Below are 56,775 nucleotides of genomic sequence, written 5' to 3'. Positions count from 1 at the left end.
GTGCATGGCGGCCGCGGCGACTGAGACCGCCTGACGGGCGCGCGGCGCTAAATCGTGCGCCCCATGCCGGCCGCGCGATGCTCTGACCAGTCCGGCCGCACATCCACCGGCCGGGCGCCGCATGCCGCGCAACGAAGCCGGCGACGCAGCGACGGGATTTCGATCGATCCGGGGAGCGTCGAGACGTCCACACTGGCGCGCCGGCCGCAGGCGCATTCGGCCGCGATCGATCGCATGCCGAGGCTGCGCAAGTTCGCAAGATCCATCGCGGGGCCGGTGTAGCGGGGAGACATGCGGGAAGGATACTCGGCGCCGTGGCGCGTTTCCATCGCGGACAAGTTGTCGAAAAGTTCCGCGGGCGAAATTTTCGTGCGCGCGTTGCCGGCGCTTTTGCGATCTGCGTTTGGACCGCCGCCGGGGGGTGGGCCGGGCCGGTCAACGGCCGACCGCCGCGCGGCGCGCCGGGCAGGCGCCGGACGCCGGCGCAGCGCGAAGCGAAGCGCGCGCCCGCTATTTGATAAGCCGGCGCACAAGCCACTCTGCAGCCTTACTGGCAATTCGCGCCGGCAGGTCAAGCAAGACGAGGCCGATTGCAACGAAAGCGGCAAGCTCCAAGAGCGCCATCGAAACGCCTCTCGATTTTGGGGCCAGCTACGGGCCGGCCGGTTTGCATACGCGAGCGCCACCATGTGCGCATTTGCGCGATTCGTCGCCGTCATTGTTGCGCGCTTGTCGATCGACGCGGCCTATAAGCGCAAAATGCGAGAATTCCCCGGTCGGTTTTGTCGGACGATAAGCCGACAAAATATTGAATTGACAAAGACTTATCACACTCCGACGCTTGCTCCATTGTTCAAGCAGGCAGGAGATGAAAATGGCCACTTTCGGAACGCAAATGCAGATGGTCGGCAAAATTCGCCAGGACTTGAACCGCGCTTTGCGTCGCGGCGATTTCAAGAGCGCGCGGCTCGACCAGCTCGAGCTCTCCATGCTGGCCGAGGATACGACATACCCGGCAATTAGACTTGCGGCTTTGAAAGCGGCCGCTCTCGACATGCGCGAAGCGCCGGCCGTAATCCTACCTTTCCGCCCGTGGCGCTAAGAGCGCCGAGCATCGCGCCGGGCGTCTGGAGCCCCGGCCCCGCGCGGTCTCAGGATAGCGCGGCGCGGGCTCTCAGAACGCCTGCGACGCCCTCGTGGCTGATCTTGAAGCCCTTGCCGCGCATGGTGTCGGCGATTGCCCTCAGCGGCGCTCCTGAGGCCCTCAGGGCCTCCATTTCTCGGATGGCGGCTTGTTCGCTCGGATCCTCGACCAATTCGCCGCCGGCGCCGGCCCGAAAGCCGAACGGGATTTTTCCGCCGAGATAGCGCCCTCGTGCTTTCTGGTCTGCTTTCACTTGCGCAACGCGTTCACGAATGCGGTCGCGCTCCGCTTCTGCGAACGCGGCGCTAATCGTCAGGAACAGCTTGCTCAGGCCGTTGCCGGCAATATCCCCGCCGAGATCGAGCAAGTGCAATTTGACGCCCCGCGCCTTCAAGTCCTCAACCACTTTCAGGGCGTCGAGCGCCGAACGGAAAAGGCGGTCAAGCTTCGGCGCTATCACGATATCGCCCGCTGTCAGCTTCGCGAATAGCGGCCCCGCGGCGGGGCGCTCCGCTACAGGAATGGAACCACTAACGCCTTCTTCGACGACGACGCCGTCGAGCGCGAAGCCGTGCATGTGGGCATAGCCTTCGATCTGGCGGCGTTGCACGTCCAGGCTCTCGCCTTCTGAAGCCTGCTTGAGCGTGGAAACTCGGCAATATCCATAAACGGCCATGTCGCCCTCTGTCAGATTGTCAGCTTGCAACATGTTATGCGCCCGTTCGCTGGCGCTGTCAACTTGCTAAAGCAAGCTGACGCAAAAGCGGGCGGCCATTACCGAGCGGCGAGGATCGGCCGGACTTGGCGAAGCTTAGTCGAATAAGCCGCCAGCGTCTTTTCCGCGGCCTTCGCCCTGCGCCTTGGGCTGTTTTGCTCGGGCCGTGGACTCGGACTTCTGCGCTCGCGCTTCTTTCGCCCGTGCGGCCCTCTCGTCGAGCGCCGCCGCGTGGGCTTTCAGCCGCGCGATTGTTTCCTCCAGCTCGGCCGGCGACATAGTCTCCGAGTCGTCAGCGGGCGCGTCCGCCTTATCGGCCAAGCCGGACGCTCGCAGGACCCAGCCGGCTGCCGTCGCGCGGGCCGGGGCGGGGGCCCTATCGTCTCGGCAAATAGCATGAAGCGCTGCGATGGCGTCCGGCGCGGCTTCGCGAAGCTGGCGACGCAGTTTTTCAAGGTCGCTGTTGCTGCTCAATCGAACAACCCCCCATGCTTGGCGCTTTCGGGCGCGTCGAGTTCGTTTAGATGCGCCCGCAGCCGGTCAATAAGCGCTTCCAGTTCTCGGGCCTCCGGGCTCGGCTCGGGCTCTCTCCGCGGACTTGAAAGCATCGCCCGCGCTTCTTCCGTGCGCCGCCGCTCGTCGCGCCTGCTGGCGCGCGCCGTCTTGGGGCCGGGGGTATGTGTCTCGTGCCAGCGCTTATGGCGTTCCAACTCTTCGCAGGTCATTTCCTGGCGCCGCTGCTCTTGCTTCGCCGCGCGGCGCTGCAGGTCAGCGGCCTTGGCCGCGAAGCGATCGGCAGGGAGGGGAAAGGTCGGCTTGTGCCAGGCGTCTCCTTTCGGCGTGCGCCCACCGTGCCGGTAACAACGGCCGTTTTCCATCGCAATCCCCCGGCACGGGTCGCCGGTCACGCGCGTCTTGGCGCCGCACTTCGGCCGGGCCGCGAATTTGCGGAGCGCGATATAGGCGCCCTTGCGCGCGAGCGCCCGCCACTCGGGACTCTTCCTCCATCGGTCGCGCAGCGCCGCCTGCCGTGGCGTCTCCGGCCGTGTTCTCGGTTTGCGTTTCTTCACCGGCATAGGCTCCAGGTATAGGGCGCATGAACTATTCCGCCGGCGCTTTTCTTCCGGTCGATTTGTGTCTGCATTCGGCTACCGGACCCTACGGGAGAGATGCGCATGTATGCGCTTTCTCCCCCCGTAGGGGTGACATGTCTTACAAGCTTACAAGCATTGATTTCATTGGAGTTTTTCGCCTCGCTTTTTGCTTGTAAGAACTTTCATGCCTTACAAGCAAAGCGAGGCTCTTGAAAGGCGTTATTTTTCAAGCATGTAAGGCATGTAAGCTTACAAGCTCCGACAAGCCTTACATGCGTTTTGCGTTCCTTCGGAATTTCCATGGCTGCGGCCCTACTATTTGACCTCTTCAGCTCGAATTTCGATCAACCAAGGGGCCTTCGCGGCCGATCCGTCTTGTCGCATCGACACGCGGACATCTTGTCCGTCGCAGCTGATGACGACGCATTCGCCGCCCAGGCGCGCTGTCAACATGCTTGTGATCGTGTTTCGTGACTCCGATCTCGTTAGGCCGTGCTTTCGGAGCGACTGACCTAACTCAGGCCAGTGCGACGAAACGGGGTAGACCCCCGGCGTCTTCAGGACGCGCAGGACAGCGCGAGCCGTTTCCTCGCGCTCCAGGTCAACCTTCTCGCTCTGAGATTGCCGTGCGACGGACACCGGAACGACTTCGAGCACGGGCGCAAAATCGCCCCGCATCGCCGCCGCCCTGCCGGACGCTGTGAGGTTGGCTGCATGCAATTCGTCGTCGCAGAAGGCACGGGAATTGCCGACGGGGACACTCCGGATTTGATAGATGACCGGCGCGCCCGGCTTTTTCCCGTGGCTTACTTTGGCGTAATCCATCCGGATATGGCCTTCGAGAGGCACTCCGAATTTTGCCGCGCTGTTGTCGTCCAGGCGACCCAAGGTCACCATTGCTCGGACTTTCGCCGGGATTGCGAATGAACCGCGGCTAGCGCCCATGTCGCCGTAAGAGTTTCGCGTGCTCTTGGCGGTGTGATGGATCACCACAAGCCCGATCCTGTTGCGCGCGGCGATTCTGGTCAGCTCTTGCAGCAGCGCGTTCATGTCGTCCGTGTCGTTTTCCGACGCGCCCGCGGAAAGGCTTACGAGCGGGTCGAGAACTACGAGCGCGACGCCGAGCCGCTTGATTGCGGCTTCGAGCTCGTCCGCCATTTTGTCTCGCTTGAGCGGCGCCTTTCCGCTCGTGCCTTCGCGACGCATAATCACGATCATGTCTTGGTCGACGCCGGACCATAGATAGATCGGATGCAATAGAGGGTCTGGCGTCCTGTAATGGTTCATCGCCGCGACTATGCGCCGCCGCATTTCGGTTAGGCTGTCCTCGGCGTTGTAGATCAGGACGGGGCCGCTTCTATGTAGGCTTTCCGGAAACCCTTCCTGACCTCCGGTTAGGACCGGTTCGGCTCCGCTCGCGATCGCGAGGGCGTCTCTGATGACAAGCGACGATTTGTTTACGCCGGGCTCGCCGGCGATTAGCGAGGCGTCGCCTATGGGAATGCGGGGCTCGATGATCCATTCTCGCAACGGTAGAGACTGGGGGTCGATCTGCCCGGCTACAGCGACTGGCGCGAAACGGCAGGCGGCGGGCGCTGCGGACGACGGTTCAGGCTCGGGACTGCCTAGATCATCAAACCAGCTCGCTATCTTTTCGTCGGCGCTCCTTTCGAGCCGGTAATCAATCCCACCGTGCGCTTGGCTGTGGATGCGAATCAGCGGCTTGTCGGCGAAGATAATTGCGATGTTGCGACCACCGCGATATTCGGGCTCCATCGGGTCGGCGCATGTTTGCTTGTGATACTCGGCGGGATCTTCGAGGATTTCTCCAACGGAAACCGTCCGACCGTCGTCCAGCAAAATTTCAAATTCACTTGTCAGAACGTGCCGCTCGACCGCGCTCGACACAGCCTTGCGAGCCGCTTTTGGAGATTTGCCCTTGCGCACCATTTCCTGGAAACGGCGTTCCTTCCACAGCTCGCGTTTCTTCTTGCACTCCGGCTCCAGGTCGCGCGCAATCTGCGCCTTGATCGCCTTAAGCTTTTCCTGCTCTTCGTCAGAAAGAGGCGCCAAAGCGTGCGTATCCAGGAAGCCGCCAGGGGAGACCTTGGCCGCCCGCGCGCCTTTCACTTGCTGCAGTTCCGGCGATGCGAGAAGCGCGTTGGCCTCGTAGAACAGGCGCGAGGGGTCCGACGAAGCCGCCAGATCAAAAAGCCCTCGGTAGATGACGATTCCGGCCTCGGAAACCTCGCCCCAAAGCCAACCGGCGAGCGCGAGCCGATCGAAAAGACGTCGCGCGAAGGCGGGCGCGTCTTCTCCGTCGAGGACGAAGAAATACCAGTGTGCGCCGGTCGGTTTGGCCGGCGTCTCGTCTCCAATGACGACAACACCGGTTGATGCAGATGGCCGGCGCACGCAGGCGGCTTCGCCGATCTGTGGAAAAACCGTCGCGAGAACAGTCGAAATGCTTCCGGCTGTTTCCAGGCTTCCGACTATCCGGCCGGGGTAAGTCTTGAAATCCAAATCCAATGCGAAGAGCGCGGGTCCGCGAGTCGGTTGGAAGAATCTCTTCGTCCGCGCGATTGCTTTTGTGCCGTCCGCCTCTTGTGCTGTGACCAGAGGCCAAACGTCCTTCAGGGGGTGCGCCGTTGCGAGAACAAACGCCCACGTCGGCGCACAGGATTCCAGATGATTCGCAAGCTCTGCCGCCATTTGATCGGCCGTGCCTTTGAGTGGGATCCGATGGGCTGTTCCCTTGACGAGCGGCGGGGCGGCGGTTTGCTCCGGTTTGTGGCTGGCATTGAGCCGGTAGGTTTTTGTTAGGACGCCGGTTTCGCTGTGAACTATCGTGAAGGAAACTGCGGCGGACACATTGGAGGACAGCTTGGCGTCCTCAGGCTGCGGTGCTACATTCATCACGTCGAAAAACTCTTATGTTGGCCGGTCGCTCGTTCCCCCGAGCGTGCCGGCCTTTCCATTTGCGGGTTGCCTTTGGCCTCTGCCGCGAGTGAGGCCGTCACCTTCCGGCGATTGTTCCGCGGCGAATGCTTTCCCGGCGGCGCTATGCCGCCGCGAGCCTTTTCTTGATCCAGGATTTTCGTGCGCGAGCGCGGACCTTGATCGCGTCGAGATAGGCGAGCAAATCCGCTTCTGCGATCAGAACGGGCCGGCCGGCGATGAACGCCAGCGCCCCTTCGCGCCGGAGTTTGCGGACCTTCAAAGACGAGCAACGCAGCATTCTCGCGACGTCGCTTTCGGTGAGAAGTCTAGGCGCCGTCATGCCGGAGTCTCCCGCTCGGCCCGGTCGTTGTCGACGACAAGGCGGAGATGGGCGGGCCGCGCGCCACGCGGCGTTGGCTTTGCCGTCTCCAGGAAGCAAAGGACCGATGATCTTCGGACAAAGACGCGCTGGCCGATCATACGCCCGCCGAGCCCGCCGGCCGCGGCGCGCGCCCGCGCCCATCCTGCGGGTTTCGAAGCGAGCCGGTCCGCCTCTTCGGCGGGGATCAAGTCCATCCCGACCGTAACAGTCGAAGGGTCGAAGGCGTGCATAACCGCATCCTTTCTCAAAAAGCGCCTTCGAGGGTCGTTAGATGAGGCGTTCGAAACAACGCCCGACTTACGAACAGCGCGCTTGCGGCCTCTGCTGCGAAAGCCGTTCGAGTAGCTCTGCCTTCTCGATGAGAGCGTCGAAATCCGCACGGCTTGTCAGGGCCTGGGCGAGAGCACGCCCCCGGAGATTTCGGTATTGGTCCGTCTGACGCGAGCTTTCGTAAAGCCGAAACAGCACCCGCATGTCGTAATCTTCGACGAATCTCAGGCTTTCGACGTCGGATCTATCGCCCGATACGACTTTCATATGCTGGTCGATTATCGCCTCGTGCGTCTTGCAAGCGTGCCACACATTCGCGTGCGATAGCCCGCGCGATCGGTCGCGTCGGGGTATGCCGTCGTTCAAGAAGTCTGCGGTTGCGCGATAGCTTCCGCCTAGAGCGCGGTGAGTGGCGGAGATGACGGCGCAGGCAACAGGCCTAGGATAACGGTCGCAGCCTGGCTCTTTCTGGTGGTAATTTAGCGAGCGCCTCGCTTCGTTGGCCTGAGCCTCTCGCCAGATCTTTTCGCTTATCGCGTCCATGACCCATTCTAAAGGCGGCGTAGGGTTTTCGATCGAACTCGCCCGCAAGCCAATGTCGCTCAAGACCTTTAGGACGCCCGCGCTGACCTTTGGTCCAAAGTCCGCATACAGGTTGCGTCGGGACGCCGCCTGCGAGACAGGCAATATTTCGCAGCCATATGCTTGTCTCGACCCGGGGTGGGGCTGCACAACGGCGGAGAGATGGTGACGAGCGCCTCGCATTGGGTCACGCCGATTTTGTCGCATCGCGTGACACGCCCATCCAGTCGAGCACGTCGCGGACGAGATAGCGCGGCCGTCCTTCAAGATAAGTGATCCGCGGTCCGCGGCCTTGCTTCGCCCAGACCTTCAATGTCTGAAGCGCAAATCCCGTCGCCGCGCACACTTGCTGCCGGTCAAGCGCGGCGTGAGGCGGCAAGGCGGTAAGGTTGGGTAAGGGGCGCGGCTTATGCGTTCGTGGACGGCGTGCGGGCGCGGAAATTTTCGCCGCATCGCTAAAAGCATGCTCGGTCATTTGGCCCTCTAGGTAAACTTCGATGGACCAAACTCTACCAAAATGAACTTAACCCTGCAATTACAAATAGTTACGACACGTTTAAGAGGGTGTAACCTGTCAGACATTTTGCTTGCACCCCAATGATTATTGGAGCGATTTCGCCCTGAAAGTTATTCCCGGCCGCTTGTTCCCGCGTGCGTCTCGACATGCGCCGCCCATAGCTCGAACGCCTCGCGCAACGCCGTCAACGCGTCGTCGCGGTTGTAGATTGCTTCGAGGTTGGTTCGGGCGCGGCCGAGCGCGATTTCCGCCGTGTCGTCGTCAACGCCAAGACGTGAAAGCCCGGTGCGGAACGTGCGCCGCAGATCGTGCAACGAGAAATCCACACCGGCGGCCTTCGTCGTCTTGACCAGGATTTTCGACCAGCCGCTGATTTGCTCACCGGTCTTTGGCGACGGGAAGACGAGGTCCGAGCGCGCATCCTCCTGGCAGGCCTCAAAAACCGCGGTCAGCGCGGGAGCGATCGGCACAAGATGGCCACGGCCCTGCTTCACAAAGGCCGCGGGGAGCCGGATAACGCGGGCCTCACGGTCGACCATCGCCCATGTCAGGCCGGCCGCTTCGCCGCGCCGGCAGCCCGTCAGGATCAGGAAACGGATTAGGCGCCCGAATGTCGTTGCCGGGTCCGCGGCCTTCCAGACGCTGGCGAGCTCGCCATCGGATAGCGCGCGGCCGTGTTGGGCCTTGGCGACGCGGTCGGCCCGGGTCGCGCGCTCTCGCCGAAAACCCGCGAGCGGGCTTGCCTCGATGATCTTCGCCTTAACGACGCACCAGCTCAGGAAGGCTCGGCACCGGGACCGGAAGTCTTCGGCCGCGCCGCCCTTGCCGTCCTTTTCGAGCGCTTCGATGACCGCCGCGAGGTCCGCCCCTGTCACGTCGCGAATGTCCCGGTTGAGATGCGGCGCGAGGCGGGCGCGCAGGCCGCTCAGGACCGTCTTGCGGTTCACATAGCCGCGGCGCTCTAACTCGCCGTGATAGCGCTCCAGGAGGTCAGAGACGCGGGATTTCAGGCGGCGCTTTTGCTCCGCGCGCTCGGCGGCCGGGTCAGCGCCGCTCAGGATGCGCCCGAGCGCGACCAGCGCGAGCTTGCGGGCCTCGCTGGCGCTTGCGATCGTGGCCGGCGTCCCGAGCTTCAGCCGCTTCATGTTCGAGGACCGGCCGGCGCCAGCGGGCCGGTAGGAGAGGATGTAGCTCTTGCTTTGGGGTCGCAGTCGCAGGCCGAAGCCCGTAACCTCCGAATCCCACAAGACGGCCTCGGCCTTGCCCGGCGGTAGCGTCGCAGCCTTCACGATTGCATCGGTAAGTCGCTTCTTTTCGGCCATATATCTATCGGGCTGGACGTGGGCGGCACATGGGCAGCACGAGATGGCTACCCTTTCATGACCACCTATAACCCCGACAATACCTAAAATCCATGATAAAACGGGCCTTCACGGCCTCTCGATATACCGACGTAGCCCTTGCTATCTAGAGCACAATTCCTTTGGTAAGGGAGAGGTCGAGAGTTCAATCCTCTCTTGCAGCACCATCTTTTCAAAGAGTTACAACAATAGACGGCCTGATGAGTACGGCATAGCTACCAGATAGCTACCACAAGGCGCGCCCGGGCTGTTCTACGGCCCCCACTCATTTATCGTCGAGTTTATGTGCGGGCAGTTCACACAAGCCTACACCTGGGCGGACGTCGAGCGCTTTCTGGGTGTCATCTGCCCAGCGCAAAACCTGCGCCCCGCTATAACATCGCCCCCACGACCCAGATTGACGTTCTTAGGATAGGCAATTCAGGGCGGGGAATCAGTCCCCATGCGCTGGGGCCTCGTCCCCTCCTGGTGGAGAAGCCGCTTTCTACAAGGCAGCGGTCGGGCAGCGCCGACACGTCCACGCTCTCCCGCCGGCCGCAGGCGCATGACACGTCGAGCGGGGAGGCATCAGCAAACGGACTCCGTTTCATCCACCGTCAAAACTTATCATCGCCTCGACAAACACCTTACGAGTTGCCTGTCCGTCAGTCCCTAAAGAAAGCTTAAGACCGCCATCGCAGCCAGCAGCGGCAATCAACCGCTCCCGGATAGCCTCTAAGCCACGCAGCTCGCATACCGCGAGCAAGCACTGTTCGAACGTGAGGAATATGGGCCGAAGGCGCTTCAGTTCCTCGAGAAATGCCTTTGCCATTGCTGCAAGGAATCGCTTCTCGCCGGAAATCAACCTGCTCTCGTATTCCGCATGCATTGCAATTACCGCGAGCTGCGCCTCTCCCTGGTCGATGTCGTCTGTGCCGATCATCGCATTGAAAAGCTCGCTTGTGGCTGCAGCCGCAACCCACTGCTCAGGCACAATGGGCACGTCGCGCGCCATCTTCGCCAATCGGCGAGCGCCTTGTCCTGCATGTTGTCGGGCAATTTCATGCGCCGGAATGCGGTCTTGCATCCATTCGGTGTCGCCGACGCCAACCGATAGGGATGGGTAACGCCAATGGCGACTAAGGTATCATCCCATAGGTCGCAGCAAGCCAGCTTGATGAAGACGTCCTTGTCAAAGAAGGCGTGAAGCTCCGCAGCCATCAGTCGCTCGACGGCAACACGCCCAGGCGCTCCAAAAACTCAAAGCTATCGTCGGATAGAGCATCGACTTTAATGTTCGCCAGAAGCGCCTCGCGGCATGCCCGGGAGACCGAGGCCTCATGGTCAATTAGCCTCAGTGCGCTATTGCCCAGGGACCACGGCACCTCGCCCTTTACTCTAGTATTCCGGACTGCATTGAGGACGTGTCCCGGGTCGATATGATGCTGGGCCCCATAGGCCTTGGCGTTTTCCGCCAAATCGCCGGCTTTCATCAGAAATTTGAGCGTGAGTCGCTTCTTACCACCCGTCAGCAGCTCGAGCGCGTAGGCGTTCGCGTCAATCTCCTGTGGATCGGCGATAAGGGCCTCATCTTCGACGACCCGCTCATCGATGAGCGCGCTACCGTCGCGGGCTTCTACATGACGGAGCGCAAGGTGTCCCATCTCGTGCGCTAGCACGAACAGCATCCACGCAGGATGTTCATTCTTCTTAGTCAGCAAGACAACCGGGCGGCTGTCGCAGTAAACGACCATGCCGTCCATTTTCTTTTTAGACACTGGAAGCGATGGGACGTAGATTACGGGAACGCCGTTATGCCAGCAGGTTTCGAGCAAATCCGAGAACCCTACCCAGGGTCGCAGCTCAAGAGGCTCGGTCCGAAGGTTGGCTGCGCCCGGAAGCGGCTTCTCCGCTGAGAATGCAGGCGTCGCTACCGCAGCAATGATACGCGCAACAGCAGTTGCCGCCGATCTCGCCGTGGCAACATCAGTGATATCCAAGCCTGAGCGCGTCTTGAAGCAGGCATGCGGCATTGAGCGCAGGCGCAGCGCACCGTCTGGGCCTCAAGGCCGAAATGTTTGGCTAGAAAGCCTTTAACCTCGAAAAGCCCCGATGGATGCTCGACAGCTTCCTCCCACCAGCAGGGGAGCTTGCTAAAAACATCCTTGCTCAGGCCAACCGCAGTCATCTCCTTTTGCTTCGACCGCACGGAGCAGGCCGTCAGTCAATCTAGCGCTCGGTCCCCGCGACATGAAGCCGGCGGGACAGTTTTGCCGTAGGACCCAAAGCGGTCCTGCCAGCTACAAAACGGATTAACAGCTTCGCTGGGACTATGTTCGACGTTGAATTGACGGGTCTTTGATTTTGACGTCTGCGCCGACTCCTGCTCGCAACGATTTACGGATACTGATCGTTCGACTCGAGGAATCGAGATGAACCTTGTTGGCGTGACGGGTGCCTTGAACGGGCAGAAATATCCCGTCGATGCGCGAGAGCTTGCTGATTGCACGGCTGGCAGCGGAGGCGTCGTCTCCGACGCGGCGCGTTGCGCGTCGCGTCGATCTCGCAAAAAGACTGGATTTTCCCGGTAGTCAGCGCTGTTCGTGTTGCGCGACAAGTTGGCGTTAGGTTGGTCAGCGGGGCGAAGCGCGACGCTCCTTGATCCAAAGGCGTCGGTTCCTACATCAGCGTGAACGGCACGATCGCATCGAACATGATCAGCCCCTGTGAACTCTTACGACCATTGGGGCCGAAGAATGGAGTGGCTCCATTGACCGTCGTGTCCCAACGGACCTCCGGTCGGAAAATCACGCCGTTAATATAGGGAATCTTCGGAATTTCCGGAGTAATCGTTAGCCCGGCCGTCAGCGACAGATAGCTCGTTCCGACATTTCCAGGCCCCGCAAAAATGCAGGAGGCGCAGGCAAAGCCGTGCCCGAGATTGACGAGATCAAAGTAACCCGGAAAACCGACAACGAAGAAATTCTTGTTGTCACGATAATACTCGATACGGCTGTTGACTTTGAATACGTCGTTGATCTTGTAGGACGCATATTGAGCCACCGCGTAGGCGTCGGCGCCCTGCGGCTTGAGCGGCAGGCCGGCGAGATTCGTGCCGAAGGCGCCGTCGAGCGCCGCGATTGTATTGCCCGACAGACCCGTCGTCGAAATCGGGTTCCAGCCGCTTTCACGATCATAGGCGATGTCGGTCGTGAAGGTCAGATTCTCGGTCGCCTTCCATGTCGTCACGATATTCGCATAGGTGCGGTTGGCCGTGTTCGGATTGCAGACGCAGGCCGCGGGAACGCCGCCCACCACGAAATTCGGCCAGCCGACGCTCAAGGGATCGAGCTGCTTCGGGTTCTCTGGTCCGTGATGAACCATTCCGAGGACGGTAAGATTGCCGTCAAGCAGGTTGAGGCCGACGCCGCCATAAGGCGACGCCGCAGCGTTGTTGTCGCCCGGCCAGCCGATGCTTGTGTTCACGCCGGAGGTCACGCCGGTATAGATGTCGAGCCAGCTCTTCACATGCGTGACGGCCATAACGCCAGTGTGAATGAACGGGCCGAAGTTGAAGATATGCGAATGGCTGTAGAGAGGCGCGTCTTTTGCCGATAGAGGCTCGGCGCCGTTATAGGTCGCGAACATGCCGAGCTTGATGTCGATCCCGCCCTCGCTGATCGGCGACACCCAGGGAAGATGGGCCAGAACGTGCGCCTCCGTCGGGCCGAACTGGGTGCGCGACGGGATCAAGTAATCGAAAATCCCGTAATAGTGATTGTAGCGCATATCCTCGCCAACTTGCAGTTGGAGCTTGAAGCCGAAATCGTAGCCGGTCGCTTTGGGGTCGAGCGGGCGCTGAGCCGTGACCAGCACGCCATTAAACGTCGGCCAGTTGGCGCGGTCCGTATAGAGCTCGCCGAAATTCAGTTTGTTGAAAGGCTGCCCCGGATTGATGGTGATCCCGCCCTCGATATAACCATCAATGGTGAGCGTATCGAGCCAGACGGAATGCGGCGGCGCAGCTTCAACGGCGGCTTTCTTTTTGGGATCAGCCGCCGAAGCCGTTGTCGCCGTCAACGCGATCGTCGTCGCCGCCAGAAGCATCTTTTTCATGGAGCCCTCAAGTGTCTTCATCTGAGCTTCGATCAGTAAAAATCGTGTTTTTTACTGTCGCAAGCGGGGTTATTGTGCACTTGCGCAATTACTGCGCAGACCAAGGTCGTTTTGCCGAACTTTCTCTGTCGTGTGTCTCACGCGACACAGTGTTGCCGTCGCGTCATCTCGCGCGTGAGGCGAGGTAGGCGCGCCAGCCGCCAAAACCGGTGATTTCCTCCGCGTCGCGCAGCGCATGCGATTCGCAGAGAAATCCGCTCGCTTCCGCCCCGTCGTCGAGCGTGATCTTGCCGACGCCGAGCGGTGCCGGAATCGCATCTACAAAAGCGGCGAAGGCGGCAGGCGGAAGCCGCCAGACTTCGGCCTCCACGCCGCTCCCCGCGAAATCCGGATCGCGCATCAGGCCGGGCTTCGGAGGAACCGTCCCCGGCAAGGCGAAAAGGCGATAATCGGGCGCCGTGCGGCAAGCTTTGTCGAATGTCCCGCCGCCGTCGACAAGCTGATGATTGAGAGGCATGCCGGTGAGATGCGCGCCGATGACAACGATGGAAATGTATCCGGAGTCCCGCCCGGTCAGCGCGCTTTCATTTGGCAAAAAAGCATTGCGATCCTGACCCATCCCCGTCGCCGCCGCCCGGTGCAGGCGGTCCGCGAGAACGGCGAGCGCATCATCTGCGAAAGCCGGCGCGATGAGCGTGACGCCGGCGGGCAGGCCATCCTTGCGAAAGCCCCCCGGGATCGCCACGGCGCTGTAATCCAGCAGATTGACGAAATTGGTATAGCGCCCGAGGTTGGAATTGAGCGTCACAGGCGCGGCGCGCAGAGCCTCGACCGTGTAGATCGTCGGCGTCGTCGGCAGCAACAGGACGTCCATCTTCGCCCATTGCTGCGCCGCCCTCTTGTGAAAGGCTTGTAGCGCATAGACGCCTTCGAAGGCGTCGGTCGCCGTCATCGTCTGCGCGCCGGAGATGATCTCGCGAACCGTCGGTTCGATTGCTTCGGCGCGATCCTCGAAAAATCCCTTGATCGCCGTCAGCCGCTCGGCGACCCAGGGCCCGCCATAGAGCAGCGCGGCGCAATCCCGAAATGGCGCATAGTCGATCTCGAACGGCGCACCACCGAGAAGCTTCAGACGAGAGATTGCCGCGTCGTAGAGCGCTTCAGTTTCCACATCGCCGAAAAATTCACGATCCCTCTTGGAAAGGACGCCAACGCGAAACGACCCGCGAGGCAATGCGACGGGCGTCATGGCTCGCGAAAAGGCGTCCACCGCATCTTCGCACTGCATCACTCGCCGCACGCGATCGGCGTCGCCCACCGTCGCAGCGAAAACCGTCACGCAATCGAGACTGCGACAGGCGGGAACGACCCCAGTCGTCGACACGAGACCCCGCGTCGGCTTGACGCCGACAATGTTGTTGAACGCCGCCGGCACGCGGCCAGAGCCTGCCGTATCGGTGCCGAGGGCAAAAGCGACATGACCTGAGGCGACGGCGACGGCGGATCCCGACGAGGAGCCGCCGGATATATAGGCGCGGTCGAAAACACAGCGCGGTGCACCGTAAGGCGAGCGCGTTCCGTTGAGTCCGGTGGCGAACTGATCGAGATTGGTCTTGCCGATGAAGAGCGCGCCAGCCTGCTTCAGCCGTGCGACAGCGACCGCGTCTACCTGCGGCGCATATGCGAACTCCGGGCAAGCCGCAGTCGTTTCGAGACCGGCGACGTCGATATTGTCCTTCACCGCGAAGGGCAGTCCCCAGAGCGGGCTGTGCCCCCCCATCTCCATCAGTGCAGCGGCGTCGGCGAGAATATCCTCGCTGTCACGCAGCGAGATCCAGATCGCGGCGTCGCCCGCGGCGATTCGCGACAGAACCTCATGGGCGACGTCAAGCGGCGTGAAAGCGCCGGCTCGATAGCCTGCCTCGAGCGAGACAAAATCCAGGATGGTGGGAATCATCCTTTCGTCTCCTCCAGAACGATGACCACATCGCCGGCGCGGACAGTGCGGCCCGGTTGGCAACGCACACCTGCAACGCGACCGGCGGCAGGCGCGGCGACGTCCATTTCCATCTTCATCGACTCGACGACCAGGAGCGTCTGGCCGTGCCTGACCTCTTCGCCCTCCGCCACCAGCACCTTCCAGACATTGCCGGTGACATGCGCGGAGACCGCGACCGCGCCGGGCGGCAACGCCTCTCCTTCGTCGCTCGGGCCGCGGTCGTCGGATACGAAACTGTCGAGTCCCTTGCGTTTCCAGCCGGCGCGCTCGTCCTCAAACGCGGCGTGCTGGCGCGATTTGAACGTCGCAATACTCGCCGCGTTGTCGCTAAGAAAGCGCGCATAGTCAGGATAAGAGAAGACGCTCTCTTCGATTTTCACCGGATAGGCCCCATGCGGGAAGGCGTCACGTGCTTCCGCGAGCTCCGCTTCCGATACGGGGAAGAAGCGAATGCGGTCGAAATTTCGCAACAGCCAGGGATAGCCGGGCTTAAATTCGCGCGTCGTGCGCCACGAATTCCACATCTGGATGGTGCGGCCGAACAGCTGATATCCGCCGGGCCCCTCCATGCCGTAAACGCAAAGATAGGCGCCGCCTATCCCGACGGCGTTTTCCGGCGTCCAGGTGCGCGCCGGATTATATTTTGTTGTCACCAGCCGATGGCGCGGATCGACCGGCGTCGCGACCGGCGCGCCGAGGTAAACGTCACCAAGACCAAGTACGAGGTACTCGGCCGCGAAAACGATGTCACGCACATCGTCAATGGCGGAAAGACCGTTGATCCGGCGGATAAATTCGATATTCGACGGACACCAGGGCGCATTGGGCCGCACCAATTCCTGATATTTGCGCATCGCCAGTTGGACGGAAGGATCATTCCAGGACAGGGGCAGGTGCACGATGCGGGATGGAACCGAAACGTCTTCCGCCGCCGGAAGCGTCAACTCGATCTCCTGCAAGACATCGACGAGATGGACACCGGGGAGCCGATCGCGGTCAAAGTGAATCTGCAACGAACGAATTCCGGGCGTCATGTCGATGACGCCGGGAAGACTTTTCGCGGCGAGCGCATCGGCCAGAAGATGCACGCGCATTCGCAGAGCGATGTCGAGACTCATTCGGCCGTATTCAACGAGAAGATAATCGTCGCCGGCGCGCCGGTAGACGACGCGGACCGGCATGTCGCCAAGAGCGTCAAGCAGCGGACTTTGCAGTCGTGCGCCAGTCGCAAGGCGTGTCTCCGCCAGCTTGACATGTGTGCTGTGCGCGGCGAATCCGTCGCCAGGGACAAAGCGCACGCCATCGCCGGGCTTCAACTGGCCAATCTTCCACAGATCATAGTGCGCGACGACGACGGGACAGACGAAGCCGCCGAGACTGGGGCCATCCGGACCGAGTATGATCGGCATGTCGCCGGTGAAATCGAGAGCGCCGATGGCGTAGGCGTTGTCATGAATATTCGAGGGATGCAAACCGGCTTCGCCGCCATCGAGACGCGCCCAGCGCGGCTGTGGTCCGATCAGGCGCACGCCGGTACGAGCACTGTTGAAATGCACCTCGTAACGCGACGCAAAGAGATCCTCGATATCAGCTGGATCGAAGAAATCCGGCGCGCCATGCGGGCCCGAACGCACCTCAATCTCCCATTCGCGCGTCAACTGCGGGATGTCGGGCGCTATTGCGGCGCAAGCGGAGCCGGCGGCCGCTCGCGCGATTTTCAGAACGTCGCCGGCGCGGAGCACACCGGTAGCATGTCCCCCAAAACGGCCGAGCCCGAACGTCGCTTTCGAGCCAAGAAAATCCGGGGCGTCGAAGCCGCGCGCGATGGCGATATAAGTGCGCTGTCCGGGTCCGTGGATCGCGCCCAACGAGAGAGTCTGGCCTGCCTTGACGGCGACCGGCGCGAAGCGGGCGACGGACACACCGTCGAGCACCGGCTTCATATCCGCGCCTGTGAGCGCGATGACGGCGTCGCAATGAAAGCGCAGGGTTGGACCGGAGACAGTGCATTCCAGCGCGGCGGCGCCCTCCGCGTTGCCGACGATGCGATTGGCGAGGCGATGTGAACGCGCGTCCATGGGGCCAGATGGCGGCACGCCGACATTCCAGAGCCCAAGTCGTCCCGGCCAGTCCTGCAGGCTGGTCTGCGCGCCGGGAGCGAGCACTTCAATGGCGCGCGGCCGGAAGGCGATGTTTTTAAGTAGCCCCGTATACACCGCTCCCGCTGCGAATTCGGGTGTGGCGACAATATTGGCAAGATAATCGAGATTGGTCTCCAGCCCTTGAAGTTTAGTTTGATCGAGCGCGGCGCGCATGGCGCTGATTGCCGCGTCGCGATCCGCCTCATGCACGATCACTTTAGCCAGCATCGGATCGTAAAATGGCGTCACTTCCGCGCCGGTCTCAATCCAGGCGTCAATGCGCGCCGATCCCGGCCAGGACAGATGGGTGACGAGTCCAGTCGAGGGACGAAAATCGGCTTGCGGATTTTCCGCATAGACGCGCACCTCGATCGCCGACCCCTTCGGCTCCAGCGTCTGAGGCGGCGTGAAGACGCCCGCCGCTTGCCGGATCATCCATTCGACGAGATCGACGCCAAAGACCGCCTCCGTCACCGGATGTTCAACTTGGAGCCTTGTATTGACTTCAAGGAAGTAGAAATCGTCCCGCTCAACGTCGTAGATGAATTCGACCGTTCCGGCCGATTCATATCGGACCGCAGTGCCAAGCGCGATCGCGGCGGAGTGAAGACGGCTGCGCAGCGCGTCGGAAAGGCCGGGAGCCGGCGTTTCCTCGACGACTTTCTGATTGCGGCGTTGCAGGGAGCAATCTCTTTCACCCAGAGCCAGCACGCGTCCGTCGCCCAGTCCGAAAATCTGAACCTCGACATGGCGCGCGACGGGAATGAAGCGCTCGAGAAACAAGCGCGCATCTCCGAAACTCGCATTCGCCATACGCTGCACGGCTTCGAATTTGGTCGCGAGTTCGTGAGGGTCATGACAGAGTTGCATGCCGATGCCGCCGCCGCCGGCGGTGCTTTTCAGCATGACGGGATAGCCGATCGTCGCTGCGGCTGCCTGCGCGTCCACCGCGCAGGCGAGAATGTCGCTGCCCGGCAGAAGCGGCGCGCCGCAACGCGCCGCGATGTCGCGCGCTGTATGTTTGAGGCCGAAATCGCGCAGATGCGACGGCTTCGGCCCGATGAAGACGATTCCCTCCGCCGCCAGACGCTCGGCGAAAGCGGCGTTTTCCGAAAGAAAGCCGTAGCCCGGATGAACGGCTTGCGCACCCGTCGCTTTACAGGCGGCGACGACCGCCTCAATATCGAGATAGCTGTCTTTGGCGGGCGCAGCGCCAAGACGCACCCGCTCATCGGCGTCAAGAACCGGCCGCGTGAAACGGTCCGCATCCGAATAGACGGCGACCGACGCGATTCCGAGACGGCGCAGCGTGCGGATCACACGGGCGGCGATTTCGCCCCGATTGGCAATAAGAACCTTGCTGAACATCGCGTCAACCGATCGCAGGATCGAAGATCGTCACCCGCACTGGCGTCGGATTGAAGCCGTTGCACGGATTGTTGATCTGCGGGCAATTTGAGATCACGGCGATGATGTTGGTCGTCGCCAATATATCGACGTAATCGCCCGGTCTCGATACGCCATCAACGATGGCGAGGCTGCCATCTGGCTCAATTGGCACATTCATGAAGAAGTTGATGTTGGGCACGATATCGCGCTTCGTCATGCCGTGCTTCGAGACGGCGATAAGAAAGTTTTCTCGGCAGGCGTGCATGTAGCGCGTATGATGGCCAAAGCGCACTGTATTGGCCTCGCACGAGCAGGCGCCGGCGGAGGTGTCGTGACGGCCGCAACTGTCGGCGACGATGACGCCGAGCATATTGCCTTCATTGGAGATGAGGCGCGTGCCGGTCGTGACATAGGGGCCGCCCTGCGTCAGGATCGTGTCTTGTGCGCTGTAGCGTTCGCTCGTGTCATGTGCATTGTAAAACAGCGTGTCGACCGCCTGCTGGCCTTCAAGATCGACGATGCGCAACACTTGGCCTTTCAACACGACATGCGACCACGGCTTGTTCGCTGGAATCGTGAAATCATAGACAGCCTTTTCGGCGTCATAGATTGGGGCGGCGAAGAACGTCGACGCCGTGGGAGCCGGGAGGATATTGCTCATGATCGTACTCCTCAGCCCTGCAGATAGGCGGCGTTGTTTTCGAAGGCGCGCAATGCTTCGGGGCTCGCGTTGCGGCAGGGATCGTCCGCGCCGGCGTCGTTCGCGGCGTAGATCAACGCTTCGACCGGCGCGGGGCCGAAGACGGCGTCGGGCGCGAGCGGATGTGGACAATTCGACACGACGACAAGGAGATCGAGTTCGGCGCGCAAATCGACGAAATCGCCTTTCTGCACGACCCCGTCGCGCCAGACGAGGCCTCCGTCTACGACCGCGACCGGCGCGAAGAAAGTGATAACCGGCGCGAGATCGCGCACGCCGAGACCGAGCTTGCCAGCGGCGAGAACGAGATTTTCGCGCGTCGAGCGCAGGCCGAAATCGCCATATTTTCGTTTGTTCGACGCCGGCGTCGAGCCACCGACTACCGTGTCATGGGCACCGCAGCTATCTTCGATGATCGAGAACAGCGCACGTCCCATATCGGAGAGCAGAACGCGGCCTTTGCGCATCTCGCTCGTCCATTGCACCTTGATCGTGTCGGCGCTGTTGTAACGCTCCGACGGGTCCTTCGCATTCCAGGCGAAGACCGAGACGCCGGGATTGCCGGCGACGTTCAGGAGACGCAGCGCTTCGCCGCGCGTCAGCCGTGCGGTCCAGTACCAGCCGCCGGGGATCGTCTCCTTGCGGAGCATTCCCTGCGGCGGCGCCGCTCCGAGCGCGCGGTCGCTCAGCGTCGGCAGGGCGCGGGGCGTCACCTGGCCCGCTGCGGCTTTAAGATTCTCATAGCGTCTGCGATTTTCTGCGATCATGGCGGCGACGTCGGCGCCGCCGCCTTCAGAGGCGTTCATCCTGTTGCTCCGTTCATTGCCGGGTCGTCCCGGCCTTGTTCGGTTCGCGGCTTCGGGTCGTCCCGGCCGAGGATAAAATTCTCGGGCGCACATTCATGAATCGCGCGCCTGATCCCCTGCGCGCGGAAGGCGCGCTAGGCGCCAGCGATGCGCGCCGGCCAGATTTCGATGTCGCGGCCGAGAATGGCGCCGTAACGGCCGCCGTCGGTCGGCTCGTTCCGTCGTCGTTCGAAGGCGATGACGCGCGTCGCCAACTTGAACGCTTCGGAAAGATCATGCGTCACCATGACCACGGTCAGCTCCCTGTCATTCCAGAGCCGGCGCATCAGCACATGGATTTCGGCGCGGATGCCGGGATCGAGCGCACCGAAGGGCTCATCGAGAAGCAGCACTTTCGGCTGCGCGATAAGCGCCTGCGCCAGAGCGAGGCGCTGCTGCATGCCGCCGGAGAGCTGCGCCGGATATTTCGCCTCGGCGCCGGCGAGGCCGACAGCGGCGAGGATGTCTCGCGCTTCCTCCTCGACCGCCTTGCGCCTTGCGCCAAATAGTCGCCCGAAGAATCGGCTTTCCTGCAATTCGCGCCCAAGCACAACATTGCCGAGCACGGTGAGATGCGGAAACACCGAGTAGCGCTGAAAGACGACTCCGCGTTCGGCGGAGGGCTCAAGGCTGATCGGCTTGCCGTTGACTTCGATCACGCCGCGCGACGGAATCTCCTCCGACAGCAGCAATTTCAGGAAGGTGGTCTTGCCGCAGCCTGAGGGACCGACGAGGGCGATGAAGGCCCGCGGCGCGACATCGAGATTGATGTCTTCCAGCACGACGTGTTCGCCATATTCCTTCCAGACGTTCTTGATGGAGATCGCGCTCATGCGGCGGCCCTCGCGGCGGAGAACCAGGGGAAGGCGCGTTTCTGAAATGCGAGCAGCGCCAGCTCCATCAGGAAGGCGAGCAGCGTGATCCAGGCGACGTAAGGCAGGATCACATCCATGGCGAGATAGCGCCGCACGAGGAAAATTCGGTAGCCGAGACGCGATTCCGACGCAATGGCCTCGGCCGCGATGAGAAAAAGCCAGGCCGGTCCAAGCTGCAGGCGCAGCGAGTCGACGAGGCGCGGCAAGATCTGCGGCAGAACCATCCGTAGCATGATCGTCCATGTAGAGGCGCCGAGGGTCTGCGCCTTGATGAATTGCTGAGGCGGCAGATCTTCGACGCGCATGGCGACGTCGCGCACGAGCGGCGGCGCCACGCCTATGACGATGAGAATGATCTTCGCCGCCTCGCCGAGCCCGACCGTAATGAACAGGATCGGCAGAATTGCGAGTGGTGGGACCATCGAGACGACCGTAATGAAATTGCCGATCAGGGCGCGCAGATAGGGTAGTGTTCCGATCGCGACGCCGAGAACGAGGCCGATCGCCGTCGCAATGGCGAGCGCGACAAACAGGCGCTCAAGACTGGCGCCAGTATCCAGCCACATTAGAATGTCGCCGGTTCGCGGATCAGCGTCGAAGGCCATGCGCTTGATGGCGTCGCCAATCGCTGCGAAGGAGGGCAGCAGCTTGTCGTCGGGATTGGTCGAACGACGCTGCGCCGAGGCGAGCGCATAAGCGAGGAAGGCCGCCGAGAAGGGGAGCAGCGACAGAACTCGTCCCGCGCCCCTCCCCGGCCGGACATTGATTAAACGCATGCGCTTCGCCCCTGCTTCAGAGTTTCCCGGCGGCGGCGGCGTCCATGAAGGTATCGGTGAAGCGGAACTTCACCTTGTTTTTGTCACCGAGGACTTTCCCATCAGCGAATTGTATGCCGACGACGTCGACGGATTTGGCGTTGTTGCCGAGGAGATTGTGCTCGAAGAGGAAGTGGCGGATCTTGTCCATCGTCGCCGAAATCTCCGGGCTGCGCGCGAAGGCGGCGGCGTCCTTCGGATTGGCGAAGAGTTTGGTCGCCGCGAGCTGCGCTTCGAAGCTCGCCAGATCGGCGCCCGACGCCTTGCCCATCGCTTCGCGCGCGGCTTTGCCTTCCGGCGTCTTGGCGATCATCGTGGCGAGCGTCTCGAACCAGATGCCCGCGAGCGCCTTGCCGAAGTTCGGATTGTCCTTGAGCGTCTCGGAATTGACGACGGTGAGGTCGATGATTTCGCCAGGGATTTGCGACGAGTCGAAAACCTTGTGCGCGGTCTTGTCGCCGAGAATTTCCGACACCAACGGATTCCATGTGACGACTGACGTGACGTCGGGCGTCTTCCAGGCCGCGACCATGTCGGCGTCCGACGTCGAGACGACCTTGATATCCTTCTCGGTCATGCCGACGGTGCTTAGGGCGCGCGCCAGGAGATAATGCGAAACGGAGAATTCGACGAGATTGACCTTCTGGCCTTTAATGTCGGCAAGTTTCGCCTTGTCCTTCAGGATCACGGCGTCATTGCCGTTCGAGAAGTCGCCGACGATCACCGCGGTGGTGTCGACGCCGCCGACCGCCGGGGTTGAGAGCGCATCCATATTGGTGACGGTGAGCGCGTCGAAGCCGCCGGCTGTATACTGATTTATCGACTCCGCGTAGTCATTGACCTGCACCACATCGATCTTGATGCCGTATTTGTCTCCCCATTTCTTGACTACGCTATGCTCCGCCGCCCATTGCCATGGCATCCAGCCGACATAGATCGTCCAGGCGAGTCTGAACTGCTTCTTTTGCACGGCTTGTGCGGGCGCAAGCGGCGTCGCCGAGACGGAGGCGATCAGCAGGAAAATCGAGGTCAGTTTCTTGGCGACTGTTGAGATGGTCATGCGCAACTCCGCTTGCAGCTCAGGGCAAGGCTAGAATTGGCACGAGACCGAGTCGCCAATTCTGGCCACTGAGGTCTCCCGGGATTTTATCCCGCCGTGTCCCGAACGGATGTCTCCCGATCGGGCGGCAGCTCTCGGACCTGTCGCCTCAAAAGGCCGGAACCCTAGCCGCCAAACTCAACGTAATCTTCTAAGCAGTTTCGGCGCCAGCGGATAGGTCCCGCATTTTCAAAGTCATGAAGGGAATAATTTTCATCTGCGCCCAAACTGTAGGCGCAGGCTGCTCCTAAAATGGCCAGTTTGCCTTGCTCCCGGCTCAATGCTCTTGTGCAGATGCGGCGCAGGCTTCGGATGAAGCTGGCGAACGGTTAGGTCCAGACTTAGCTATCCTAGGGGCAAATTCCGCTGATGGCGCAAGGCGGTCGAGTGCGGACGGCTGCTTTTGGCGCAATGTGGTCAAGCACAGTGATCCATCCATGCCCCCTCGGCGCCGTTCGGAACCGCGGCTTTCCGGAACCCTGAAATGCCTCGTAGTGAGCCTGCGAAGTAGACAGGCTAGCCCTTCCGGGAGTGGCCGCTCATAAGCGAGCCTCGGGAAGCAGGCATGTTCCCCATGGCGCGGACGGAACCGGCTGAAGTTGCCGGGCGACGCAGCGCGACGCACTAAGGGCGAGGGCTCCTCGGGCGAGGGGCCATATGACTCCATGACGCGGTGAACGGGCCGGGTCGCAGCTTCGGCGGATGGCGCTCTGGAAGGCGGCGGCAGGATTGCGAGGCGCAGACATCTTGGGAGATTCCTTCGTCACGGATTAAGTTCGAAAAACCGGGTGATCACCGGGAGCGCGCTCTCCCATGCTTTTGCGAGAGCGTGGGGCGTGTGGCGCGCTTCGAATTCTTCGAGTTCCGCTATTGCCGAGGCGCGCTCTTCGTCTGATCGTTGGTTTTCAGAGAGGCGATGGCTTGCCGAGCCGTCGGAATTAACGGACGATTTCGTTCAGCGCCGAGGGCATCTCGCATACGAGCCCTGCCGCGAGATCCCACCGAAATCGAGGGTCAGCCGCTCGCCGACGAGGCTGGCGGTGACGGTCGTCGACGTCTCCTCGCCCATCGTCGCGCACTTCCCCGTCCAGACAACGACGTCGCCCGTTCGCTTGATGCCGTCGAAGCGGCATTCCAGCCGGTCGTCGGTCAGCGCCATGGGCCGGATCTCCAGCGCGGTCTTGTGAGAGCAGCGCCCGGGTTGCAGCGTCCACCTGCCGAGCGGTGCCGGCTGGAGCTGGGATCGCCCACATGACCAACGACGCTAGGACGAGGAGTTTTCGAAAAGGGCTAAGCTTTAACTTTTGTTGCACCGATCAGCCGCCACGTGGCCGCCGTCTTCGCGACGCACCCCTCGGGGAGAGGCCCCTCACCGACCTTGTCGTAGCCGAGGTAACGCATGACCTCGCCGACGATGTAGCCCGCGTTCATCGTGCCTTGGTACTCGCGCCCGTACCTCTCACCCATGACCCGCTGCAAGATCGGATCGACACCCGCCATCGCTGGCAGCCCCTTCTCCACGGCCTTGACCGCCGCGGATTTCGCCTCAGCAGACCAAATCACCTCCTGCATCTCACGGTACAGAGGATGGTCCTCCGACATGCCGCCGGAGCTGAGAGGAAGGTGGAGGGAATCGATCAGGGCGACGGTCACGGCGCCGATTTCGTTGTTCAATTTCGCCGCCCGTTGGCGCACCAGCATCCGCTGCTCGGGCGTCATGGCTCGGAGTTGGGTTTCGGTAGGCGCTTTCATTGTCCCTCCGTGCTGACAATCGCGCGCGACGAACTCGGGGCGCGGATATGGCGGCCAGCTTATAAGACCGCCACTCTATCGGATGTCTTAGCGTTCACGGCGCCCGCGAACATGATGTCACGCGTAAGGACGAGAGAACGGGCAGCACTTGGGAGCCTCGCCCTAGCGCCGAGGCGAAACCGCCTTCCGCTCCGCCGCGTCGGCCCGCACCCGGGCGTAGGTGTTCGGGCAGAGCAACTCGAACTGCGCGTCGGCGGCTGAGGTGCCGGCCCACGACTCTTGGACGTCGCCCTGCGGACCTTTCCACGTGATCCCGGTCTCGTCGAAGCTCAGGAAGCGCCATGTTCCGTCCCAGATCGTGACGCTTTTCGCCTTGCAGTCGGCGCTCGAACGCAGCGTCTTATCGTGCGTCGAACGCTCCTCGGTCTCCGCGCACTGCCGTTCCGAGAGCTTGCCGCCATACTTGGTGGTTGAGCCTCCCGGATCCCGCTCGCAGTACTCCCGGAAGTCCGCAGGCGTCATAATCGCGGTCGCGGAAGCATGGCTCGTATCCAAGCCGTCGATCGAGGAGAGTGTCGCCTGCACGCCCTTCGAACTCGTCGCGAAGGAGCCTCGCTTCCCGACCAACGCGTTCGACCGGATGCTCAGGTCATCGGACAGGACGTCGCGAACCAGCTTGGCGCGATAGCCCTCGACCCACTTCGGCTCCGGCGAGCTCCCCGAATAGCGTAGCATGTCGAGGATGCAGACGCGGTCGTTGGCGCAAGCGGCCCTCGCCTCAAGTCTGGACTTGGCGCTCTCTCGCGCGTCCTTGGGGTCGGCGGCCAAGGCCTTCCTGAAGTCCTCCGCCCGCAGGCGGTCGAGTTCGGCGAGCCGCGCGTCCGAGCAGATCGCGATCTCGTCGAGCGCCTTCGCTTTGTCGCACGGGAAGCTGGGGTTGGGCCGGTCGTCCGCCGCGGCCGGCATTCCGAAGCCGATGAAAACAGCTAAGACCGTGCTTCCCAGTCGGTCCATCTCAGCGTCCCAACTCGTTGGCCATGCGCTCGACCATCATGTTCACGAAGTCGCTCGCCCCCTCGCCCTCCTCCGACCCGAGGCGCTGCTTGGACTTGCACTGCCTGTAGGCGACCTGCTGCGCTTTAGCGGCGTCCATCTTCCCAGTCTGGTGATGCAACGCGACCGCCGACCGCCCGATCAGGCACGCCACGTAGTCGTCGCCTGCGTCGGCGCCCGCCGGGCCGGTCGACAGGATGAAGAAGGCAAGACCGACGACCAACGGCTCATGGCCGCAAGATCCGACACGGCAATCCATTCGCGGGGGACCCTTTGAAAAAGGATGAAACGGGCAAGGACAACACTTGGACCATAGGACGCGGCTGGCTCAGAGGAAAGTCCAAGCGTAGCCGCCTCAACCGTCGTCAAACTGCCTTGTGAAGAAGCTGAAAGTCCGACTCCACAAAGTCGCCTCGACGGCCAATACAATGGCCTCTCAACAGGAACACACAGGGACACATCCCCCTGCCGACAAAGCGCGTAAGTCGTTGAAATCGCAGAATGCGTAAGAGACTGGATTTGCCTTCAATCCTCTCTTGCAGCACCATTTTTCCTCAACGTTTCAGTAGGCAGACTCAGCCCGCCACAAGCGGTTTCAGACCGTCGCTGGTCGGCGCCTCAAACTGTATGAACCGGGCGGCCTCTGTATCGAGAGCTCAGTCACACCAAACAAAAACGGCTGCCTGCCGACAAAGCGCGGATCCTGCACGCTCCTCCCAAGGCCGGGGAACAAAGCCCGGCTCTTGATCAAATCCAGACGTCGCGCTACTGTCCACTAATGTTGACACAAGCCGAGCGCCCCAGCAACTTGGCGGCGCGTGAGGCCCCCAGGGCCCACGCCCTCGTGATTGGTAGCGGTTTCGGGGGATTGGCGGCGGCCATTCGGCTTGGCGCGCGCGGCTATCGCGTCACGATTGTCGAAAAACGCGACGCCCCCGGCGGGCGCGCTTATGTCTACCGTCAAGACGGATTTACATTCGACGCTGGCCCCACCATCGTCACCGCGCCTTTCCTGTTCGAGGAGCTTTGGCGGCTTTGCGGGCGCGAGATGGGGAACGACATCGATCTTCGCCCGATGCTCCCCTTTTATCGCATTCGCTTCGCCGACGGCGCCCATTTCGATTACAGCGGCGATGCGGAAGCGATGCGCGCCGAGGTTGCGCGTTTTTCACCCGGGGACGTCGACGGCTTCATGCGGTTCATGGAGACGAGCCGCGAAATCTGCCGCATAGGCTTCGAGCAACTGGGCGACGCGCCCTTCGCTTCGCCGCTCGACATGCTGCGCATCGCGCCGGACCTTGTCCGCCTGCAGGGCTATCGCAGCGTCTATGCGCTGGTCTCGCAGCATTTTCGCAACGAGCGGCTGCGCACCATCTTCAGCTTCCATCCTCTGCTGATCGGCGGCAATCCTTTCCGCGCGAGCGCGATCTACTGCCTCATTGCGGCGCTCGAAAAGCGTTGGGGGGTGCATTTCGCGATGGGCGGCACGGGCGCGCTCGTCAAGGGACTCGTCGCGCTCATCGAAGGACAAGGCGGCCGCATACGCTACAATTGCGCAGTCGATTCCATCATTGTCGAAAAGGGCGCGGCGAGAGGCGTGCGTCTGGCGAATGGCGAGACGATCGCCGCCGACATCGTCGTCTCCAACGCTGATTCCGCCTGGACCTATCGTCATCTCCTGCCAGCGTCGGCGCGGCGGCGGTGGAGCGATCGCAAGATCGAGCGCGCCAATTATTCGATGGGGCTATTCCTCTGGTACTTTGGCGTGCGGCGACGTTACGACGACGTCTTGCATCACACCATTCTGATGGGGCCGCGCTATCGCGACCTGCTGACGGATATTTTCCAGCGCAAGATCCTCGCGGACGATTTCAGCCTCTATCTGCATCGCCCCACCGCGACGGACCCGTCGCTCGCCCCGCCTGGCTGCGATACGTTCTATGTGTTGTCGCCCGTGCCCAATCTCGAAGGCGGTCAGGACTGGCCCGCGCTCGCGGAAGACTATCGCCGGCGCATCGCCGACGCGCTGGAGGCCAGCATCCTTCCGGGGCTCTCGTCGCAGATTGCGACGTCCCGCATCGCAACGCCGCTCGATTTCCAGCATGAACTCGACGCCTATCGCGGCTCGGCTTTCGGCATGGAGCCGATCCTCACTCAAAGCGCCTGGTTTCGTCCGCATAATGCGAGCGAGGACGTGCGAAATCTTTTCCTCGTCGGCGCCGGGACGCATCCAGGCGCCGGGCTGCCGGGCGTCCTCTCCTCCGCGCGGATTCTCGACAAGGTGGCGCCGCATGCATCTGCATTCACCTGAAGGCGGCTTCGCCACAAGAGCCGATCACGCCCATTGCGCCGCCGCGATCCGGGACGGCTCGCGCTCCTTTCATATGGCGTCGCTGGTGCTGCCGGCGCATGTGCGCCGTCCCGCTTATGGCCTATACGCCTTCTGCCGCCTTTCTGATGACGCGATCGATCGCGACGGGGGCTCGCTCGATGCGGTTGCGCGGCTGCGCACGCGGCTCGCGCGCGCTTGCGACGGCGCGCCTCATGACGCACCGGCGGATCGCGCCATGGCCGACATCATGCGGGAATATGCAATCCCGCGCGCGGCCCCGGAAGCGCTTCTCGAAGGGCTGGCCTGGGATGCGGAAGGGCGCCGATACCACACCCTCGAAGACTTGCACGCCTATGCGGTGCGCGTGGCCGGCGCCGTCGGCGTGACGATGACGTTGATGATGGGCGTGCGTGACGCCGCGACGCTCGCGCGCGCCTGCGACCTCGGCGTCGCGATGCAACTTACGAATATTGCGCGCGACGTCGGCGAAGACGCGCGCGCGGGCCGCGTCTATCTGCCTCTTTCGTGGATGCGTGAGGCGGGCGTCGATCCGGAGGCTTTCCTTGCGGCCCCTGTCGCAAGTCCTGCGGTCAAGGACATCATCGCGCGACTGCTTTGCGAGGCCGACGCGCTTTATGCCCGGGCGCGGGACGGCGTCGCGCATCTTCCGGCGAGCTGCCGTCCCGCAATCCTCGCCGCGGCGCTCATCTACGCCGATATTGGCCGCGCGCTGGCGCGCGGTCACGCGCACGACTCGATTTCCCATCGCGCGCGCGTCGGCGGCCCGCGCAAGCTGGCCTTGCTCGGCAAGGCGATCGCATCCGCACCTTTCCTCACACGAGGCGCGCCTGCTCCCGCGCTCGCAGCGGCGGCCGGCCTCATCGACGCCGTCGCGCGTGAGCCCGCGATCGAAATAACAGGCCGCCAACCGCGCATGGCGGCGCAATTCCTCCAAGTGCTCGATATGTTCGAAAGGCTCGAACGCGCCGAGCGTTTCGGCGAGTGACCGCGATGTCGGAAAAATATTACGGCATCGTCGAAATGCTCTTCTCCTTCGGTCTGCTCATCGCCTTCTGCGTCTGGCAGCTCTGGTCGGTCGAAAGAACGCGCAAGCGCCTGCGCGAGGAGCAGGCGCGCAAGGATGCGAAGGAGTAACGGCTCTTGGAGGGAGAAGAAGGGGGTCAGCCGCGTCGCGGCATACGGAAGGGAAGCATCAGCCGCACGATTGGATTGGCGAAGCGATCGAGGGAGAGACTCTCATGTACCCATTCGACAGACTCGCCTTCAAAGCGACTTGAAATGAGCGAACGCGAATAAAAGGGCGTATCCTCGAAGCTTCTGAGAACCGTCGCCGCGCCGTTTTCGGCGCGCGTGCGACGTGCAAGACGCCACTTTGTCATCGCCATGGGCGCAACGGGCGGCGTCTCCAACATCTTGACCGCGCCCGCATCGTCGAAGCGCAGCGCCAGCGAAAGCGGCGGCTCGCGACGTCTCTCCACATCGTAGTAGACGGCTGCGCCGTCGCTGAGGGCGGCCCGCGACCATGTCCAGGACGAAAAGGCTTCCTGCAGCGGCCCGTCCCCGGCGTTCGTGTCGAAATAGGCGTTTCCTCGCCATCGAATATCCGGCGTATCGAACCTTACCGACGCGCGCGCCATGGGCGCGATAGGCCGCCAGACATGGCGATCATGCGCTTCGAGACTGAATTCCTCACGGTTGACCGCATGTGGCGTGATGACGAACTCGCCACGAATGCGTCTTGGAATCGGCGCGGCGACTTCATTGATGCGGACGACGAGTTCGCCGTTGCGCCATTCCAAAGAACTCGGACCAATAATGAGCGCGTTGCGCGATCGCCGCAGACTGCCGCCGCCACGCTCGGTCATGGCCCAGCGACCGCCGCGCGGTCCATAGAGCGCGACATTCACCGCGCAATGCGCGTAAGGATCGGCCCAACCGGACCAGGCGTAGTAAGGCGAGAAGACGCTGCCGATAAAGGCGATGACCGTCAGGCCGAATTGGCCGTCGTCGCTCAGCGCGTCGACATACCACCAGCGATAGCCGCGCGGCGGGACGGCCGCGTCGAAATCAGGTCCGCCATCAGGCAATGGGCCGCGAGCCGCCCCGAAATCGCCGCCATCGGCACGCCCGGCCCCGGATGGACGCTGCCCCCCGCCAAATATAGGCCCGGCAGACGCGTCCGGGCGCCCGGACGCGTGAACGAAGCCGTCCATCCATGCGCCGCCTGGCCGTAAATCGCGCCGCCCGTCGCCGGAAAGAGGCGGTCGAAATCCATTGGCGTCGTGCGCGTCGTCGCTTCCGCGCGGATCCTTAGGCCGCAATCCGCGAGCATTCGAGAAACTGTCTCCTCGCATCGGCTCATCTCCTCCTGCGAAAGCTCCGCGCCAGCCGGCGCATTGACGAGTGCGAACAGTCTTTCGTCAGGGCGCGGCTCGTCGCCATCGTCGCGATCCTGCGCGCAGACGTAGATCGTCGGTTCCCGGGGGACTCGACGCGCGGTGAAAAGGTCGTCGAACTCTGCGCGGTAGTCGCGCGAAAAGAACACATTGTGATGCACGAGCGGAAACCCGTCCGCGTGGGCGCGCATCGCGAGAGTCACGGCGGAGAGCGAAGGCTCGGCGCGCGGCGTCGGGCCCGCGGCGCCCTGCGCGCCTTCTCCCAGGAGGCCGCGGCGCAGCGCCGCGACATCGCCATTCATGATGACCGCCCCGGCGTCCAGCGTCTCGCCATCGGCAAGCATGACGCCTGCGACGCGGCCGGACTCGACGAGGATGCGCTCCGCCTCGCGCCCATAGAGGAAAGCGGCGCCGCGCGCCTGCGCCAGATTCGCCAGGGCGCGCGCGAGGCTGTGCATCCCGCCCTCGACGCGCCACACCCCCTCCAGTTCGACGCTCGCGACAAGCATCAACGTCGCGGTGGCCGAGAAGGGCGAGGAGCCGCAATAGGTCGCATAACGTCCGAAGAGCTGGCGCAACCGCGGGTTCCGGAAATATTTTCCAAGCTCGTCCCACATCGTCGTGAAAGGCGAAATGCGCAACAGGCCGGGCAGGCCGGCAATGCCGGCGTGGCGCACGAGATCGACGGGGGTCGGCCGCTGCGCGAGGATGAAGGAATCGCGCAATGCGTCGTAAATCCCGCGCGCGCGGGCCGCGAAGCGCAGGAAGCCCTCCGCTTCCGCCCTTCCCGCAAAGTCGCCGACAGCGCCGGCGCTGCGCGCCAGATCGGCGAAAAGATCGAGACGCGCGCCATCGGGCCAGGCGTGACGCGCCAGGATCTCATTGCGATGGAGCCGCACATGCTGCGCGAAATCCGCGCCGGCCTCATCGAAAATCTGGTCGAAAACCCAACGCATCGTGAACACGGTCGGCCCCGCGTCGAGACGCCGGCCGCCCGCATCGACTTCACGCATCTTGCCGCCCGGCGCATCCGCGCGCTCGACCACGGTCACGTCAAGGCCGCGTGATGCGAGCAGCAGCGCGGCGACCAGTCCGCCGACGCCGGCGCCGATGACGATGACGCGCTGCTTTCGCATGTTTCCGTCCATCTGCTCGAACTTCGGGAATGGAAAACAATTGACACGCGCCCCGGATATGTCAATCTTTGATTACAGCTAATAATGTCATCTCGACATGACGGAGGCCGCCATGCAGACTGCCCTGCGAATTGAACAGGCTCTGGAGCGTGCGGTCGCTGCGGCATGCGGGCCGGGCGCGCCGCCCCTGCTGGCCGCGGCTTTGGATTACTCGGTGTTCCCGGCCGGGCATCGCATCCGTCCGCAGCTTTGTGTCGCCGTCGCAGAGGCTTGCGGCGATCCCGATCCCCTCGCGACCGACGCCGCAGCGGCCGCGATCGAACTTCTTCATTGCGCGTCGCTCGTCCACGACGACCTGCCCTGTTTCGACGACGCCGATCTTCGCCGCGGCAAGGCTTCCGTGCATCTGCAATATAGCGAGCCGCTCGCAGTCCTGGCGGGCGACGCACTCATCGTCCACGCTTTCGCGACGCTGGGCGCGGTCGCGGCGCAGAGCCCCGCGCGCATGGCGGCTCTTCTCGGCATTATCGCAGAAGCGGTGGGCTCGCCGCATGGCATCGTGGCGGGACAGGCATGGGAATGCGAAGTGGCGGTGCCGCTTTCCGATTATCAGCGCGCCAAGACCGGCGCGCTTTTTGTCGCCGCGACCCGAGCCGGCGCAGCGGCGGCAGGCCACGATCCCGAGCTCTGGCGCATGTTGGGCGAAAAGCTCGGGGAAGCCTATCAGGTCGCCGACGATCTGCGCGACGTGCTGTGCGACGAGGAAGAACTCGGCAAACCGATCGGGCAGGACGCCATCCGCCTGAGGCCCAACGCCGCCGCGGAGCTCGGCGTCGCCGGCGCCAAGGCGCGTCTCGAAGAGCTGGTGAAGGCGGCTGTCGGCTCCATCCCGGATTGCCCGGGCGCGGCGGATCTGCGCATGCTTATCAAGGCGCAGACGGCGCTGTTCTTCCCCAAGCAGCTCGCGCGCGTCGCGGCCTGAGCTGCGATTATGCCGCCCGCTTCATCTCAGGCGCTCGGGGCGGCGGCCTCTCTCCTGTCCTCCTGGCGCGACCGCTGGATCAACTGGCGTAACGGGCTGGTTGCAGATCAACGTTTCCAGCGCTGGGCGGCGGCGTCGCCCCTCACGCGCTTTATCGCGCGGCGACGCGCCAAGGATCTGTTCGATCTTTGCGCAGGCTTCGTCTATTCGCAGATCCTGCTCGCCTGCGTCCGGCTAAAGCTCTTCGAAATGCTCCGCGCCGGTCCCTTGCATCAGGCGCAACTCGCGGCGCGCATGCAACTCTCTCCCGAAGCCGCGCAGCGACTTCTGCGCGCGGCCGCATCGCTGAAGCTGCTGCGCGCGTTGCCGGGCGACCGCTATGCGCTCGACGATCTCGGCGCGTCCATGCTCGCCAACCCTTCTGTCGGCGCCTTCGTAGAGCATCACGCGCTGCTCTATGACGATCTGAGCGATCCCGTGGCGCTGCTGAGGGGGGAAACCCGCACGAAGCTCTCGCAATTCTGGCCCTACGCGAAGGGCCGCGAAGGCGACTCGGAAACGTGCGGCGCCTATAGCGACCTCATGGCGCGCTCACAAAAGCTCATCGCCGAGGACGTGCTCGACGCCTACCGGTTCGGACGCCATGAATGCCTGCTCGACGTCGGCGGCGGCGAGGGAGCGTTCGTCGCGGCGGTCGCAGCGCGCCATCCAACGCTGCGGCTCCAGCTCTTCGACCTGCCGCCCGTCGCCGAACGGGCGCGCGACGCGCTCGCGGCGCGGGGATTGTCGCGCGTCGAGACCCATGGCGGAAGCTTTCTGGACACGCCGCTGCCGAAGGGCGCCGAGATCGTCACGCTGATCCGGGTGCTGCACGATCACGACGACGCCGTCGCCCTCGCGGCGCTTCGGGCGGCCCATGCCGCGCTGCCCTCCGGCGGCGCGCTGTTGGTCGCCGAGCCAATGGCGGAAACGCCGGGCGCGGAAGCGATCGGCGACGCCTATTTTGGCTTTTACCTCCTCGCCATGGGGAGCGGCCGCGCGCGGCGCCGGGCGGAAATGACGCAACTTCTGCAAGCCGCTGGATTCACGGACATTCGCTTCCTCCCGACAGCACGGCCGATGTTCTCGAGCGTCGTCGTCGGAAGAAAAGTGTAATTTCTTGTTGACGCCATAGAATGTCTTTATAGACTGACACCCTGCTAAGTTTGGCGCAAGAAGCGCGAAAGGCCGATGATGTTGAATGCGCTCGCCATCGTCCTTGAGGAGCCCGGAAGGCTGGCGCTCAGCCGCTTGCCGATCGACGCGCCGGGCGAAGCGGACGTAGTGGTCGCAACGATGTGGAGCGGCGTCAGCACCGGCACGGAAAGACTTCTCTACACGGGACGCATGCCCGACTTCCCGGGAATGGGATATCCGCTTGTGCCCGGGTACGAGACGGTCGGCGAAATCGTCGAAGCCGGCGCGCAGAGCGGCTACGCCGTCGGACATCGCGTCTTCGCCCCCGGGGCCGCCTGTTACGGCAAAGTGCGCGGTCTCTTTGGCGGCGCGGCGTCGCACCTCGTCGTGAAGGCTTCCCGAATCGTCGAGATTCCGAAGGAACTCGGCGACAGGGGCATTCTGCTGGCGCTCGCCGCGACGGCCTATCACGCGCGCGGCGGCGTGGAGCCGCAGGGCCGCGAGCTCATCGTCGGACACGGCGTGCTTGGCAGGCTGCTGGCGCGGCTCAGCGTCGTTGCGGGCGGCGAGCCGACCGTATGGGAGCGCGATCCGCAACGCAGAGACGGCGCCGGCGGTTACGATGTCGTCGCGCCCGAGGCGGATGCGCGCCGTGACTATCGCGTCATCTACGATGTCAGCGGCGACCCGAACATTCTGGACGAACTGATCGCGCGTCTTGCGCCGGGCGGCGAAATCGTTCTCGCAGGCTTTTACGAACGTCCGCTCGCTTTCGCCTTTCCACCAGCCTTCATGCGCGAGGCAAGGTTGCGCGTCGCGGCGCAGTGGCGCCCCGGCGATCTCGCCGCGGTCGTTGGGCTGATCGAAGACGGGCGGCTCTCGCTCGACGAACTCATCACGCATCGGCGTTTCGCGCTGCAGGCGCAGGAAGCCTATCCGATCGCGTTCAACGATCCCGCATGTCTGAAGATGTTCTCGACTGGAGGGCGGTCGCATGAATTACGCACAAGGCTTCCTGACCGCCGCCGAAATCGCCAATCCTCCCGCGCATCTTCTGCGCGAGGAGGCCGCGACGCCGCTCGATCCGGTTCCGACGACATCCGCCAAGGAAACGCAGATCATCGCGATCTACGGCAAGGGCGGCATCGGCAAGAGCTTCACGCTCGCAAATCTCTCCTACATGATGGCGCAGCAAGGCAAGAAAGTGCTGCTCATCGGCTGCGATCCGAAGAGCGACACCACATCGCTGCTCTTTGGCGGCCGCGCCTGTCCGACCATCATCGAAACATCGACGAAGAAAAAGCTCGCCGGCGACCAGGTTGCGATTGGCGACGTCTGCTTCAAACGCGACGGCGTCTTCGCGATGGAGCTCGGCGGTCCGGAGGTCGGGCGCGGCTGCGGCGGACGCGGCATCATTCACGGCTTCGAGCTTCTCGAAAAGCTCGGCTTCCATGAATGGGGCTTCGACTACGTCCTGCTCGACTTCCTCGGCGACGTCGTTTGCGGCGGCTTCGGCCTGCCGATCGCACGCGACATGTGCCAGAAGGTCATCGTCGTCGGCTCCAACGATCTGCAATCGCTTTACGTCGCCAACAATGTCTGTTCGGCGGTGGAGTATTTCCACAAGCTCGGCGGCAATGTCGGCGTCGGCGGGCTCGTCATCAACAAGGACGACGGCGCCGGCGAGGCGCAGGCTTTCGCGAAAGCGGCCGGCATTCCGATCCTGGCCTCCATCCCGGCGGACGACGACATTCGCCGCAAGAGCGCCAATTACGAAATCATCGGCCGCCCCGACGGGCGCTGGGGCGCGCTCTTCGACCAGCTCGCGGCGAACGTCGTCGGCTCGCAGCCAAATCGACCAAACCCGCTGACGCAGGACGAGCTTCTCGGCCTCTTCTCTGGCGACTCCGTCGGTCGCGACGTCGTGCTCGAACCCGCGACGCCGGAGGACATGTGCGGCGGAACGCTGGCGCAGAAGCCGTCGCTCGAAGTCGTCTACGAAAACATCTGATGGAGCGCGCGATGGACGATCACGGCTCCACTCGAAAGCCGGGCGCTTCCCTCGAAGCGGTGGATAGCGTCGATCTTGCGGCGGCGCAGGGCGATGGTCACGGCTGCCACGCCGGGAAGGACAAGATGCGCGCCGCCGCCGAGGCGGCAGGCATGACGGAGACTCTTGGCCGTTATGCGAAGGATTATCCGCAAGGGCCTCATGATCAGCCGCAAAGCATGTGCCCGGCCTTTGGGTCGCTGCGCGTCGGCCTGCGCATGCGCCGCACCGCCATGGTGCTGTCGGGTTCGGCCTGCTGCGTCTACGGCCTGACATTCACCTCGCATTTCTACGGCGCAAAACGCACGGTCGGCTATGTGCCGTTCAATTCAGAGACGCTCGTCACCGGCAAGCTGTTCGAGGATATTCGCGAGGCGGTCTATCAGCTTGCCGATCCCGCCAATTTCGACGCGGTCGTCGTCATCAATCTCTGCGTGCCGACCGCCTCCGGCGTGCCGCTGCGTCTCCTGCCGAAAGAGATCAACGGCGTACGCATCATCGGCATCGACGTGCCGGGCTTCGGCGTGCCGACCCATGCGGAAGCCAAGGACGTCCTCGCCGGCGCCATGCTGCGCTTCGCTCGGCTCGAGGCCGAGCAGGGCCCCGTCCAGGCGCCCCGCGCGCCGCGGGCGGAGAAACCGACAGTTTCTTTGCTCGGCGAGATGTTTCCCGCAGACCCGATGCAAATCGGCGGGATGCTCGATCTCCTGGGCCTCGCCGCCGGGCCCGTGACGCCGACGCGCGAATGGCGCGAACTTTACGGCGCGCTGGATTGCGCCGCGGTCGCGGCGATCCATCCTTTCTACACATCCTGCGTGCGCGAATTCGAAGCGGCGGGGCGAAGCGTCGTCGGCTCGGCCCCGGTCGGCCATGACGGAACGGCCGCCTGGCTCGAAAATATTGGGGCGGCCTGCAACGTCTCCCAGAGCGTCGTCGACGCCGCCAAGGCGCGGCTGCTGCCTGCGATCCGGGGCGCGCTGTCGGCGACGCCGATCAACGGTCGCATCACGCTCTCCGGCTATGAAGGCTCTGAGCTTCTGGTCGGGCGCCTGCTGGTCGAATCGGGCGCCGATCTGCGCTATGTCGGCACGGCCTGCCCGAAGACCCGCTTCAACGACGCCGATCGCGAATGGCTCGAAGCCCGTGGCGTGCATGTCGCTTTTCGCGCCTCCCTCGAGCAGGATTTCGCCGCCCTCGACGAATTCAAGCCGAACCTCGCCATCGGCACGACGCCCGTCGTGCAGAAGGCGAAGCAGAACGCAACGCCGGCGCTCTACTTCACAAATCTCATCTCCGCGCGACCGCTGATGGGGATCGCCGGCGCGGGATCGCTCGCCAAGGTCGTCAACACCGCCATCGCCAATCAATCGCGCTTCGACGAGATGAACGACTTCTTCGCAGGCGTCGGGGAAGGCTTCGCCGCCGGCGTCTGGCAGGACGTCCCGCAAGATCGCCCCGCGTTCCGCAAGAAGCAGCTTGCAAAAGCCGAGCATAAACCGATCGGGGAGATGGGCGCATGCTAGTCCTCGATCACGATCGGGCCGGCGGTTATTGGGGCGCCGTATATGTCTTCACGGCCGTGAAGGGATTGCAGGTCGTCATTGACGGTCCTGTCGGCTGCGAGAATCTGCCCGTCACCTCGGTCTTGCATTACACCGACGCGCTGCCCCCGCATGAACTCCCGATCGTCGTCACGGGACTCTCTGAGGAAGAACTCGGTCGACATGGCACGGAAGGCGCGATGAAGCGCGCCCATGCGACGCTCGACCCCGATCTTCCCAGCGTCGTCGTCACGGGCTCCATCGCGGAGATGATCGGCGGCGGCGTGACGCCGGAAGGAACCGGCATTCAGCGCTTCCTGCCGCGCACCATCGACGAAGATCAATGGCAGTGCGCCAATCGCGCCATGAGCTGGCTGTGGAACGAATACGGCGTGAAGAAAGGCCGGGCGCCAAAGCGCAAGGAGCGCGCGCCGGGCGAAAAGCCGCGCGTCAATATTGTGGGCCCCTCCTACGGCGTGTTCAACATGCCGTCCGACCTCGCCGAAATTCGCCGGCTCGTGGAGGGAATCGGCGCCGAGGTCAACATGGTCTTCCCTCTCGGCAGCCATATCGCCGACGTGCCGCGCCTCGCCGACGCCGAAGCCAATGTCTGCCTGTATCGCGAATTCGGCCGCCAGCTCTGCGAAGCGCTGGATCGTCCCTATCTCCAGGCGCCGATCGGCCTTCACAGCACGACGAAATTTCTCCGCCGGCTCGGCGAAGAGCTGGGGCTAGATCCCGAACCCTTCATTGAGCGTGAGAAGCACACGACAATAAAGCCGCTTTGGGATTTGTGGCGCTCTGTCACCCAGGACTTTTTCGGCACGGCGTCTTTCGGGATCGTTGCGACAGACACCTATGCGCGCGGCGTGCGACATTTCCTCGAAGACGAAATGGGTCTGCCCTGCACCTTTGCGATCGGGCGCAAGCCCGGCGAGAAGACCGACAACGCCGCCGTGCGCAAGGCTGTCCGCGAAACGCCGCCGCTCGTTCTCTTCGGCAGCTACAACGAACGCATGTACGCCGCTGAAGCCGGCGGGCGCGCCATGTATATTCCGGCTTCCTTCCCGGGCGCCATCATCCGGCGCCATACGGGCACGCCCTTCATGGGCTATGCCGGCGCCGTCTATCTCGTGCAGGAAGTCTGCAACGCGCTGTTCGACGCGCTGTTCAACATCCTGCCGCTCGGCACGGAGCTCGACAAGGTCGATGCGACGCCGACCCGCCTCCACCGCGAAATCCGCTGGGAGGACGAAGCGACGCGCATGCTCGACGAACTTGTAGAGGCTGCGCCCGTTCTCGTCCGCATATCCGCCGCCAAACGGCTGCGTGACGCCGCCGAGCGTGAAGCGCGGCGCGCAGGCGACGATCAGGTCACGAAAACCCGCGTCGAAACGGCGCGCAAACTGGTGATGGAGATGGGCGCATGAGCGACGCGATGACGCACACGGCCTTGCCTGAGGAAGGAGACGCCATGAGTTTGGCTTCGAGTTCGACAAGCTATTTGCTTCCAACCGCGCGCCGGGAGGAATTCAAGGTCTCGCTGCTGTTCGGCGCGCTCTTTCCCCTGTTCCTCGCCGCCGCGGTCATACCCCGTGCGCTTCCCTTTGCAACCGAACGCGGCGCACCCGCAAAGTCGGCGATCGGCGAAGCGCGCGAAAATCTATCGATCGCGATCTCCTACGCGCTAATGGCGCGCGCCATGTTGCAGAGCTTCGCACGGGAATAACGCCCGCGCGAAACGCCTGTCGCGATCCTTTTTGGGGCCGCGATGCTTCCGCCGCGTAAGGCGTGCGCGGCAATGTCAACGGAGGTCAATCATGGCCATCGATAAAGAGAGAAGCTCTCTGTCAGGACTGACGGAGGCGGAGGCTCTGGAATTCCATAGCCTCTTCATCAAGAGCTTTTTAATCTTCGTCGTCATCGCGATCATCGCGCATGTGCTCGTTTGGAACTGGCGGCCCTGGCTGCCCGGCCCGAAGGGCTATGCGCTGCTCGACGGCGTGACCAATATCGGACACGCCGCGCTGTCCCTCATCGGCTGATAGGAGTTCGCCATGCACAAGTTGTGGCTGCTTTTCGATCCGCGCCGCGTGCTCGTCGCGCTCGGCGCCTTCCTGTTTACGCTGGCCCTGCTGATCCACTTCATCCTGCTCAGCACGGACCGGTTCAACTGGCTGGAAGGACCCCGCGGACAGAAGACGGGGCAGATCGAGATGACGGCGCCGAATTCGTTCGGCTGATCGTCTCACTGCTGTCGCGCCGCGGACGGAAGCGCCGTACCCGCTTCCGCCCGCGGCCGCCCAATCCTTTGCTCTTCCGGGGAGGCGCGGCCATGGCCATGCTGAGTTTCGAGAGAAAATATCGCGTGCGCGGAGGCACGCTCATCGGCGGCGACCTCTTCGATTTCTGGGTCGGTCCGTTCTATGTCGGCTTCTTCGGCGTCACGACCATCATCTTCGCGACGCTCGGCGCCTTGCTGATCGTCTGGGGCGCCGCGCTGGGTCCAACCTGGAACCTCTGGCAGATAAACATCGCCCCGCCCGACCTCAAATACGGCCTGGCGCTTGCGCCGCTGAAAGAAGGCGGGTTGTGGCAGATCATAACGATCTGCGCGGTCGGCGCATTCGTTTCATGGGCGCTGCGGGAAGTCGAAATCTGCCGCAAGCTCGGCATCGGCTATCATGTGCCGTTCGCATTCGGCTTTGCAATCTTCGCTTATGTGTCGCTGGTCGTCATTCGGCCGTTTCTGCTCGGCGCCTGGGGCTATGGTTTTCCCTATGGGATTATCAGCCATCTCGATTGGGTGTCCAACACCGGCTATCAATATCTGCACTTCCACTACAATCCCGCGCATATGATCGCAGTGTCGTTCTTCTTCGCGACGTGTTTTGCGCTCTCGCTGCATGGCGCGCTGGTTCTCTCTGCAACCAATCCGCCGAAGGGCGAGGCGGTGAAGACGCCTGAGCATGAAGACACGTTCTTCCGCGACGTCGTCGGCTACTCGATTGGCACGCTGGGCATCCATCGCCTCGGCCTGTTCCTCGCGCTCGCCGCCGTTTTCTTCAGCGCGGTTTGCATCATCATCAGCGGCCCGTTCTGGACGCGCGGTTGGCCCGAGTGGTGGAACTGGTGGCTCAATCTTCCCGTCTGGCGCTGAGCTAAGGGAGACAATCCGTGGCCTATTATCAAAACATCTTTACGCAGGTTCAGGTCCGCGGCGCGGAGCCTGAAGCCGGCGTCCATATCGCCAACGAAGACCGCAGCGGCGCAACCTTCTCCCATCTGTTCGGTCGCATCGGAAATGCGCAGATCGGACCGATCTATCTCGGCTATACCGGCCTCTTGTCGCTGATCTTTGGCTTCATCGCCTTCGAGATCATCGGCCTCAATATGTGGGCGTCGGTGAACTGGGATCCGGTCCAGTTCGTGCGGCAATTGCCGTGGCTGGCGCTGGAGCCGCCGAAACCGAAATATGGCCTTCAGATCCTGCCGCCGCTAAGCGAAGGCGGCTGGTGGCTCATCGCCGGCTTCTTCCTGACGGCGGCGGTGCTGCTGTGGTGGTGGCGGGTCTATCGTCGCGCGCGGGCGCTCGGGCTCGGAACGCATACGGCCTGGGCGTTCCTCTCGGCGATCTGGCTCTATCTCGTGCTCGGCTTCATCCGGCCGCTGCTGATGGGGAGTTGGAGCGAAGCGGTGCCCTTCGGCATCTTCCCGCATCTCGATTGGACGGCGGCGTTCTCGATCCGCTACGGCAATCTCTTCTACAATCCCTTCCACATGCTCTCGATCGCCTTTCTCTACGGATCGGCGCTGCTCTTCGCCATGCATGGCGCGACCATTCTCGCGGTCGGCCGCTTCGGCGGCGAAAGGGAGATCGAGCAGATCCTCGACCGCGGCACGGCGTCGGAGCGCGCTTCCTTGTTCTGGCGCTGGACGATGGGCTTCAACGCGACGATGGAGTCGATCCATCGCTGGGCGTGGTGGTTCGCCGTGCTGTGCCCGCTCACCGGCGGCATCGGGATCCTTTTGACCGGCACGGTCGTGGACAACTGGTACCTTTGGGGCGTGCTGCACGGGCTTGCGCCTGAATATCCGCATGCTTTCCCGCCCGTCGTCGATCCGGCTCTTGCAACGGGAGGCGCGCCATGAATAACGGCACTGGACTCAGATTGACGCTGTCGCTCGTCGGCGGCGTCACGGCGACGCTGCTCACCGTCGCCATGCTGTTCACCGCGGGCTGGGTGCGTCCGCCGATTTTCGGCGTGCAAACCGGCTATCGCGGCACCGGACAGGAGCAGTTGATCAGCGTGAGAGACAAACGCCTCGTCGAGGCCGCGAACGCCTTGCCGGACGCGATCGACAAGGCCGCCCCCGGTGGCGAGCCTGCGACGAAGGCCTATAAGAACGTCAAGATCCTCACCGACCTGAACACGGAGGAATTCAACCGTGTGATGGTCGCCATCACGCAATGGGTGTCGCCGGATCAGGGCTGCGCCTATTGTCACAACACCGAGAATCTTGCCGATGACGACCTTTACACCAAGATCGTCGCGCGGCGGATGCTGGACATGAACCGCCACATCAACAAGAACTACAAGTCGCATGTGGCCGACACCGGCGTCACCTGCTACACCTGCCATCGGGGCCAGCCGGTTCCGAGCAATATCTGGTTCGAAAATCCGGGCGCCCCGCATGCGGGCGGCATGTCGGCGCATAATTACGGCTTCGGACATCCGGCGAAGTCGAACGGCGCCACCGCCCTCCCCGTCGATCCGCTGACGCCGCATCTCCTGGGCGACGACAACATCCGCGTCGAGGGCAAAACGGCGTTGCCGACGGTGGCGGGCGCTTCGATCCAGCAGACGGAGCAGAGCTTCTCGCTCATGATCCACATGTCGGAAGCGCTCGGCGTCAACTGCACTTTCTGCCACAGCTCGCGCAATTTCGGCGGGTGGGACGAGAGCAAGCCGCAGCGCACCGTCGCCTGGCACGGCCTCGAGATGATGCGCGAGCTGAACGCCGTTTATCTCGAACCGCTAAAGGCGAGCTATCCGGCGCACCGGCTCGGATCGCAGGGCGACGCCCCCAAGGCGAATTGCGCGACCTGTCATCAGGGCGTGAGCAAGCCGCTTCTGGGTCAAAGCATGGCCAAGGATTTCCCCGAACTGGGCGGCAAGGCGACGCCGTAACACGAAAAAGTCTGGCCGGCCCCGCCGGCCAGACTCTTTGGATTCTTTCTCAAGACAGCTTCGTCGATTAAGGGTAAGGTTTCTGGAAGCGTATTTTGTTCCGTTTCCGTTCGCTGAAAAAAGGGGAGGACGGATCCGTGTGTACAGTAGACAGCGCGTTACAGGACGATTGCATCAGCCTTGTGCAGAGGCGCGACGATGAGGGCGCTTATCTCATCCGGGTCGGGACTTTGCAGACGATCGTCACAATCAGGCTGAAGAAAACGTGGGGGTCTCGAACGGCGTTCCGGCAAAGCCACGCCATCAAGACGCCGCGCCAGCCCTGCCCGAACTGGAGTTGCGCGCCGGAGGCAGAGTCGCCGGGCGACGCGCTGCGCAAGGCCATCAGCGGTCTGACCATGCATTACCGCAAGGCGGTTGGCGAAGGTTATCGGCCCGCGGAAGAATGGCTGGTGCCGGCAGGCTGAGGAAACGGCGCTTCGCTCACCAGCGCACATCGAAGACGCAAGCCGGCGCGCCGGTCGCTTCGCATTCGATTTCCGTCACATGGACTGACGGGCCGAGCATTTCGCTAAAGACTCGCTCGAATGTCGCTGCGTAATAAGCGCAGGCCGGCGCCTCTGTCCGAAGACTCTGGCAGATAGGCGACCCCACGATCCGTAACTGTAGATGCGGAACAAATGCGTAAGAGAAGGCGCCGCCGCCGGCGAAGGTCCAGGCGTGGCGCGCAATAGCGCTTATAAGAATGCGCGCGGCCAATATGCGCGGCAGCAGTTTCAAGGCGCGCTGCGCCATGATCGGGATTCTGTTGGCGAGAAGATAATCGCCCGTGCGCCTGCCGGCCTCGCGCCCGATCGCGGCCGCGCGCTCTTCGCCAAGTCGCGCCACCGTCTCGCCATGCAGCCGCGTCACGTCTTCGGCAGGGATCATGTGCGTGGGTGGATCGCGCAGATAATGCGCGAGGCCCGCCGATGCGAAGATCTCCTCGCAGAGACCTTCGCCCAGGCGATGCGACAGCGCCTGGGCCATGCGCGTCACGGCGTTTGGGCCGATGACGGGCCTCGCCGGCGCTTCCTCAGTGAATGTGATGCTCATTTGCAGGCTGCTGAGGCCGCGCCATGACGTCGATCATCGCATTATCCGCCTCATCCTCGAGTTGATCCTTGCCGCCGCCGCAGGCCATCGTCATCGCCGCGTCATGCATCGTGCTGGTGGGACGATTATGCGTGACCTGCCATTCGACATCCTCGTCCGCGGCGCGCTGGCGCGTCGTGTCGAAATTGAACTTCACCTTCTTGCGCGACTGCGGCCCCCAATAATCGACCTTGCCGAGGTCGTAGAACTTGCGCTCGAATCCGGCCTTCAGGAAGGCTTTCAGGCAGCCGAGGAGGTAACGCCGTCTCTGGCCGGAGCCGGCCCAGGGATAGGAGAACAGCGCCTTCTTCATGTAGAAGCGCCGGTAATTGTTCATCACACGATCGAGCAATTCGCCGCGGTCCATCGCCTGCGGTTTGATGATCGGCGTGACGAAATTGTATTTCTCGTAATCGAAGATTTCGACCTTGTCGCCGAGCTCCTTGAAGAGATCCGAGAAAGGCCAGGGCGTATACATCGACCAGTTGGCGAGGTCGGGCTTCCAGTCCTGCGCCATCCGATAGGTTTCTTCGAGCGTCTCGGCCGTCTCGTTTTCGAGGCCGACGATGAATTGCGCCTCGACGACGATCCCGGCGTTGCGCAGCAACTCCACCGCGCGCTTGTTCTGCGCAACGGTGGTCTCCTTGTTGAAGAGATCGAGCTTCAGTTGCGCCGCCGCTTCCGTGCCGAGCGAGACATGGATCAGCCCGGCCTTGCGAAAGAAGGGCAGCAATTCTTCGTCGCGCAGAATGTCGGTGACGCGCGTATTGATGCCCCAGAGAATGTCGAGCTTGCGATCGATCAGTTCCTGACAGAAGGCGACGAATTTCTTTTTGTTGATCGTGGGCTCCTCATCCGCGAGGATGAAGAAGCCGACGCCATGATCGCGCATCAGCGTCTCGATCTCGTCGACGACCTTCTTGGGATCGCGGATGCGGTAGTCGCGCCAGAATTTCCACTGGCTGCAGAAGCTGCAGGTGAAGGGGCAGCCGCGCGCCATGTTGGGAATCGCGACTTTCACGCCGAGCGGGATATAATTGTATTTCTCCCAATTCAGGATGCCCCAATCGGCGACGATTGAGTCGATGTCTTTCACGGTCGGCGCCGCCGCCGTCGCCACGACCTTGCCGTCTTGCGCGTAAGCGATGCCCTTGATCGCCTCGCGCTCTGCGGGCCAGCGACCCTCATCGATCGTCTTGATCAGATCGACGATAATCTCCTCGCCTTCGCCGCGCACAATGGCGTCTATCCAGGGCGCTTCGGCGAGCACCTGCCGATACATGAAGGTCGCATGAACGCCGCCCAGCACCGTGATCGCCTGCGGCGCCGCTTCCTTGGCCAGCTTGAGCGCCTGCTGCGCCTTGTAGATGGACGGCGTGATCGACGTTGCGCCGACGACATCCGGCGCATAGGCCGCAATTTCTTCACGCAGAGCCTCGTCGCCAACGTCGAAGGTCATCGCATCGATGAACTTCACGTCCGTATAACCGGCTCTTTTGAGCGCGCCCGAAAGATAGGCGACCCATGCCGGGGGCCAGTTGCCCGCAATCTCGGCGCCGCCGGAGTGATAATTTGGGTGGATGAAGAGGATGCGCATGAGCTGTCCCTTTCGCTTTCGCGGGGGCCGACCGTCAATCCGATGGAGCGTAATATCAAATTGACACTTTGCAAGACGCATCACGTGTCGCGGCAGCGACGGATCGTCTCAGCGCTCGAGCCCCGCGAGACCGAAAATCAGCTGCGCGAACAGAGCCGGGTCTTCTTCATGCGCGAGATGACCAAGTCGGGGAATGGAGTGAACGCGCGCATCATGAAGACGCGTGGCCAGTCTGCGCGCGCCGTCGGACGGCACCGTCCTGTCATTTTCGGTTACAATGAACTCGATCGGCGCGCGGAGACGCGGCAGCTCGCGATTGAGGGCGTGGAGATCCCAATGCGCCATCATGCTGAGGGCGCCGCCGACATGAGCCGGGTTGCGCATCAATCGCGCGTAAAGGGCCACGCCACGCGGGTCGAGCCTTGAGCCTGTGCCCTCGAGAAGACGCGCCACTGCGCCCTCGCTCGCGGACCACGCGACATATCGCGGCGCGAGGGGGTTGAGGAACAACGCTTTCGCCATGGTCGGGAAAAGATGCCCGGCGACGCCCTCGAAGGGCGACAGCGCGCCATTGAGCGCAATGATGCGCCCTGGCGGGAACGCATGATCGAGCGCGAGGCGCGTGAGAACCGCCGCGCCGGCTGAATGCCCGACCGCAACATCAGGCGAAGCGCCGAGCGCATGGAGCAGCGCGGCTATCGCCTTCGCCATCCCAGGCAGAGATTGCGTCCGGGCTCCATGCATCGAGGAAAAGCCGTGGCCCGGAAGATCCGGCGCGACGATTCGACAGCGGGTCGAGAGAAGCGGTGCGAGATCCCGCCAGGAATGGGTGGACGCGCCCGTCCCGTGCAGCAACAGCATGGTCGGTCCCTCGCCCATGATCTGCACATGCCAATCGACCCCGCCAGCTTCGATCATCCGGCTCGCTGTGCGATTGGGCCAATCGGCTCCGTCTTCGTCGAGCGTGAGGCGGCGGAGCCGTCCGAATGGCGCGTTCACGACCCTATCGCCGCGGCGCGCACGGCTTGCGAAAGTCGCGCGGCGTCGACGAAAGGCAGGTGCAGATAGCGGGCCTGCATGGCGTCGGCGATCTTGCGGGTCGGAGCCTCGGCGCTCCTGCTTCCCGTAGCGGCGGAGTCGATGGCGAGCATCGTATAGCCCGCGCCGCGCATCCGCCTTGCGGCGATCAAGGCGTCTTCAAAAGCCTGCGCCCGGCCCGGCGCGCCTGCTCGGTCGATATTCGCCTTCCCGTCCGTCAGCAACACGATGAGGGGCGTCTGTCCCTTTCGCCTGACGCTGTCCGCGAGCGCCGCCGCCGCGTCGAGACCGAGCGCCAGCGGCGTGCCGCCGCCCCCGGGCATGGCGGCGAGAATCCGCTTTGCGCGCGCCAGGGGAGCGTGTCGGCGGCAGGACGATTTCCGCCTCTTTGCCGCGAAAGGCCACGAGCGCCACGCTGTCGCGGCGCACATAGCAGTCGGCGAGCATCAGCTCGATCGCGCCCTTCACTTCCGCGAGACGCTGCATGGCCGAGGAGCCGGAAGCGTCGACAACGAAGATCGCGGTCGTGCCGCGCCTTTCGAGAAACCGCGTGATCCGGAAATCGTCGGCGCGCACATGAACCGCAAGCGACGAGGGATCGGCGTTCGCGCGTCTCGACGCCTGCCACGGCGCCGCGGCGCGGAGCGTGTCGATGAGACTGAGGCGTCCTTCGCGCAGCGCGCCGCGTCTTGCGGTCAACGGACGGCCGCGGCGTGGCGAGATGAGCGCGGCGCCTGAAGGACCGCTTCGCGGAGAGGGCGCGCGCGAATGTTGTCCCGACTCCAGTCGCGCCAGGAGATCGGCCGGCAACGCCGCGCGCGCGGCGGCGATGATGACATCTTCGAGCGCCTGCTGGTCGCGCCATTGATTGTCGTTTTGCGGCCGATCCTGATCGCTCTGCGGCTCATTCGGAGCGTTTTCAGTCTCGCATTGTTCGCTTGGACATGGCGCGCGGGTGGCGCGCGGCGCGAGCACATAGCGCGCCGCAATTTCAAGATCGCCGTCGTCGACGATGCAGGCGCCGCGCAGCGCGCAGGCCGCGCGCGCGACGCGGCGCGCAAGCAGAGGCGCACGCAGGGAAACGACGCCGAGTTCGGCCGCGATAGAGACAAGGGTCGTGATCGCGTCATAAGGAATCAAGACGGACGCGAAGCGCGCGCGCGCCGCCGCAATTTCCTCTGGCCCGATACGCGACGACGCGATGTCGCGGGGAGAGACGTCAGAAAGATCGAGATGGAAGGCGAGACGGTCGAGCAGCGCGTCTGGCGGACGCTCATCTGCGTCATGGCCTTCATCCAGCGCGACGACGCCGATGCGGGCCTCGTGGAAAGCCGAAAGGCCGTCGCGCGCAAGCTCGATCCCGCCCGCATCCAACGCGGCGACGATGCGCGCCGCAGTTGAAACGCTCAGCCGCTCGGCCATGGCGAGCAGGAGCACGCCGCCATGCGTCTGCGCGATGAGGCCTGCTTCTGCGACGGGAAGCCCGGCGCGCAGCGTCGCCGCGAGATCAAGTCCGCCGAGAAGACGATCGTCGGCGATTGCGAGCGGCGCGCGGCGCATCGGCGCGTCCTGCGGGAGATATTCGCGCAGCAAGGCGAGCCAGGCGTCGCGGGCCGGCCCAGGCGCCGCGCGCAACGAGACGCCCGACAGCAAGGGATCAATGGCGAAGAGCGCCGCGACGAAACTCGCATGCGCAAAGGCGCCATCCGGCTGAGCGGATGCACGCGGGCTCATGGGCCGAAAATTTCGTCGATCGCACGCTCGACCCTGACCGTCGATCCCACGTCGTCCAAGGGATTGCGGCGCAGGCGATGGCCGAGCGCGAAGGGCGCGACGCGCCGCAATTCAGCGTCGCCGACCGTCGCTTCCCCTTCAAAGGCCGCGAGCGCGCGTGCGGCGCGCAGCAAAGTAAGCTCCCCGCGCAACCCGTCCGAGCCGAGCGCAATGCAGAGCCGCGCGGACTTCTCGAGCGCGGCGTCCGGCGTCTCGACGTCGGCCACGCGCGCGCGCGCCGCATCGATCCGGCGACGCAGTTTCTGCTCTTCTCCGGCCCATGCGCGATGGAAGCGGACGGGGTCGCGCTCGAAAGCGTCGCGACGGCGCACGACGTCGACGCGCGTCGCGACGTCTGTCGGCGTCTTGACGTCGACGGCCAGACCGAAGCGATCGAGAAGCTGCGGGCGGAGTTCGCCTTCTTCGGGATTGCCGCTGCCGATGAGAACGAAGCGCGCAGGATGCCTGATGCTCAAACCTTCGCGCTCGACGACGTTCTCGCCCGAGGCCGCTACGTCGAGGAGCAGATCCACGAGGTGATCCTCCAGCAGATTCACTTCGTCTATGTAAAGGAAGCCGCGATTCGCCCTGGCCAGCAGGCCCGGTTCGAAAGCTTTCTCGCCACGCGTCAGCGCGCGTTCGAGGTCGAGGGCGCCGACGACGCGATCTTCCGTTGCGCCGAGCGGCATATCGACCACGGGGACGGCGCGCATATGCGCCTTGGATTTGCGCTTCCGGCAGTTGTCGCAGAGGGCTGCCGTGTCCGCCGGGTCGCAATTATAGGCGCAGTCCGCAACCGCGTGCATGAGCGGCAACAGACGCGCCAGCGCGCGCACCGCGGTCGATTTGCCTGTGCCGCGATCGCCGAAGACCAGCACGCCGCCGACCGACGGGTCGATCGCCGCAATCAGGAAGGCGAGTTTCATGTCGTCCTGGCCGACAATCGCGGAAAACGGAAACGGCGCCTGCGCGTCAACTTCCTGCGTCGCCAGAATGGCGCGCGGCGTTGTCGGCATGGATTTCGCGGCGTGGGGCGTTTCCTGGGGGAGCTTGACCTGCAGCGGCGCCATTGCGTTTCCTCCCGCCGGGATACGACAGGCGTGCCTTACGCCTTCGATGTAATTATTACTTTACACCAAAGGCCGAAGAGCGCAAGTTAGCTTGACGATCGAGCGCATTATTTCGACGCGGACGCTTCGGGAGCGTAGCATTTTCCTAATGCAACCCCCATTATCTGGCGGACGGTTGACGAAAGGCGGCTTGCATCATGGACATTATCGCCGACTGCCCGCGAGAAAAGCGGCCGCGCACAGGCGCGCGCAGCGTCTCGTCGCGTGGGGCGCGGCGATGAATGAGAATGCCTATACGCGGCCAGATCTGACTCTGACGCTCGACGAGGACGGCGTCATCCAGAAAGTCGTGACCTCCGAGACGCTTGCGCGTGAGCCACTCGATCAGTGGCGCGGCCGGCGATGGGGCGAAACCATCGATCCCGACATCGACAGCGTCACGCTCAAGAAGATCGAGGACGTGCGGCTGCGCGGAGATCCCTCCTGCTTCGAGGTTCGGCAGCGTTTTCCGAGCGGCCTCGAATTGCCCATGGAATATACGACCTTCAGCCTGGGCAAAGCGGGCTTCATCGCCATCGGGCGCAATCTCGAGGCGATCAGCGAGTTACGCACGCGGCTCGAGCTTGCGCAGCAGGCCCGCGAACGCGATTACTGGAAGATGCGCGAAATCGAGACGCGCTATCGCACGCTCTTTGACGCGACGACGGAGGCTGTGGCGCTCGTCAACGTTTCCGATCTGACGGTGATCGAAGCCAACCACCGCGCCGCCAATTATCTCTATCTCTCGCCGGGAGCCCTGTTCCTCCCGCAGCTTTCCGATCGGGACAGACGCGCGCTCGAAGAGTATTTCGACAAAGTGCGCGAGCAGGGGCGCGCGCCGGGCATGGTCATCCAGCCAGCCCCGGCCGATGGGCTCTGGAGCCTGCGCGCATCGCTGATGAACGCCGAGAGCGGGCCGGTGTTCATATGCCAGCTCATGCAGATGCGGGAAGCGGCCGCGCCTCGGAAAGGCTTTTCGACGGCGTCCTTTATCGAACGCCTGCCCGAGGGCTTTGTCGTCATCGACCGCGAGGGCCTTGTGCGCGCCGCCAATGGCGCCTTTCTCGAACTCGTGCAGCTGGGCGCCGAAACCGCCGCCACTCAGCGCAAGCTGACGCGCTGGCTGTCCAGCCCCGGCGCCGACGCCAATGTCGTTATTTCCCTCATTCTGAAGCATGGCGATCTGCGGCGCTTCCAGACCTGGATCGAGGGCGAACTTGGCCAGTCGACTCCCGTCGAGATCACCGCAGTCGGCGACGAACCGGAAGAGCCTAAATATTTCGGCCTGCTGATCCGCGACCTCAGCCATATGTCAAGATCGCGCGGGCGGGAGACGGGGGATCAAGGCATGTCGATCGAGGACTTCGACAACCGCACCCTCGAGGCGATCGTGCGCATGTCGACCGAAGTCATCGAACGCAAGGCGATCGTTCGCGCCCTCGAACTTTGCGACAGCAATCGCACCGCCGCGGCGCGCCATCTCGGCCTCAGCCGCCAGAGCCTGCACGCCAAGTTGAAAAAATACGGCCTCGATCAAAAATAAATGACAAAAAAAGGGTAGCTAAGCCGTGACGCTCGACCCTTCCGTTTCTCCGCCCTTCGGGACGGCCAATCTGTCGAATTGCGAACGCGAACAGATTCATCTCGCCGGTTCGATACAGCCCCACGGCGCGCTGCTCGCCTTGCGCGAAGACGATTACGCGATTGCTCAGGAAAGCGCCAATGCGGCGGCTTTCCTGGGAATGAAGGGCGCGTTGCGGGGCCTGCATCCGAGCAAGCTCGGAGGCGATCTATGGGCGCAAATCGAACCCTATCTCGTTCGACAGGCAAGCGCGATTCCGATCGCTCTGCGCTGCGCCGCCGGCGCGCGCGGCGAGCCGCTGACCGCCTTGCTGCACAGGGCGCCGAGCGGCGAATTCGTCCTGGAGTTCGAACGCGCCGGACCCATCGTCGATTATACGGCCGCAATCCAGCAAAGCGTCGACGCAATTCTCTCTTCGTCCAGCCTGCGCGAGCTTTGCGACGTTTGCGCCACCATGTTTCGCGAGCTGACCGGCTATGACCGCGTCATGGTCTATCGGTTCGACGAAGAGGGGCATGGAGAGGTTTTCGCCGAGACAAAACGGCACGAACTCGAAGCCTTTCTCGGCAATCGCTACCCGGCTTCCGATATTCCCCAAATCGCCCGCCGGCTTTACGAACTCAATCGCGTTCGCCTCCTCGTCGACGTCAATTACACTCCTGCCCCGATCGAACCGCGCCGCTCGCCGGGGACCGGTCGGGAACTCGACATGTCGCTGTGCTTCCTGCGCAGCGCCTCTCCCATCCATATCCAGTATTTGAAAAATATGGGCGTCGCGGGCACGCTCGTCGTTTCGCTGATGGTCGGCGGCAAGCTCTGGGGGTTGATTTCCTGCCATCACTACGCGCCGCGCTTCATGCATTTCGAGATGCGCGCCGTCTGCGAATTGATCGCGGAGGTCATGGGCACCCGGATCGCGGCGCTGGAGAGCTTTACGCAGGGCCAGGCGGAACTCGCCGTCCGCCGCCTGGAGCAACGCATGATCCAGAGCGTCTGCCGCGAAGGCGATTGGCGCGGCGCGCTCTTCGACGGCTCCCGCTCGCTCTTGTTGCCGCTCAACGCGACCGGCGCGGCGCTCCTTTTCGAAGGGAAGGTGCGAACGACCGGCGAAGCGCCCGGCGCCGAGCAGATTTGCGAACTCGGCAAATGGCTCGCGCCACGGATCCGGGCGGGCGTCTTCGCCACCTCCGCGCTGGCGAGCGAAGAGCCGGTTTTCGCGCCGCTTGCCGGGGTTGCGAGCGGAGTCCTGGCCGCGCCGATCTCCGTCGAACCGGACGAGATGCTGATCTGGTTCCGCAAGGAGCGCATTCGCACCGTCACCTGGGGAGGAAATCCGTTCAAGCCGCCATCCGACAGCGACGATCCGACCGAGCTGTCGCCGCGGCGCTCCTTTGCGCAATGGCACCAGGTCGTCGAAGGCACCTCCGACCCCTGGTCCGCCGCGGATCGGGCCGCCGGGCGGTTGATCGGCGAAAGCGTCACCGACGTCGTCACGCAGTTCAGGGCCTTGCGCATACTCATCGCTCAGGATCAGCTCGAGCACGTCTTGCGACAGGTTCATTCCGCCGAACAGCAGATCATCGTCGCGAGCCCCGACGGCAATGTGCTCGAGGCCAATCGCGCGTTGAACGATCTGTTCGGGGCGAGGGGAGCCATCGAACATATCGATGATTTGCCGGATTATTTCGTCGATTCGGACGCTGTCCGGCAAAAGCTGGGCGCATTGCGGGAGATGCGCACCCCATGGCGCGGCGAAGCCGTCTTGATGACCGCCAAGGGCGAGGCGCTCCCGGTGGCCGTCCGCGCCGATCCGGTGCTGGCCTCGCGCGACCGGGTGCTCGGCTTTGTCCTGTTGTTCACCGACCTGACGGAGCGCAAGGCGGCCGATCGCGCTCGCGAGCGCTTTCGTGACAATGTGATGCTGAGCCAGCGTCGCCTGATGGGCCGCATCGAATCGAACGCGGCGCTGACGGTCGAGAGCCTGATGTCGAGCATCATCGACAATGCGCAGCTCGCGGCGCTCGAAATCGCCGACGGCCTCGATACGGCCGGCATCCCGGAGACGCTGGAAAGCGTTCGCGCTTCCGTGGCGCGCGCGGCCGAGGTCCTCGAGCAGATATCGCGCGCCGTTACCCAGGCCGCGAGCGCGCGCGGCGAGGGAGCCGGAAAAGAGTGATGACGGAAGGCGTTCTACGCGGAAGATTGCGCGCCGAAACGGCGGACCTGCATGAGCGGTTGCATCGGCATCCGGGCCTGTCCGCGGCGGCGTCAGGCGCGATCGATATGGACGATTATCGAGCGCTGCTCATGCGCCTTTACGGATTTCACCGCGCCTTCGAATCGCGCCTGGGAGAATTTGCAGGAACCGGAGAGGCGCTTGCGCGCTCGCAGCTCCTCGCGAGCGATCTCCAGACGCTCGGCGTCACGCCTGAAAAATGCGCCTATCTCCCCATCTGTGATGCGTTGCCGTCGATAACGCAGGAGGCGGAGGCGCTGGGAGCGCTCTATGTCGTCGAAGGTTCGTCCCTCGGGGGCGCCCGCATCGCGCAGGCGCTTCGCGCGAATCTCCTGCGGCGAGACGGAAAGGGTTGCCGATTCTTTTCAAATGACGGGGCCCGACCGCGCGCCTGGGAAAATGTTCTGACGCGGTTGAACGCCATTGACGACCGCAGCCAGGAACAGGCCGTCATCGCCGCCGCTCGTGCGACTTTTCAGGCTTTCGACGCCTGGATGAAAGGCGTGGAGCGGGCGGTCGCGCCGCGCGTGGCCTGATGGTTTTCTTGCGTTGCGGCCTTGGACTGCTGGCGCAGCAATAATTTTTTAGCCAATAAAGTCGCGCTGGCCGCGTCGCCCGCCATGGCGTCGGCGCCGACCTGCGCGACGAGACCGGGCTCTCTGCGGAAAAGCGGCCCGCCGACCAGAATGCCGATCTGTGGATTGATCGAAGCGGCCCGCCCGGACTGAATGGCCCGACAGAGCGCGTCGAGTCCCAGCTCCGAACTCACGGTAAAGCCCAGAACGGCGAACCAGTCGCCTGCGACAATCTCGACGACATCATCCGCTTCCGCATCCTTGTGGAGGTCGACCTCCCAGGCGGCATGGCGCATGAAGCAGGCGACCATGTCGACGCCGAATATATGTCGTTCGCCGGGCAGCGCGCAGAGCGCCAGGCGTTGGCGACTGTCGCCGAAAGCAGGCTCGCAATGTCCGCTCGAGGCGCAGAGAATTTTCTGCAAACGCGCGACGCCGATCGTCACGTCGACGAAATTGCAGCGATCATCCTCCCACAACGCGCCCAGATGGCGCGCGGTTTCGGACAGGAGCCCAAGAAACAGCGTCTCCTCCGAATGACCGCAGGCGCGCATACGCTGAAGGAACTGATCCGCCGCCTTTGCGTCGTCAACAACCACGATCTCTGCGAATTCGGCAATTTCATTTCTTGTGAAGGCGGACTCGGCGTTTTTCGCCGAGAGCTCGTGATGGAGCATTTGCAAGCGGGGGACGATGTCGTCGAAGATCACGGAGGCGAGCCGGGCCTCGTTCGCGCCCGGCCGGCTCGCCAACATATCCCTAAGCGGCTCGCGGCACCGACGCGCGCCGAGATCTGTGTCGCCACAGCTGGTCATACTGGCCTCCCGGGCGCATGCCTTACGACGAGAGAGATCGACGCCGGCGCGCTCTGATTTTCGATCGTCAGCCCAAACGACCGCATTCGCTCAATGCGATGCTTCGTCTCCGCCCGATGAAAAGCACGCGGCCCCGCGCGTTCTCGCCGGCGTTCCTTGGTCTATGTCATGATTATCGTGATGGCGCGGAATAGCGCGAAGCGTCTCAACTGTTCACCTGAAACCAAGTGAACCTCACAACCCGGGAATAGTAAAGTCAAATTGACGGCCCTCGCGCGGCCAGCGCAAACTATGTCAGGCTGCCCCGACAGTTCGCGACGGGGAACACGCAACAGAATCCGCCAAGTATGAGACCCTCCCTGTGAGAAGCGCGCGTCAAAAAATTTTTTCGGCTTTTGCCTTCCTGAGCGTCTGTCTCGGGCTTCTTCTGGTGAGCGCGCAGACGCGCGGCGTTGAAACGACCGTTGTTAAGGTCGGCGACATTCACGCGACGATCTTCAAAATGCTCGATCATCCGCCAGCGCCCGTCATCGTGATCGCCCACGGTTTCTCCGGATCACAACAATTGATGGCGCCAATGGCGACGACCCTGGCGCAGAACGGCTATGTGGCTGTGACTTTCGACTTTTCAGGCCACGGGCGAAACCCGGCGCCGATGACGGGCGGCGTCAGGGATCTCCAGCAGAGCACTGCGGTCCTTCTTTCCGATATCGAGAAAGTCGTCGCCTTCGCGCGACGCCTTCCTGGCGTCGACGGTCGCGTCGCCGTCGCCGGCCATTCGATGGCGACCGATCTCATTGTGAGACAGGCGCGGCGGGATCCCTCGATCGCGGCCGTCGTCGCTTTTTCCTTCTTCGCGCAAGACGTCACGCCCGACAGTCCCAGGAACCTGCTGATCGTCGACGGCGCATGGGAATCCCGAAGGCTGATCGATGTCGGCTTGCACGTCGTTTCCGAAACGGCGAAAGCGCCCGCGCAGCCGGGCGTGACCTATGGCGATATCGCCGCCGGCAAGGGGCGTCGGCTGGCGCTCGCCCGCGGCGTCGAACATATCGGCGTGCTCTACAGCGAGGATGCGCTCTCCGAGACCGTGGCATGGCTGAACGATGTTTTCGGCCGCAACGAAGAGGGCTTCGTCGATCGACGCGGCAAATGGCTGGCGTTGGCTTTCGCCGGATTGATCGCGCTGGCGCGTCCGCTGGCGGGGCTGCTTCCAGTCGTGTCGCCCGCGCCGCTCGGCGCGAGCTTGCCCTGGCGACGGCTCGCGCCCCTCGCGCTTGCGCCGGCCGTGCTGACGCCGTTGCTGCTCTGGAAAATTCCGACGGACGTCATGCCAATCCTGCTTGGCGATTACCTCGCCCTCCATCTCGGACTTTACGGATTGCTGACGGCGTCGGGGTTGCGGCTGATGGGGAAGCAGGCGGAACTTCCGTCGGCGCCGTTCGCGCCGCTGGTCATCGCCAGCCTGGCGGTCGGCGCCTATTACACGCTTGTGTTCGGCGTTCCGCTCGACGCCTATGTCGTCTCTTTCTTCCCGACGGCGCAGAGGGCGCTTCTCATCCCTCCCATATTCGTCGGCTGCGCCTTGTATTTCCTTGCGGACGAGTGGATGACGCGCGGCGCCTGCGTCGCGCCGGGGGGTTACGCCTTCAGCAAATTCTGCTTCATCGCGTCGCTGGGAATCGCCGTCGCGCTCAACCCTCGGCGGCTGTTTTTTCTCGTCATCATCGCGATCGTCGTCATCATTTTGCTGACGGTCTACGGCTTGGTCGGCCGCTGGGTTTACGCGCGCACCCGCGATCCGCGGCCCGGGGCGCTGGGTGCGGCGTTCGGACTCGCCTGGGCGATCGCCGTCTGTTTCCCCATCGTTGGATGAACGCGTCTTGCATCCCACCGCAGGGCGAGATCAGCGAGATGCGCCGCGAGCGCGAAAGCGAGGCTGAGCGCAATCGCATAGACGGAACCGCCCGCCAGCGCATGGCGCAGCGCGAGCAGCAGGAAGGCGCCAGCGAAAAGGTTGCACAGAAAGGCGACCGGTTCGGGGCCGGCCCCGCGAAAGGCGCGCAAGGCGAGAATCCCGGCCGCTTCGAGCGCAACAAGCGCCAGAATCGCGTCCACGAAATGCGGCTGAGCGATGAAATTCATTCCGCAGCTTCCGTCTGCCGTTTCGAATAGGGCCAGTAAGTCGTGAAGGGCCTGTTGAGCACGACCATGCGCCAATTGAGATAGCCCGCGAAGCTGACCCAGGCGAAATAGGGCGTGAGCAGCATGGCTGCGAAAGACGAAATCGCGCCGACGCCGATCACCAGAGTATGGATCGAC

At 63.3% G+C, this 56,775-nt stretch carries 51 protein-coding genes, 2 pseudogenes and 1 riboswitch (1 of these 54 only partly in view); of the genes and pseudogenes, 21 read left to right on the top strand and 32 right to left on the bottom strand.

Annotated features, from left to right (window positions below; all coding sequences use genetic code 11):
- Nucleotides 1–47 precede the first annotated feature (47 nt).
- Entirely contained in the window at nucleotides 48–338 is a 291-nt protein-coding gene (locus ACPFMJ_RS16270; protein WP_424360990.1) for a hypothetical protein, read from the bottom strand.
- 536 nt (nucleotides 339–874) lie between these two features.
- On the opposite strand from ACPFMJ_RS16270, the gene ACPFMJ_RS16265 reads away from it, so the two are divergent.
- Nucleotides 875–1,102, top strand: a complete 228-nt coding sequence (locus ACPFMJ_RS16265) for a hypothetical protein (protein WP_424360989.1) — start codon at nucleotides 875–877, stop codon at nucleotides 1,100–1,102.
- Between the two features lie 49 nt (nucleotides 1,103–1,151).
- Here the strand turns inward: ACPFMJ_RS16265 and ACPFMJ_RS16260 are convergent, their stop codons facing one another.
- From ACPFMJ_RS16260 to ACPFMJ_RS16160, 21 genes are all read right to left on the bottom strand, one after another.
- Nucleotides 1,152–1,853: a recombinase family protein gene (locus ACPFMJ_RS16260; RefSeq protein WP_424360988.1), complete on the bottom strand. Its 702-nt coding sequence runs from the start codon at nucleotides 1,851–1,853 to the stop codon at nucleotides 1,152–1,154.
- Between the two features lie 476 nt (nucleotides 1,854–2,329).
- Entirely contained in the window at nucleotides 2,330–2,929 is a 600-nt protein-coding gene (locus tag ACPFMJ_RS16255; protein WP_424360987.1) for a hypothetical protein, read from the bottom strand.
- A 339-nt stretch (nucleotides 2,930–3,268) separates the two neighbouring features.
- A complete protein-coding gene (locus ACPFMJ_RS16250; RefSeq protein WP_424363890.1) occupies nucleotides 3,269–5,869 on the bottom strand; it encodes an AAA family ATPase in 2,601 nt (866 codons plus the stop codon).
- A 145-nt stretch (nucleotides 5,870–6,014) separates the two neighbouring features.
- A complete protein-coding gene (locus tag ACPFMJ_RS16245) occupies nucleotides 6,015–6,233 on the bottom strand; it encodes a helix-turn-helix domain-containing protein (protein ID WP_424360986.1) in 219 nt (72 codons plus the stop codon).
- The gene (locus ACPFMJ_RS16240) at nucleotides 6,230–6,505 is read right to left on the bottom strand and encodes a hypothetical protein (protein ID WP_424360985.1); all 276 of its coding nucleotides are present in this window, start codon (nucleotides 6,503–6,505) and stop codon (nucleotides 6,230–6,232) included. Before ACPFMJ_RS16240 ends, ACPFMJ_RS16245 begins: the two co-directional genes overlap by 4 nt.
- A gap of 809 nt (nucleotides 6,506–7,314) precedes the next feature.
- Nucleotides 7,315–7,602 carry a hypothetical protein gene (locus tag ACPFMJ_RS16235; protein ID WP_424360984.1) on the bottom strand — a complete coding sequence of 96 codons (288 nt, stop codon included), beginning with the start codon at nucleotides 7,600–7,602 and terminating at the stop codon, nucleotides 7,315–7,317.
- A gap of 152 nt (nucleotides 7,603–7,754) precedes the next feature.
- Nucleotides 7,755–8,966 carry a tyrosine-type recombinase/integrase gene (locus ACPFMJ_RS16230; protein WP_424360983.1) on the bottom strand — a complete coding sequence of 404 codons (1,212 nt, stop codon included), beginning with the start codon at nucleotides 8,964–8,966 and terminating at the stop codon, nucleotides 7,755–7,757.
- 625 nt (nucleotides 8,967–9,591) lie between these two features.
- A complete protein-coding gene (locus tag ACPFMJ_RS16225; RefSeq protein ID WP_424360982.1) occupies nucleotides 9,592–10,008 on the bottom strand; it encodes a hypothetical protein in 417 nt (138 codons plus the stop codon).
- Nucleotides 10,009–10,204: 196 nt separating this feature from the next.
- Nucleotides 10,205–10,984, bottom strand: a complete 780-nt coding sequence (locus tag ACPFMJ_RS16220) for a hypothetical protein (protein WP_424360981.1) — start codon at nucleotides 10,982–10,984, stop codon at nucleotides 10,205–10,207.
- Between the two features lie 679 nt (nucleotides 10,985–11,663).
- On the bottom strand, nucleotides 11,664–13,100 hold the full coding sequence (locus ACPFMJ_RS16215; RefSeq protein ID WP_424360980.1) for an outer membrane beta-barrel protein: 1,437 nt from the start codon (nucleotides 13,098–13,100) through the stop codon (nucleotides 11,664–11,666).
- A gap of 163 nt (nucleotides 13,101–13,263) precedes the next feature.
- On the bottom strand, nucleotides 13,264–15,057 hold the full coding sequence (gene atzF, locus ACPFMJ_RS16210) for an allophanate hydrolase (RefSeq protein ID WP_424360979.1): 1,794 nt from the start codon (nucleotides 15,055–15,057) through the stop codon (nucleotides 13,264–13,266).
- On the bottom strand, nucleotides 15,054–18,608 hold the full coding sequence (uca, locus tag ACPFMJ_RS16205) for an urea carboxylase (protein WP_424360978.1): 3,555 nt from the start codon (nucleotides 18,606–18,608) through the stop codon (nucleotides 15,054–15,056). The genes atzF and uca overlap by 4 nt, the downstream gene beginning before the upstream one ends.
- Nucleotides 18,609–18,612: 4 nt before the next feature.
- Nucleotides 18,613–19,290, bottom strand: a complete 678-nt coding sequence (locus ACPFMJ_RS16200) for an urea amidolyase associated protein UAAP2 (RefSeq protein ID WP_424360977.1) — start codon at nucleotides 19,288–19,290, stop codon at nucleotides 18,613–18,615.
- Nucleotides 19,291–19,301: 11 nt separating this feature from the next.
- Nucleotides 19,302–20,135, bottom strand: coding sequence for an urea amidolyase associated protein UAAP1 (locus ACPFMJ_RS16195; RefSeq protein WP_424360976.1), 834 nt, complete (start codon nucleotides 20,133–20,135; stop codon nucleotides 19,302–19,304).
- A 134-nt stretch (nucleotides 20,136–20,269) separates the two neighbouring features.
- Nucleotides 20,270–21,007 carry an ABC transporter ATP-binding protein gene (locus ACPFMJ_RS16190; RefSeq protein ID WP_424360975.1) on the bottom strand — a complete coding sequence of 246 codons (738 nt, stop codon included), beginning with the start codon at nucleotides 21,005–21,007 and terminating at the stop codon, nucleotides 20,270–20,272.
- Nucleotides 21,004–21,825: an ABC transporter permease gene (locus tag ACPFMJ_RS16185; protein WP_424360974.1), complete on the bottom strand. Its 822-nt coding sequence runs from the start codon at nucleotides 21,823–21,825 to the stop codon at nucleotides 21,004–21,006. The genes ACPFMJ_RS16190 and ACPFMJ_RS16185 overlap by 4 nt, the downstream gene beginning before the upstream one ends.
- Nucleotides 21,826–21,841: 16 nt before the next feature.
- Nucleotides 21,842–22,924, bottom strand: a complete 1,083-nt coding sequence (locus ACPFMJ_RS16180) for a putative urea ABC transporter substrate-binding protein (protein WP_424360973.1) — start codon at nucleotides 22,922–22,924, stop codon at nucleotides 21,842–21,844.
- Nucleotides 22,925–22,997: 73 nt separating this feature from the next.
- Nucleotides 22,998–23,103, bottom strand: a riboswitch (guanidine-I (ykkC/yxkD leader).
- Between the two features lie 815 nt (nucleotides 23,104–23,918).
- Nucleotides 23,919–24,122 carry a hypothetical protein gene (locus tag ACPFMJ_RS16175; RefSeq protein ID WP_424360972.1) on the bottom strand — a complete coding sequence of 68 codons (204 nt, stop codon included), beginning with the start codon at nucleotides 24,120–24,122 and terminating at the stop codon, nucleotides 23,919–23,921.
- Nucleotides 24,123–24,253: 131 nt separating this feature from the next.
- On the bottom strand, nucleotides 24,254–24,715 hold the full coding sequence (locus ACPFMJ_RS16170) for a hypothetical protein (RefSeq protein ID WP_424360971.1): 462 nt from the start codon (nucleotides 24,713–24,715) through the stop codon (nucleotides 24,254–24,256).
- Between the two features lie 162 nt (nucleotides 24,716–24,877).
- Nucleotides 24,878–25,681, bottom strand: a complete 804-nt coding sequence (locus ACPFMJ_RS16165) for a hypothetical protein (protein WP_424360970.1) — start codon at nucleotides 25,679–25,681, stop codon at nucleotides 24,878–24,880.
- Between the two features lie 49 nt (nucleotides 25,682–25,730).
- Nucleotides 25,731–26,027 carry a hypothetical protein gene (locus tag ACPFMJ_RS16160; protein WP_424360969.1) on the bottom strand — a complete coding sequence of 99 codons (297 nt, stop codon included), beginning with the start codon at nucleotides 26,025–26,027 and terminating at the stop codon, nucleotides 25,731–25,733.
- A gap of 519 nt (nucleotides 26,028–26,546) precedes the next feature.
- On the opposite strand from ACPFMJ_RS16160, the gene ACPFMJ_RS16155 reads away from it, so the two are divergent.
- Genes ACPFMJ_RS16155 through ACPFMJ_RS16145 form a run of 3 tightly spaced genes read left to right on the top strand, consistent with a single transcriptional unit; the run spans nucleotide 26,547 to nucleotide 29,255 of the window.
- Complete coding sequence (locus tag ACPFMJ_RS16155) at nucleotides 26,547–28,079, top strand: phytoene desaturase (protein ID WP_424360968.1); 1,533 nt, start codon at nucleotides 26,547–26,549, stop codon at nucleotides 28,077–28,079.
- The gene (locus ACPFMJ_RS16150) at nucleotides 28,060–29,106 is read left to right on the top strand and encodes a phytoene/squalene synthase family protein (protein ID WP_424360967.1); all 1,047 of its coding nucleotides are present in this window, start codon (nucleotides 28,060–28,062) and stop codon (nucleotides 29,104–29,106) included. The genes ACPFMJ_RS16155 and ACPFMJ_RS16150 overlap by 20 nt, the downstream gene beginning before the upstream one ends.
- Nucleotides 29,103–29,255, top strand: a complete 153-nt coding sequence (locus ACPFMJ_RS16145; protein ID WP_424360966.1) for a hypothetical protein — start codon at nucleotides 29,103–29,105, stop codon at nucleotides 29,253–29,255. Before ACPFMJ_RS16150 ends, ACPFMJ_RS16145 begins: the two co-directional genes overlap by 4 nt.
- Before the next feature lie 26 nt (nucleotides 29,256–29,281).
- Here ACPFMJ_RS16145 and ACPFMJ_RS16140 read toward each other — a convergent pair whose 3' ends face one another.
- Together ACPFMJ_RS16140 and crtD are read right to left on the bottom strand one after the other, a co-directional pair.
- On the bottom strand, nucleotides 29,282–30,208 hold the full coding sequence (locus tag ACPFMJ_RS16140) for a hydratase (RefSeq protein ID WP_424360965.1): 927 nt from the start codon (nucleotides 30,206–30,208) through the stop codon (nucleotides 29,282–29,284).
- Entirely contained in the window at nucleotides 30,133–31,653 is a 1,521-nt protein-coding gene (crtD, locus tag ACPFMJ_RS16135) for a 1-hydroxycarotenoid 3,4-desaturase CrtD (protein WP_424360964.1), read from the bottom strand. Before crtD ends, ACPFMJ_RS16140 begins: the two co-directional genes overlap by 76 nt.
- 112 nt (nucleotides 31,654–31,765) lie before the next feature.
- On the opposite strand from crtD, the gene ACPFMJ_RS16130 reads away from it, so the two are divergent.
- The 13 genes and pseudogenes from ACPFMJ_RS16130 to ACPFMJ_RS16070 all read left to right on the top strand — a co-directional run bounded on the left by ACPFMJ_RS16130 (nucleotide 31,766) and on the right by ACPFMJ_RS16070 (nucleotide 43,061).
- A complete protein-coding gene (locus ACPFMJ_RS16130) occupies nucleotides 31,766–32,635 on the top strand; it encodes a polyprenyl synthetase family protein (RefSeq protein WP_424360963.1) in 870 nt (289 codons plus the stop codon).
- Between the two features lie 9 nt (nucleotides 32,636–32,644).
- Entirely contained in the window at nucleotides 32,645–33,790 is a 1,146-nt protein-coding gene (locus tag ACPFMJ_RS16125; RefSeq protein WP_424360962.1) for a methyltransferase, read from the top strand.
- An 81-nt stretch (nucleotides 33,791–33,871) separates the two neighbouring features.
- Nucleotides 33,872–34,809: pseudogene (gene bchC, locus ACPFMJ_RS16120) on the top strand (chlorophyll synthesis pathway protein BchC).
- Nucleotides 34,806–35,822 carry a chlorophyllide a reductase iron protein subunit X gene (locus ACPFMJ_RS16115; RefSeq protein WP_424360961.1) on the top strand — a complete coding sequence of 339 codons (1,017 nt, stop codon included), beginning with the start codon at nucleotides 34,806–34,808 and terminating at the stop codon, nucleotides 35,820–35,822. Before bchC ends, ACPFMJ_RS16115 begins: the two are co-directional and overlap by 4 nt.
- Nucleotides 35,823–35,833: 11 nt before the next feature.
- On the top strand, nucleotides 35,834–37,384 hold the full coding sequence (bchY, locus tag ACPFMJ_RS16110) for a chlorophyllide a reductase subunit Y (protein WP_424360960.1): 1,551 nt from the start codon (nucleotides 35,834–35,836) through the stop codon (nucleotides 37,382–37,384).
- Nucleotides 37,378–38,832: a chlorophyllide a reductase subunit Z gene (gene bchZ, locus ACPFMJ_RS16105; protein ID WP_424360959.1), complete on the top strand. Its 1,455-nt coding sequence runs from the start codon at nucleotides 37,378–37,380 to the stop codon at nucleotides 38,830–38,832. Before bchY ends, bchZ begins: the two co-directional genes overlap by 7 nt.
- Nucleotides 38,829–39,131 (top strand): hypothetical protein, encoded by a 303-nt coding sequence (locus ACPFMJ_RS16100; RefSeq protein WP_424360958.1) that lies wholly within the window; start codon nucleotides 38,829–38,831, stop codon nucleotides 39,129–39,131. Before bchZ ends, ACPFMJ_RS16100 begins: the two co-directional genes overlap by 4 nt.
- Before the next feature lie 91 nt (nucleotides 39,132–39,222).
- On the top strand, nucleotides 39,223–39,447 hold the full coding sequence (gene pufB / locus ACPFMJ_RS16095) for a light-harvesting antenna LH1, beta subunit (protein ID WP_424360957.1): 225 nt from the start codon (nucleotides 39,223–39,225) through the stop codon (nucleotides 39,445–39,447).
- A 12-nt stretch (nucleotides 39,448–39,459) separates the two neighbouring features.
- The gene (gene pufA / locus ACPFMJ_RS16090; protein ID WP_424360956.1) at nucleotides 39,460–39,645 is read left to right on the top strand and encodes a light-harvesting antenna LH1, alpha subunit; all 186 of its coding nucleotides are present in this window, start codon (nucleotides 39,460–39,462) and stop codon (nucleotides 39,643–39,645) included.
- Between the two features lie 92 nt (nucleotides 39,646–39,737).
- Complete coding sequence (gene pufL / locus ACPFMJ_RS16085; RefSeq protein ID WP_424360955.1) at nucleotides 39,738–40,562, top strand: photosynthetic reaction center subunit L; 825 nt, start codon at nucleotides 39,738–39,740, stop codon at nucleotides 40,560–40,562.
- Between the two features lie 17 nt (nucleotides 40,563–40,579).
- Nucleotides 40,580–41,554 carry a photosynthetic reaction center subunit M gene (gene pufM / locus ACPFMJ_RS16080; protein ID WP_424360954.1) on the top strand — a complete coding sequence of 325 codons (975 nt, stop codon included), beginning with the start codon at nucleotides 40,580–40,582 and terminating at the stop codon, nucleotides 41,552–41,554.
- Nucleotides 41,551–42,594, top strand: a complete 1,044-nt coding sequence (gene pufC / locus ACPFMJ_RS16075; protein WP_424360953.1) for a photosynthetic reaction center cytochrome PufC — start codon at nucleotides 41,551–41,553, stop codon at nucleotides 42,592–42,594. The genes pufM and pufC overlap by 4 nt, the downstream gene beginning before the upstream one ends.
- Nucleotides 42,595–42,731: 137 nt before the next feature.
- Nucleotides 42,732–43,061 carry a hypothetical protein gene (locus ACPFMJ_RS16070; RefSeq protein WP_424360952.1) on the top strand — a complete coding sequence of 110 codons (330 nt, stop codon included), beginning with the start codon at nucleotides 42,732–42,734 and terminating at the stop codon, nucleotides 43,059–43,061.
- A 16-nt stretch (nucleotides 43,062–43,077) separates the two neighbouring features.
- On the opposite strand, the gene bchJ is transcribed toward ACPFMJ_RS16070, so the two are convergent.
- The 5 genes and pseudogenes from bchJ to bchI form a co-directional block, all read right to left on the bottom strand.
- Nucleotides 43,078–43,689, bottom strand: a complete 612-nt coding sequence (bchJ, locus tag ACPFMJ_RS16065; protein ID WP_424360951.1) for a bacteriochlorophyll 4-vinyl reductase — start codon at nucleotides 43,687–43,689, stop codon at nucleotides 43,078–43,080.
- Nucleotides 43,670–45,325 carry a magnesium-protoporphyrin IX monomethyl ester anaerobic oxidative cyclase gene (gene bchE / locus ACPFMJ_RS16060; RefSeq protein WP_424360950.1) on the bottom strand — a complete coding sequence of 552 codons (1,656 nt, stop codon included), beginning with the start codon at nucleotides 45,323–45,325 and terminating at the stop codon, nucleotides 43,670–43,672. Before bchE ends, bchJ begins: the two co-directional genes overlap by 20 nt.
- A gap of 108 nt (nucleotides 45,326–45,433) precedes the next feature.
- The gene (gene bchO / locus ACPFMJ_RS16055) at nucleotides 45,434–46,324 is read right to left on the bottom strand and encodes an alpha/beta fold hydrolase BchO (RefSeq protein ID WP_424360949.1); all 891 of its coding nucleotides are present in this window, start codon (nucleotides 46,322–46,324) and stop codon (nucleotides 45,434–45,436) included.
- Nucleotides 46,321–48,097, bottom strand: a pseudogene (locus ACPFMJ_RS16050) (magnesium chelatase subunit D). Before ACPFMJ_RS16050 ends, bchO begins: the two are co-directional and overlap by 4 nt.
- Entirely contained in the window at nucleotides 48,094–49,152 is a 1,059-nt protein-coding gene (gene bchI / locus ACPFMJ_RS16045; RefSeq protein ID WP_424363889.1) for a magnesium chelatase ATPase subunit I, read from the bottom strand. The pseudogene ACPFMJ_RS16050 and the gene bchI overlap by 4 nt, the downstream one beginning before the upstream one ends.
- Nucleotides 49,153–49,483: 331 nt before the next feature.
- On the opposite strand from bchI, the gene ppsR reads away from it, so the two are divergent.
- From ppsR to ACPFMJ_RS16030, 3 genes are read left to right on the top strand one after another with little or no spacing between them, the layout of a single operon-like run.
- The gene (gene ppsR, locus ACPFMJ_RS16040) at nucleotides 49,484–50,788 is read left to right on the top strand and encodes a transcriptional regulator PpsR (RefSeq protein WP_424360948.1); all 1,305 of its coding nucleotides are present in this window, start codon (nucleotides 49,484–49,486) and stop codon (nucleotides 50,786–50,788) included.
- 25 nt (nucleotides 50,789–50,813) lie between these two features.
- A complete protein-coding gene (locus tag ACPFMJ_RS16035; protein WP_424360947.1) occupies nucleotides 50,814–53,003 on the top strand; it encodes a GAF domain-containing protein in 2,190 nt (729 codons plus the stop codon).
- Nucleotides 53,003–53,599, top strand: a complete 597-nt coding sequence (locus ACPFMJ_RS16030) for a biliverdin-producing heme oxygenase (protein ID WP_424360946.1) — start codon at nucleotides 53,003–53,005, stop codon at nucleotides 53,597–53,599. Before ACPFMJ_RS16035 ends, ACPFMJ_RS16030 begins: the two co-directional genes overlap by 1 nt.
- Here the strand turns inward: ACPFMJ_RS16030 and ACPFMJ_RS16025 are convergent.
- Nucleotides 53,539–54,453 carry a cobalamin B12-binding domain-containing protein gene (locus tag ACPFMJ_RS16025; protein WP_424360945.1) on the bottom strand — a complete coding sequence of 305 codons (915 nt, stop codon included), beginning with the start codon at nucleotides 54,451–54,453 and terminating at the stop codon, nucleotides 53,539–53,541. The genes ACPFMJ_RS16030 and ACPFMJ_RS16025 overlap by 61 nt on opposite strands.
- A gap of 430 nt (nucleotides 54,454–54,883) precedes the next feature.
- Here ACPFMJ_RS16025 and ACPFMJ_RS16020 point away from each other — a divergent pair, with 430 nt between their 5' ends.
- Nucleotides 54,884–56,329, top strand: a complete 1,446-nt coding sequence (locus tag ACPFMJ_RS16020) for an alpha/beta hydrolase family protein (protein WP_424360944.1) — start codon at nucleotides 54,884–54,886, stop codon at nucleotides 56,327–56,329.
- Here the strand turns inward: ACPFMJ_RS16020 and ACPFMJ_RS16015 are convergent.
- Complete coding sequence (locus ACPFMJ_RS16015) at nucleotides 56,236–56,598, bottom strand: hypothetical protein (protein ID WP_424360943.1); 363 nt, start codon at nucleotides 56,596–56,598, stop codon at nucleotides 56,236–56,238. The genes ACPFMJ_RS16020 and ACPFMJ_RS16015 overlap by 94 nt on opposite strands.
- Nucleotides 56,595–56,775, bottom strand: partial view of a TspO/MBR family protein gene (locus ACPFMJ_RS16010; RefSeq protein ID WP_424360942.1) — the final stretch only. 353 nt of this gene lie beyond the right edge of the window; only the last 181 of its 534 coding nucleotides appear in the window; its start codon lies beyond the right edge, outside the window; it ends in the stop codon at nucleotides 56,595–56,597. Before ACPFMJ_RS16010 ends, ACPFMJ_RS16015 begins: the two co-directional genes overlap by 4 nt.

This window comes from Methylocystis parvus, assembly GCF_049675845.1.
Taxonomy (GTDB): domain Bacteria; phylum Pseudomonadota; class Alphaproteobacteria; order Rhizobiales; family Beijerinckiaceae; genus Methylocystis; species Methylocystis parvus_A.
The sequence above is the reverse complement of the archived record's forward strand: the minus strand, read 5'-3'. Positions and strand labels throughout refer to the sequence as shown.

Coding starts and splice junctions, on each gene's coding strand:
- ACPFMJ_RS16265 (WP_424360989.1), top strand. CDS start 875: ATGGCCACTTTCGGAACGCAAATGCAGATGGTCGGCAAAATTCGCCAG.
- ACPFMJ_RS16260 (WP_424360988.1), bottom strand. CDS start 1,853: ATGTTGCAAGCTGACAATCTGACAGAGGGCGACATGGCCGTTTATGGA.
- ACPFMJ_RS16250 (WP_424363890.1), bottom strand. CDS start 5,869: ATGAATGTAGCACCGCAGCCTGAGGACGCCAAGCTGTCCTCCAATGTG.
- ACPFMJ_RS16245 (WP_424360986.1), bottom strand. CDS start 6,233: ATGACGGCGCCTAGACTTCTCACCGAAAGCGACGTCGCGAGAATGCTG.
- ACPFMJ_RS16240 (WP_424360985.1), bottom strand. CDS start 6,505: ATGCACGCCTTCGACCCTTCGACTGTTACGGTCGGGATGGACTTGATC.
- ACPFMJ_RS16235 (WP_424360984.1), bottom strand. CDS start 7,602: ATGACCGAGCATGCTTTTAGCGATGCGGCGAAAATTTCCGCGCCCGCA.
- ACPFMJ_RS16230 (WP_424360983.1), bottom strand. CDS start 8,966: ATGGCCGAAAAGAAGCGACTTACCGATGCAATCGTGAAGGCTGCGACG.
- ACPFMJ_RS16215 (WP_424360980.1), bottom strand. CDS start 13,100: ATGAAAAAGATGCTTCTGGCGGCGACGACGATCGCGTTGACGGCGACA.
- atzF (WP_424360979.1), bottom strand. CDS start 15,057: ATGATTCCCACCATCCTGGATTTTGTCTCGCTCGAGGCAGGCTATCGA.
- uca (WP_424360978.1), bottom strand. CDS start 18,608: ATGTTCAGCAAGGTTCTTATTGCCAATCGGGGCGAAATCGCCGCCCGT.
- ACPFMJ_RS16200 (WP_424360977.1), bottom strand. CDS start 19,290: ATGAGCAATATCCTCCCGGCTCCCACGGCGTCGACGTTCTTCGCCGCC.
- ACPFMJ_RS16195 (WP_424360976.1), bottom strand. CDS start 20,135: ATGAACGCCTCTGAAGGCGGCGGCGCCGACGTCGCCGCCATGATCGCA.
- ACPFMJ_RS16190 (WP_424360975.1), bottom strand. CDS start 21,007: ATGAGCGCGATCTCCATCAAGAACGTCTGGAAGGAATATGGCGAACAC.
- ACPFMJ_RS16185 (WP_424360974.1), bottom strand. CDS start 21,825: ATGCGTTTAATCAATGTCCGGCCGGGGAGGGGCGCGGGACGAGTTCTG.
- ACPFMJ_RS16180 (WP_424360973.1), bottom strand. CDS start 22,924: ATGACCATCTCAACAGTCGCCAAGAAACTGACCTCGATTTTCCTGCTG.
- ACPFMJ_RS16175 (WP_424360972.1), bottom strand. CDS start 24,122: ATGGCGCTGACCGACGACCGGCTGGAATGCCGCTTCGACGGCATCAAG.
- ACPFMJ_RS16170 (WP_424360971.1), bottom strand. CDS start 24,715: ATGAAAGCGCCTACCGAAACCCAACTCCGAGCCATGACGCCCGAGCAG.
- ACPFMJ_RS16165 (WP_424360970.1), bottom strand. CDS start 25,681: ATGCCGGCCGCGGCGGACGACCGGCCCAACCCCAGCTTCCCGTGCGAC.
- ACPFMJ_RS16160 (WP_424360969.1), bottom strand. CDS start 26,027: ATGGATTGCCGTGTCGGATCTTGCGGCCATGAGCCGTTGGTCGTCGGT.
- ACPFMJ_RS16155 (WP_424360968.1), top strand. CDS start 26,547: ATGTTGACACAAGCCGAGCGCCCCAGCAACTTGGCGGCGCGTGAGGCC.
- ACPFMJ_RS16150 (WP_424360967.1), top strand. CDS start 28,060: ATGCATCTGCATTCACCTGAAGGCGGCTTCGCCACAAGAGCCGATCAC.
- crtD (WP_424360964.1), bottom strand. CDS start 31,653: ATGCGAAAGCAGCGCGTCATCGTCATCGGCGCCGGCGTCGGCGGACTG.
- ACPFMJ_RS16130 (WP_424360963.1), top strand. CDS start 31,766: ATGCAGACTGCCCTGCGAATTGAACAGGCTCTGGAGCGTGCGGTCGCT.
- ACPFMJ_RS16125 (WP_424360962.1), top strand. CDS start 32,645: ATGCCGCCCGCTTCATCTCAGGCGCTCGGGGCGGCGGCCTCTCTCCTG.
- ACPFMJ_RS16115 (WP_424360961.1), top strand. CDS start 34,806: ATGAATTACGCACAAGGCTTCCTGACCGCCGCCGAAATCGCCAATCCT.
- bchY (WP_424360960.1), top strand. CDS start 35,834: ATGGACGATCACGGCTCCACTCGAAAGCCGGGCGCTTCCCTCGAAGCG.
- bchZ (WP_424360959.1), top strand. CDS start 37,378: ATGCTAGTCCTCGATCACGATCGGGCCGGCGGTTATTGGGGCGCCGTA.
- ACPFMJ_RS16100 (WP_424360958.1), top strand. CDS start 38,829: ATGAGCGACGCGATGACGCACACGGCCTTGCCTGAGGAAGGAGACGCC.
- pufB (WP_424360957.1), top strand. CDS start 39,223: ATGGCCATCGATAAAGAGAGAAGCTCTCTGTCAGGACTGACGGAGGCG.
- pufA (WP_424360956.1), top strand. CDS start 39,460: ATGCACAAGTTGTGGCTGCTTTTCGATCCGCGCCGCGTGCTCGTCGCG.
- pufL (WP_424360955.1), top strand. CDS start 39,738: ATGGCCATGCTGAGTTTCGAGAGAAAATATCGCGTGCGCGGAGGCACG.
- pufC (WP_424360953.1), top strand. CDS start 41,551: ATGAATAACGGCACTGGACTCAGATTGACGCTGTCGCTCGTCGGCGGC.
- bchJ (WP_424360951.1), bottom strand. CDS start 43,689: ATGAGCATCACATTCACTGAGGAAGCGCCGGCGAGGCCCGTCATCGGC.
- bchE (WP_424360950.1), bottom strand. CDS start 45,325: ATGCGCATCCTCTTCATCCACCCAAATTATCACTCCGGCGGCGCCGAG.
- bchI (WP_424363889.1), bottom strand. CDS start 49,152: ATGCCGACAACGCCGCGCGCCATTCTGGCGACGCAGGAAGTTGACGCG.
- ppsR (WP_424360948.1), top strand. CDS start 49,484: ATGAATGAGAATGCCTATACGCGGCCAGATCTGACTCTGACGCTCGAC.
- ACPFMJ_RS16030 (WP_424360946.1), top strand. CDS start 53,003: ATGACGGAAGGCGTTCTACGCGGAAGATTGCGCGCCGAAACGGCGGAC.
- ACPFMJ_RS16025 (WP_424360945.1), bottom strand. CDS start 54,453: ATGACCAGCTGTGGCGACACAGATCTCGGCGCGCGTCGGTGCCGCGAG.
- ACPFMJ_RS16015 (WP_424360943.1), bottom strand. CDS start 56,598: ATGAATTTCATCGCTCAGCCGCATTTCGTGGACGCGATTCTGGCGCTT.